The organism is Pseudogulbenkiania subflava DSM 22618, assembly GCF_900177275.1.
Lineage (GTDB): Bacteria > Pseudomonadota > Gammaproteobacteria > Burkholderiales > Chromobacteriaceae > Pseudogulbenkiania > Pseudogulbenkiania subflava.
The window spans coordinates 1-57,671 of sequence record NZ_FXAG01000009.1 but is presented as its reverse complement, the minus strand read 5'-3'; the positions used below and the strand labels follow the sequence as shown (position 1 = coordinate 57,671).

46 protein-coding genes (1 of these 46 running past the window's edge) are annotated in these 57,671 nt (G+C 53.6%); 30 read left to right on the top strand and 16 right to left on the bottom strand.

Annotation, left to right across the window (positions count from 1 at the left end):
- Together pgaC and pgaD are read left to right on the top strand one after the other, a co-directional pair.
- Positions 1 to 390, top strand: the final stretch of a protein-coding gene (pgaC, locus tag B9N72_RS09920) for a poly-beta-1,6-N-acetyl-D-glucosamine synthase (protein WP_085276243.1). Its footprint begins 879 nt before the window's first position; 390 of the gene's 1,269 nt are visible here — the last part of the coding sequence; its start codon lies beyond the left edge, outside the window; it ends in the stop codon at positions 388 to 390.
- Between the two features lie 23 nt (positions 391 to 413).
- Positions 414 to 848 carry a poly-beta-1,6-N-acetyl-D-glucosamine biosynthesis protein PgaD gene (gene pgaD / locus B9N72_RS09915; RefSeq protein ID WP_085276242.1) on the top strand — a complete coding sequence of 145 codons (435 nt, stop codon included), beginning with the start codon at positions 414 to 416 and terminating at the stop codon, positions 846 to 848.
- A 243-nt stretch (positions 849 to 1,091) separates the two neighbouring features.
- On the opposite strand, the gene B9N72_RS09910 is transcribed toward pgaD, so the two are convergent.
- A complete protein-coding gene (locus tag B9N72_RS09910; protein WP_085276241.1) occupies positions 1,092 to 1,883 on the bottom strand; it encodes an outer membrane protein assembly factor BamD in 792 nt (263 codons plus the stop codon).
- On the opposite strand from B9N72_RS09910, the gene rluD reads away from it, so the two are divergent.
- The 6 genes from rluD (at position 1,882) to B9N72_RS09880 (ending at position 9,508) form a co-directional block, all read left to right on the top strand.
- A complete protein-coding gene (gene rluD, locus B9N72_RS09905) occupies positions 1,882 to 2,970 on the top strand; it encodes a 23S rRNA pseudouridine(1911/1915/1917) synthase RluD (protein ID WP_085276240.1) in 1,089 nt (362 codons plus the stop codon). The two genes, B9N72_RS09910 and rluD, sit on opposite strands and share 2 nt — an antisense overlap.
- On the top strand, positions 2,957 to 3,700 hold the full coding sequence (gene pgeF, locus B9N72_RS09900; RefSeq protein WP_085276239.1) for a peptidoglycan editing factor PgeF: 744 nt from the start codon (positions 2,957 to 2,959) through the stop codon (positions 3,698 to 3,700). Before rluD ends, pgeF begins: the two co-directional genes overlap by 14 nt.
- Before the next feature lie 399 nt (positions 3,701 to 4,099).
- Positions 4,100 to 6,949: a ribonucleoside-diphosphate reductase subunit alpha gene (locus B9N72_RS09895; protein WP_085276238.1), complete on the top strand. Its 2,850-nt coding sequence runs from the start codon at positions 4,100 to 4,102 to the stop codon at positions 6,947 to 6,949.
- A gap of 272 nt (positions 6,950 to 7,221) precedes the next feature.
- Positions 7,222 to 7,536: a hypothetical protein gene (locus B9N72_RS09890; RefSeq protein WP_085276237.1), complete on the top strand. Its 315-nt coding sequence runs from the start codon at positions 7,222 to 7,224 to the stop codon at positions 7,534 to 7,536.
- A 110-nt stretch (positions 7,537 to 7,646) separates the two neighbouring features.
- Complete coding sequence (locus B9N72_RS09885; protein ID WP_085276236.1) at positions 7,647 to 8,222, top strand: hypothetical protein; 576 nt, start codon at positions 7,647 to 7,649, stop codon at positions 8,220 to 8,222.
- A 203-nt stretch (positions 8,223 to 8,425) separates the two neighbouring features.
- Positions 8,426 to 9,508, top strand: coding sequence for a ribonucleotide-diphosphate reductase subunit beta (locus B9N72_RS09880; RefSeq protein WP_008954077.1), 1,083 nt, complete (start codon positions 8,426 to 8,428; stop codon positions 9,506 to 9,508).
- Positions 9,509 to 9,926: 418 nt separating this feature from the next.
- Here the strand turns inward: B9N72_RS09880 and B9N72_RS09875 are convergent, their stop codons facing one another.
- Positions 9,927 to 10,865: a hypothetical protein gene (locus tag B9N72_RS09875; protein ID WP_085276235.1), complete on the bottom strand. Its 939-nt coding sequence runs from the start codon at positions 10,863 to 10,865 to the stop codon at positions 9,927 to 9,929.
- Positions 10,858 to 11,370, bottom strand: a complete 513-nt coding sequence (locus tag B9N72_RS21715) for a TauD/TfdA family dioxygenase (RefSeq protein ID WP_407681300.1) — start codon at positions 11,368 to 11,370, stop codon at positions 10,858 to 10,860. The genes B9N72_RS09875 and B9N72_RS21715 overlap by 8 nt, the downstream gene beginning before the upstream one ends.
- Before the next feature lie 1,059 nt (positions 11,371 to 12,429).
- Here B9N72_RS21715 and B9N72_RS09865 point away from each other — a divergent pair.
- Positions 12,430 to 13,305, top strand: a complete 876-nt coding sequence (locus B9N72_RS09865; protein WP_143477795.1) for a hypothetical protein — start codon at positions 12,430 to 12,432, stop codon at positions 13,303 to 13,305.
- Positions 13,306 to 13,558: 253 nt separating this feature from the next.
- Here the strand turns inward: B9N72_RS09865 and B9N72_RS21710 are convergent, their stop codons facing one another.
- The 9 genes from B9N72_RS21710 to B9N72_RS09820 form a co-directional block, all read right to left on the bottom strand.
- Entirely contained in the window at positions 13,559 to 13,756 is a 198-nt protein-coding gene (locus B9N72_RS21710) for an HNH endonuclease (protein WP_407681299.1), read from the bottom strand.
- A gap of 69 nt (positions 13,757 to 13,825) precedes the next feature.
- Entirely contained in the window at positions 13,826 to 14,086 is a 261-nt protein-coding gene (locus tag B9N72_RS09855) for a hypothetical protein (RefSeq protein WP_085276231.1), read from the bottom strand.
- Positions 14,086 to 14,460 carry a hypothetical protein gene (locus B9N72_RS09850; RefSeq protein ID WP_085276230.1) on the bottom strand — a complete coding sequence of 125 codons (375 nt, stop codon included), beginning with the start codon at positions 14,458 to 14,460 and terminating at the stop codon, positions 14,086 to 14,088. Before B9N72_RS09850 ends, B9N72_RS09855 begins: the two co-directional genes overlap by 1 nt.
- Positions 14,461 to 14,564: 104 nt before the next feature.
- Positions 14,565 to 15,395, bottom strand: coding sequence for a hypothetical protein (locus B9N72_RS09845; RefSeq protein WP_085276229.1), 831 nt, complete (start codon positions 15,393 to 15,395; stop codon positions 14,565 to 14,567).
- Between the two features lie 132 nt (positions 15,396 to 15,527).
- Positions 15,528 to 16,883, bottom strand: a complete 1,356-nt coding sequence (locus tag B9N72_RS09840) for a hypothetical protein (protein WP_085276228.1) — start codon at positions 16,881 to 16,883, stop codon at positions 15,528 to 15,530.
- Complete coding sequence (locus B9N72_RS09835; RefSeq protein WP_085276227.1) at positions 16,880 to 23,164, bottom strand: AAA domain-containing protein; 6,285 nt, start codon at positions 23,162 to 23,164, stop codon at positions 16,880 to 16,882. Before B9N72_RS09835 ends, B9N72_RS09840 begins: the two co-directional genes overlap by 4 nt.
- Positions 23,161 to 23,784: a 4Fe-4S cluster-binding domain-containing protein gene (locus tag B9N72_RS09830; protein ID WP_234985943.1), complete on the bottom strand. Its 624-nt coding sequence runs from the start codon at positions 23,782 to 23,784 to the stop codon at positions 23,161 to 23,163. Before B9N72_RS09830 ends, B9N72_RS09835 begins: the two co-directional genes overlap by 4 nt.
- 22 nt (positions 23,785 to 23,806) lie before the next feature.
- The gene (locus tag B9N72_RS09825) at positions 23,807 to 25,627 is read right to left on the bottom strand and encodes an AAA family ATPase (protein WP_200810932.1); all 1,821 of its coding nucleotides are present in this window, start codon (positions 25,625 to 25,627) and stop codon (positions 23,807 to 23,809) included.
- Between the two features lie 556 nt (positions 25,628 to 26,183).
- Positions 26,184 to 27,074 (bottom strand): BRCT domain-containing protein, encoded by an 891-nt coding sequence (locus B9N72_RS09820; RefSeq protein WP_085276224.1) that lies wholly within the window; start codon positions 27,072 to 27,074, stop codon positions 26,184 to 26,186.
- 649 nt (positions 27,075 to 27,723) lie between these two features.
- Here B9N72_RS09820 and B9N72_RS09815 point away from each other — a divergent pair.
- The 14 genes from B9N72_RS09815 to B9N72_RS09755 all read left to right on the top strand — a co-directional run bounded on the left by B9N72_RS09815 (position 27,724) and on the right by B9N72_RS09755 (position 44,366).
- Positions 27,724 to 27,993 (top strand): DNA-binding protein, encoded by a 270-nt coding sequence (locus B9N72_RS09815; RefSeq protein ID WP_085276223.1) that lies wholly within the window; start codon positions 27,724 to 27,726, stop codon positions 27,991 to 27,993.
- A gap of 606 nt (positions 27,994 to 28,599) precedes the next feature.
- A complete protein-coding gene (locus tag B9N72_RS09810; RefSeq protein ID WP_085276222.1) occupies positions 28,600 to 29,247 on the top strand; it encodes a TnsA endonuclease N-terminal domain-containing protein in 648 nt (215 codons plus the stop codon).
- Positions 29,247 to 31,205: a Mu transposase C-terminal domain-containing protein gene (locus B9N72_RS09805; RefSeq protein WP_085276221.1), complete on the top strand. Its 1,959-nt coding sequence runs from the start codon at positions 29,247 to 29,249 to the stop codon at positions 31,203 to 31,205. Before B9N72_RS09810 ends, B9N72_RS09805 begins: the two co-directional genes overlap by 1 nt.
- On the top strand, positions 31,202 to 32,131 hold the full coding sequence (locus B9N72_RS09800; RefSeq protein WP_085276220.1) for a TniB family NTP-binding protein: 930 nt from the start codon (positions 31,202 to 31,204) through the stop codon (positions 32,129 to 32,131). Before B9N72_RS09805 ends, B9N72_RS09800 begins: the two co-directional genes overlap by 4 nt.
- Complete coding sequence (locus tag B9N72_RS09795) at positions 32,128 to 34,062, top strand: TniQ family protein (protein ID WP_085276219.1); 1,935 nt, start codon at positions 32,128 to 32,130, stop codon at positions 34,060 to 34,062. The genes B9N72_RS09800 and B9N72_RS09795 overlap by 4 nt, the downstream gene beginning before the upstream one ends.
- Positions 34,059 to 34,358, top strand: a complete 300-nt coding sequence (locus B9N72_RS09790; protein ID WP_085276218.1) for a helix-turn-helix domain-containing protein — start codon at positions 34,059 to 34,061, stop codon at positions 34,356 to 34,358. Before B9N72_RS09795 ends, B9N72_RS09790 begins: the two co-directional genes overlap by 4 nt.
- A 388-nt stretch (positions 34,359 to 34,746) precedes the next feature.
- Positions 34,747 to 38,382 (top strand): ATP-binding protein, encoded by a 3,636-nt coding sequence (locus B9N72_RS09785; protein WP_159453035.1) that lies wholly within the window; start codon positions 34,747 to 34,749, stop codon positions 38,380 to 38,382.
- A complete protein-coding gene (locus B9N72_RS09780) occupies positions 38,375 to 38,995 on the top strand; it encodes a condensin complex protein MksE (protein WP_085276216.1) in 621 nt (206 codons plus the stop codon). Before B9N72_RS09785 ends, B9N72_RS09780 begins: the two co-directional genes overlap by 8 nt.
- Positions 38,992 to 40,233 carry a hypothetical protein gene (locus tag B9N72_RS09770; RefSeq protein ID WP_143477794.1) on the top strand — a complete coding sequence of 414 codons (1,242 nt, stop codon included), beginning with the start codon at positions 38,992 to 38,994 and terminating at the stop codon, positions 40,231 to 40,233. The genes B9N72_RS09780 and B9N72_RS09770 overlap by 4 nt, the downstream gene beginning before the upstream one ends.
- Positions 40,218 to 41,057, top strand: a complete 840-nt coding sequence (locus B9N72_RS20750) for a DUF7281 domain-containing protein (RefSeq protein WP_143477793.1) — start codon at positions 40,218 to 40,220, stop codon at positions 41,055 to 41,057. The genes B9N72_RS09770 and B9N72_RS20750 overlap by 16 nt, the downstream gene beginning before the upstream one ends.
- A gap of 108 nt (positions 41,058 to 41,165) precedes the next feature.
- Complete coding sequence (locus B9N72_RS20745) at positions 41,166 to 42,188, top strand: DUF6602 domain-containing protein (protein ID WP_143477792.1); 1,023 nt, start codon at positions 41,166 to 41,168, stop codon at positions 42,186 to 42,188.
- 54 nt (positions 42,189 to 42,242) lie between these two features.
- The gene (locus B9N72_RS20740) at positions 42,243 to 42,836 is read left to right on the top strand and encodes a hypothetical protein (RefSeq protein WP_143477791.1); all 594 of its coding nucleotides are present in this window, start codon (positions 42,243 to 42,245) and stop codon (positions 42,834 to 42,836) included.
- Between the two features lie 113 nt (positions 42,837 to 42,949).
- Positions 42,950 to 43,678, top strand: coding sequence for a hypothetical protein (locus B9N72_RS09760; protein WP_085276212.1), 729 nt, complete (start codon positions 42,950 to 42,952; stop codon positions 43,676 to 43,678).
- Positions 43,679 to 44,153: 475 nt separating this feature from the next.
- The gene (locus tag B9N72_RS09755; RefSeq protein ID WP_143477790.1) at positions 44,154 to 44,366 is read left to right on the top strand and encodes a hypothetical protein; all 213 of its coding nucleotides are present in this window, start codon (positions 44,154 to 44,156) and stop codon (positions 44,364 to 44,366) included.
- Positions 44,367 to 44,442: 76 nt separating this feature from the next.
- On the opposite strand, the gene B9N72_RS09750 is transcribed toward B9N72_RS09755, so the two are convergent.
- Positions 44,443 to 45,132: a helix-turn-helix domain-containing protein gene (locus B9N72_RS09750; RefSeq protein WP_085276210.1), complete on the bottom strand. Its 690-nt coding sequence runs from the start codon at positions 45,130 to 45,132 to the stop codon at positions 44,443 to 44,445.
- A gap of 469 nt (positions 45,133 to 45,601) precedes the next feature.
- On the opposite strand from B9N72_RS09750, the gene B9N72_RS09745 reads away from it, so the two are divergent.
- The 3 genes from B9N72_RS09745 to B9N72_RS09735 all read left to right on the top strand — a co-directional run bounded on the left by B9N72_RS09745 (position 45,602) and on the right by B9N72_RS09735 (position 49,525).
- A complete protein-coding gene (locus B9N72_RS09745; RefSeq protein ID WP_200810931.1) occupies positions 45,602 to 46,009 on the top strand; it encodes a hypothetical protein in 408 nt (135 codons plus the stop codon).
- A 144-nt stretch (positions 46,010 to 46,153) separates the two neighbouring features.
- Positions 46,154 to 47,524 carry a DUF6602 domain-containing protein gene (locus tag B9N72_RS09740; RefSeq protein WP_085276209.1) on the top strand — a complete coding sequence of 457 codons (1,371 nt, stop codon included), beginning with the start codon at positions 46,154 to 46,156 and terminating at the stop codon, positions 47,522 to 47,524.
- A 285-nt stretch (positions 47,525 to 47,809) separates the two neighbouring features.
- Positions 47,810 to 49,525: a hypothetical protein gene (locus tag B9N72_RS09735; protein WP_085276208.1), complete on the top strand. Its 1,716-nt coding sequence runs from the start codon at positions 47,810 to 47,812 to the stop codon at positions 49,523 to 49,525.
- Positions 49,526 to 50,198: 673 nt separating this feature from the next.
- Here the strand turns inward: B9N72_RS09735 and B9N72_RS09730 are convergent.
- Together B9N72_RS09730 and B9N72_RS20735 are read right to left on the bottom strand one after the other, a co-directional pair.
- On the bottom strand, positions 50,199 to 51,863 hold the full coding sequence (locus B9N72_RS09730; protein ID WP_143477789.1) for a matrixin family metalloprotease: 1,665 nt from the start codon (positions 51,861 to 51,863) through the stop codon (positions 50,199 to 50,201).
- A 388-nt stretch (positions 51,864 to 52,251) separates the two neighbouring features.
- Positions 52,252 to 53,124 carry a hypothetical protein gene (locus B9N72_RS20735; RefSeq protein ID WP_143477788.1) on the bottom strand — a complete coding sequence of 291 codons (873 nt, stop codon included), beginning with the start codon at positions 53,122 to 53,124 and terminating at the stop codon, positions 52,252 to 52,254.
- Positions 53,125 to 53,257: 133 nt separating this feature from the next.
- On the opposite strand from B9N72_RS20735, the gene B9N72_RS09720 reads away from it, so the two are divergent.
- The 4 genes from B9N72_RS09720 to dgt all read left to right on the top strand — a co-directional run bounded on the left by B9N72_RS09720 (position 53,258) and on the right by dgt (position 57,353).
- The gene (locus B9N72_RS09720; protein WP_085276206.1) at positions 53,258 to 53,554 is read left to right on the top strand and encodes a hypothetical protein; all 297 of its coding nucleotides are present in this window, start codon (positions 53,258 to 53,260) and stop codon (positions 53,552 to 53,554) included.
- Between the two features lie 220 nt (positions 53,555 to 53,774).
- Complete coding sequence (gene istA, locus B9N72_RS09715; RefSeq protein ID WP_085276205.1) at positions 53,775 to 55,325, top strand: IS21 family transposase; 1,551 nt, start codon at positions 53,775 to 53,777, stop codon at positions 55,323 to 55,325.
- The gene (gene istB / locus B9N72_RS09710; protein ID WP_085276204.1) at positions 55,319 to 56,065 is read left to right on the top strand and encodes an IS21-like element helper ATPase IstB; all 747 of its coding nucleotides are present in this window, start codon (positions 55,319 to 55,321) and stop codon (positions 56,063 to 56,065) included. Before istA ends, istB begins: the two co-directional genes overlap by 7 nt.
- A 67-nt stretch (positions 56,066 to 56,132) precedes the next feature.
- Positions 56,133 to 57,353: a dGTP triphosphohydrolase gene (gene dgt / locus B9N72_RS09705; RefSeq protein WP_159453034.1), complete on the top strand. Its 1,221-nt coding sequence runs from the start codon at positions 56,133 to 56,135 to the stop codon at positions 57,351 to 57,353.
- On the opposite strand, the gene B9N72_RS09700 is transcribed toward dgt, so the two are convergent.
- A partial coding sequence (locus B9N72_RS09700; RefSeq protein ID WP_085276202.1) for a transposase occupies positions 57,344 to 57,671 on the bottom strand: 328 nt, incomplete at its 5' end. The two genes, dgt and B9N72_RS09700, sit on opposite strands and share 10 nt — an antisense overlap.

Sequence of the window (57,671 nt, the reverse complement as noted above, 5' to 3'; positions counted from 1 at the left end):
CACCCGAGCCAGAACTATTTGTGGCCATTGATGCTCGAACTATGCCTGAGTCTGTTCTGGTCCTACGTAATGCTGCTTCTGGTGATCATCTGGGCCGCCGGTTTGTTGCTGCCATCCGGTTGGCTGCCCCATGTTGGATCGCCGCTGATTCCCCAATGGAGCGGCGTGATCCTGGGTGCCACCTGTCTGTTGCAATTTGCCGTCAGTAAGTGGCTCGATAGCCACTACGACAGAGGGCTGGGACGCAACTATTACTGGATGATCTGGTATCCTTTGGTGTTCTGGATCATTAACATTGGTTCAACCATTGTTGCCTTCCCCAAGGTACTGCTGCGTGGTGAAGGTAAACGTGCCCGGTGGGTAAGCCCGGACCGCGGCATTCGCGCCTGATCGAATCGAAAAGAGGATTCTCCATGCCTGACAACCTGATCATCAACGCCCGTCATCACCTGCGCTGGCATCAGCGCTTGCTGTCCAATGCCTCCACCGCGGCGGCATGGGCAGGCTGGCTGTACCTGTGGCGCCCCATCGTCAATGGCGCCAACTGGCTCACCAGCTGGGGCGCCAGCTACCAGCAGCTGCTGGCCAAGACGCTGAGCACCGGGTCGTCGGGTTCGCTGGAGAATTCGGTCGTGGCATTGCTGGGTACCTCCGGCACCCTGCTGCTGTGGTCGCAACTGCCTTCCCGCAAGCCGAAGGCCACTGCCCACCAGCAGGAAACGCTAGAAAGCTACGCCAACCACTTCGGCATGGGCGAACAGCAAATCCTGGCCGGTCGCTCCGCTTCGGTCTGCGTGGTCCACCACGACAGCCATGGCAAGATCATCGGCATCGAACCGAAAGCCTAAGACAGAAGGCTGGAAAACAGAACGGGTCGCTGATGCGACCCGTTTTTTTTGTCCATCCCAACTCGTTGCCCGCTACCAACCAAGCCCGCGCCTGGCCCCACCTTTCAGTCTGCACCCACCCGTAGCGCCCTCTCAAGTCCAGGCAGCACGCCCTCCCTCTGGCGGCCACCCGCCGCGTCATGGCGCAAAAAAAGCGGGTCGCTGTTGCGACCCGTCCTCTTTAACCAAAACGGCCGAACCGGATTATTTCCAGAACTTCCACCACGGCATTTCTTCCGTCTGCCAACCGTTGGCAAGGTACTGGCTCTTGGGATAGTTGAGTTCCAGTACGCGCCGGGCATCGTCACGCAGTTGCGGCACGCCCAATTTGTCGTAGGCCGTTACGGTCAGCGCCAGGGCCTCTTCCAGATAACCGGTGTTGGCGTATTCCTTTACCACGTTCTGCGCGCGGCCGGCTGCGGCGAGGTAGGCGCCACGCTTCATGTAATAGCGAGCCACGTGCATTTCGTGCCCACCCAGTGCCTTGATCAGCTTGTTCATTTTCTCGGCGGCGTCGGCCGAGTACTGACTGTTGGGGAAGCGGCTGGTCAGCTCGCGGAACGCCAGAAACGCTTCGCGCGTCGCGCGCGGATCACGCTCGCTCATGTCCTGGCCGGCCCACTTGGCCAGCAGGCCGGAATCGTCATTGTAGTACACCAGACCCTTCAGGTAGAGCACATAGTCGAGGTTGGGGTGTGTCGGGTGCAGCTTGATGAAGCGGTCGGCCGCGGCAATGGCCAGTTCCGGTTCATTGTCCTTGTAATGGGTGTAGGCCAGGTCCATTTCCGACTGCTGGGCATAACGTCCGTAAGGGAAACGGGCCTCTAGCGTTTCGTAGAGTTTGACAGCACGGGTATAATTACCGCTGTTCAACTCGTCCCTTGCCTCGGCGTAGAGTTTTTCAACGGTCCAACTGCGTGTTTCATCATACGGCTCATTGGAAGCACACCCGGCGAGGCTAAGCGCCACCAACATTGCTGCAACGTATCTTTTCATGACCGATCCTTACTTTGACTCCGAGGATTATAGCGATATCTCTGAAAACGAGGTATCCGCGACGCAACAGTTCGACGTTCCCCTGTCTCTGGCAGGCGAACGGCTCGACGCGGCGCTGGCTAAACTCCTCCCGGATTACTCACGTAGCCGCCTGACCCAGTGGGTCAAGGATGGCCACGTCTTGCTGGACGGCAAGCCTGCCGTCCCAAAAACCAAACTCTTGGGCGGCGAGCACATCGATGTCGCTGTCCAGCAAACCGAAGAACAGCTCGCCTACCATCCGGAGGCGATGGAACTGCCCATCGTCTACGAAGACGATCACATCATCATCATCAACAAGCCTGCCGGCATGGTGGTGCACCCGGCGGCCGGCAACTGGACCGGCACGCTGCTCAACGGTCTGCTACATCACTGCCCTGCCCTGACCCACGTGCCGCGCGCCGGCATCGTGCACCGGCTCGACAAGGAAACCAGCGGCCTGATGGTGGTGGCCAAGACCATCCCGGCGCAGACCGAGCTGGTGCGCCAGATGCAGGCGCGCAGCGTCAAACGCATCTACCGGGCCATCGCGGACGGCGTGGTGCCGTTCGACGGCAAGATCGAAACCCTGATCGGGCGCGATCCGCACAACCGCATGCGCATGGCCGTGGTGAAATTCGGCGGCAAGCAGGCCATCACCCACGTGCGCGTGCTGGCCACCTTCCCCAGCCACTCGTATATCGAGTGCCGCCTGGAAACCGGCCGCACCCACCAGATCCGCGTGCACATGCGCGAAGCGCGCCACCCGCTGGCCGGCGACCCGCTCTATGGCAACCCGCGCCACACCATGCCGGACGAGGTCGAAGAGGCTGTCAAGGCGCTCGGCCGCCAGGCGTTGCACGCCTACAGCCTGACCCTGACTCACCCGGCCACCGGCCAGGAAATGACCTGGAAGGCCAAGCTGCCGGACGACATGAAACACCTGCTCGCGGTACTGGGCGGCGAAGGCCAGCCCCAGGAAATGGCCGATCACGGAGACCTCGACGAGGACGACGAGGACTGGGACGACGACGACTACGATGTCGAGGTGCTGTATGTTCGCGACTAACCCCGACTGGCTGACGGCAGACTGGCCGGCGCCGGCCAAGGTCAAGACGCTGACCACCACCCGCAAGGGCGGCGTCAGCGAAGCTCCCTACGACAGCTTCAACCTCGGCACCCACGTTGGCGATCTGCCGGAGCACGTCTCGCTCAACCGCGAGACGCTGCGCCGCTTCGTGCCGGAAGAACCGGCTTGGCTCAGCCAGGTGCACGGCACCTGCGTGGTGGACGCAGCGCAGGTGGCGGAGACCCCGGTAGAGGCCGATGCCAGCTTTAGCCGCACGCCGGACACCGTGTGCGTGATCATGACCGCCGACTGTCTGCCGGTGCTGCTCACCAGCCGTGACGGCAGCGTGGTCGGCGCCGCCCATGCTGGCTGGCGCGGGCTGTGCGACGGCGTGATCGAGGCCACGGTGAACGCAATGAACGAGCCGGCGGCCAATCTCATGGCCTGGCTCGGCCCGGCCATCGGCCCAGATGCTTTCGAAGTCGGCGCCGAAGTGCGTGCCGCCTTCATGGCACACGATCCCGCCGCCGCCCAAGCCTTCACCGACATCGGCGAAGGCAAGTTCCTGGCCGATATCTACGCGCTGGCACGACAGCGGCTCGCCGCCCTCGGCATCAACGAGGTTTACGGTGGCGATTTCTGCACCGTGATCGACCGCGAGCGCTTCTTCTCCTACCGCCGCGACCGCACCACCGGACGCATGGCCAGCCTGATCTGGATCGAACCCTGACCACCAGGGTTGCTCCGACACGAACCGCCCACCGTGGCGGTTTTTTCATGCCTGCGGCGTAGCATCGCCGCCACACGCCATGCCTACTACATCTGGTGTTGTTTTGTTGCCAGCGCCCTGTTCCTTGTAATACGGGGCTTGTAGCCTGTCGCACCGCAATAGCACGGCAAGCACCGAAAACGGGAAGTGGGCCGCAAAGCCAATAACCACGCGGATTTCCGTTTTCCAGCGCGCTGTCAAGACTTGTTCTGTCGCTCACTCACCACTAGAATTTGGGCCTGTTCCGCAGCACAACAATACATATAGTGTTTGCCCACAGCTAACACACAGCTTTTCAACAGACTTGTCCACAGCGGTTTCATCCCGCTGACAATCCACCACCCAAAGCAAGAGGGCCCCATGCAACTGACCACCTTTGAAGGGCAAACTGCCGCCGAACTCGGCCGAGCCGCCGCACCGCAAGCCGACTTCAGCCAGTACAAGACCATCCGCCGCAATGGCGCTGTCGTACCGTTCGAGCCGGTCAAGATCTCCATCGCCATGACCAAGGCTTTCCTGGCGATCATGGGGCACCAGGGCGCCACCTCGGCCAGCATCCGTGACAAGGTGGCCCAGCTGACCGAGATGGTGGTCAGCGCGCTGATGCGCCGCAAGCCGGAAGGCGGCGCCATCCACATCGAAGACATCCAGGACCAGGTCGAGCTGTCGCTGATGCGTGCCGGCGAACACGACGTGGCCCGCTCCTACGTGCTGTACCGTGAGCAGCGCTCGCAGGAACGCGCCGCCCGTGGCGAAGCCCTGACCCAGATCACCATCAACGTGGTGCGCAAGAACGGCGCCAAGCTGCCGCTCGACATCGCCAAGCTGCGCGCCACCATCGAGTCGGCCTGCGTAGGCCTGGCCGAAACCGACGTCGACGCCATCCTCACCGAAACGCTGAAGAACATCTACGACGGCGTCAGCGAAGAAGAGGTCAACAAGTCTTCCATCCTGGCCGCACGCGCCATGATCGAGCAGGACCCGGCCTACGACTACGTCACCGCCCGCCTGCTGCTCAACAACATCCGCCTGGAGATCCTCGGCGAAGCCGTGAGCCAGGAAGAAATGGGCCAGTGCTACGTCGATTACTTCCCGCAGGCCATCAAGAAGGGCATCGCCGCCGAACTCTTGGACGAGCGTCTGGGCGAGTACGACCTGAAAAAACTGGGCGCCGCACTCGATGCCAGCCGCGACCTGCAATTCGGCTACCTCGGCCTGCAGACCCTGTACGACCGCTACTTCCTGCACGTGAACGGCACCCGCATCGAGATGCCGCAGGCCTTCTACATGCGCGTCGCCATGGGCCTGGCGCTGAACGAGGTGGAACGCGAGGCGCGCGCCATCGAGTTCTATAACGTGCTGTCGAGCTTCGACTTCATGTCGTCCACCCCGACGCTGTTCAACTCCGGCACGCGCCGCAGCCAGCTCTCCAGCTGCTACCTGACCACCATCGCCGATGACCTCGACGGCATCTACGAAGGCATCAAGGAAAACGCCCTGCTCTCCAAGTTTGCCGGTGGCCTGGGCAACGACTGGACCCCGGTGCGCGCCATGGGCTCGCACATCAAGGGCACCAACGGCAAGTCGCAAGGCGTGGTGCCGTTTCTGAAGGTGGTCAACGACACCGCCGTGGCAGTCAACCAGGGCGGCAAGCGCAAGGGCGCGGTATGCGCCTACCTGGAAACCTGGCACCTCGATATCGAAGAGTTCGTCGAACTGCGCAAGAACACCGGTGACGACCGCCGCCGCACCCACGACATGAACACCGCCAACTGGATTCCGGACCTATTCATGAAGCGCGTGATGGACGGTGCCGAGTGGACGCTGCTGTCGCCGTCCGAGTGCCCGGACCTGCACGACCTGGTCGGCGCTGCCTTCGAGAAGCGCTACCAGGAATACGAAGCCATGGCTGCGCGCGGTGAACTCCGTGTGTTCAAGCGTATCCCGGCTCTGAGCCTGTGGCGCAAGATGCTGACCATGCTGTTCGAAACCGGCCATCCGTGGATCACCTTCAAGGACCCGTGCAACATCCGCAGTCCGCAAGGCCACATGGGCGTGGTTCACAGCTCCAACCTGTGCACCGAAATCACGCTGAACACCAACGACGATGAAATCGCCGTGTGCAACCTGGGCTCGGTCAACCTGGCCCGCCACATGCAGGCCGACGGCACACTCGACGGCACCAAGCTGCAGCGCACCGTTCGCATCGCCATGCGCATGCTGGACAACGTCATCGACATCAACTTCTACCCGGTGAAGAAGGCGCGCAACTCCAACCTGAAGCACCGTCCGGTCGGCATGGGCATCATGGGCTTCCAGGACTGCCTGCACATGAAGCGCATCCCGTACGCGTCGCAGGAAGCGGTCGAGTTCGCCGACGAATCGATGGAACTGGTGGCTTACCACGCCTACTCGGCGTCCAGCGAACTGGCCCAGGAACGCGGCCGCTACCCGTCGTACAAGGGCAGCCTGTGGGATCGCGGCGTGCTGCCGCACGACAGCATCAACCTGCTGGCGGCCGAGCGCGGCGGTTACCTCGACGTGGACCGCACCGAGCGCCTGGACTGGAACACGTTGCGCGAGCGCATCAAGGAACACGGCATGCGCAACTCGAACTGCCTGGCCATCGCCCCGACCGCGACCATCGCCAACATCATCGGCGTGTCCGCCTCGATCGAGCCGACCTACCAGAACCTGTTCGTGAAATCCAACCTGTCGGGCGAATTCACCGTCACCAACGAACACCTGGTGCGCGACCTGAAGAAGCTCGGCCTGTGGGATGAAGTGATGGTCTCGGACCTGAAATACTTCGACGGCAGCCTGGGCCGCATCGACCGCATCCCGACCGAGCTGAAAGCGATCTACGCCACCGCCTTCGAGATGGACCCGAAATGGCTGGTGGACGCCGCCAGCCGCCGCCAGAAGTGGATTGACCAGGCGCAGTCGCTGAACCTGTACATGGCCGGCGCCTCGGGCAAGAAGCTGGACGAGCTGTACAAGTACGCCTGGGTACGTGGCCTGAAAACCACCTACTATCTGCGCACCCTGGCAGCCACCAGCGCCGAGAAGTCGACCGGTCGCGGCGGCGAGCTGAACGCAGTATCGGCCACCACCCCAGCCGTGAGCGCCGCGCCGGAAGTGGACAACACCCCGGCCACCGACGCCAAGTTCTGCTCGATCGACAACCCGGATTGCGAGGCTTGCCAGTAAGGTAGTTGTAGGGCGGAAGCCCCTTCAGGGGCGTTCCGCCAGGGTTGGCCGAAGCAGGCTTCGGCCAACCTCCAGCCTCAAACCGATTTGAAAAAGTCGGTTTTGGGATGGGCGAATTAGTAGACTCACCAAGACGTTGTACGAACACTATCGTAGCGGGCCATTTGGAATCACTCTTCAAATGACCTGATGTCTGAAGACATGGCGTCTAACGCTTGTACAAAGCGCAGCGAGTGACAGCAATTATTTCCAAATTTTTTATGGAGGCTTCTATGAGCCAATTGATTGTCACCCACTGCCAGACAAGTGATCCATACCTCCTGTGGCTAGCCAGCTGTGAGGGAAGGAAAATGGGGGGCATTGATGCCCGGACGCACTATCAGTGGCTGTGGGGAGAACTGCCAACCACGCTTATGAATTGCCTAAGTCATCTGGGCCTGTCCGCCTGCGAAGTGATAGAGGCAGATACAACTTATATGAAATTCAAGCTGACCTTCTCAGCAGAGCCGTCATCTTTTGTGAATGAGTTAACGGCTCTAGCAAAGAAAGACTGGCTAGACGTAACGGAGCTAGAGTTTTTAGCTTAAGTCGGGGTGGGCGATGACTATGTTGGCTGGTGGGGTAGCGCGTAGCGAAACCCCGCACCCGTCCGGCCAGTCAAAACCCCATGCGACCTCACGTCGCCGAGGAGATTGCCATGCGCCGTTTACTGCTGCTGTGTGTCATCGCCCTACTCGCCGGCTGCACCACCATGGCCGACCAATTGCACGGCTCGCTGAAGCCGCCGCCGGGCCAGGGCTACGCGATCTTTTCGATGACGGTGCGCACCTTCACCCCGGACAGCGCCAGCGCCGACCTCAACTGGCGCGGTCTGGATAACAGCCGGCATGGCACGGTCTGGGCCAGCTTCAACACCGACACCGTGTTCGGCGAAGAAGGCATGAGCCCGGCGGAAGGAAAGCTACAACTGGTAGCGCTGCCTCCGGGGCGCTACGAACTGCAGGACGCCTGGGGCCAGTGGAGCGATGACGATTTGTGGTGGTCTTCTTACCGCCGCATCACGCACTTTGCGCTGCACAAGCCGTTCGACATCCGCGCGGGCGAAACGGTCTACCTCGGCGAAGTGTGGTTCGACCTCAACTACCGGTCGGAAGTGGAATTGCGCGACGCCCAGCGCCGTGACTTCGGGCACATGCGCCGGGTGTGGAAGGTGAATGACTTGTCGTCGATCGCCATCCGCCCGCTCACCGGCAAGGTCAGCGGCGGCTACTGAAACAGACAGGCAGGTGACCGTAGGATGGGTGAAGCACAGCGCAACCCATCCCTCGACCGACAGGCACATGCTCCCTGTTCCATTCTCAAGCCGGCTCCGCCGAGCCGGTTTCGGAATGGCATTGAAACATCGGGCTTCGGCCAACCTTTGAAGGTTGGCCGAAGCCCACCGAAACACTTTAGAAAGAATAACCAGGAGTTAGCATGCTGAGCTTTGAAGACCCGATCACCCCCGTTACCGCCGCCAACAACTCGATGGACGCCCACGGCACCGGCCGCGTCAACGCCAGCGACAAGCGCGTCATCAACGGCCAGACCGACGTCAACCAGCTCGTCCCGTTCAAGTACAAGTGGGCCTGGGAAAAATACCTGGCGCAGTGCGCCAACCACTGGATGCCGCAAGAAGTGAACATGCAGCGCGACATCGAACAGTGGAAGACCGGCCAACTGTCCGAAGATGAAATGCGCCTCGTGAAGCGCAACCTCGGCTTCTTCGTCACCGCCGACAGCCTCGCCGCCAACAACATCGTGCTCGGCACCTACCGCCAGATCACCGCGCCGGAATGCCGCCAGTTCCTGCTGCGCCAGGCCTTCGACGAAGCCATCCACACCCACGCCTACCAGTACATCGTCGAATCGCTCGGCCTGGACGAAGGCGAAGTGTTCAATGCCTACCATGAGATCAAGTCCATCCGTGACAAGGACGAGTTCCTGATCCCGTTCATCGACACCCTGTGCAACCCGGAATTCAAGACCGGCACCACCGAAACCGACCAGCAACTGCTCAAGTCGCTGATCGTGTTCGCCTGCATCATGGAAGGCCTGTTCTTCTACGTCGGCTTCGTGCAGATCCTGGCGCTGGGCCGCCAGAACAAGATGACCGGCGCCGCCGAACAGTACCAGTACATCCTGCGCGACGAGTCCATGCACTGCAACTTCGGCATCGACCTGATCAACACCGTGAAGCAGGAAAACCCGCAGCTCTGGACCGAAGAATTCAAGGCCGAGATCACCGGCCTGTTCAAGCACGCGGTGGAGCTGGAATACGCCTACGCCGAAGACACCATGCCGCGCGGCGTGCTCGGCCTCAACGCCGCCATGTTCAAGGAATACCTGCGCTTCATCGCCAACCGCCGCATGCAGCAGATCGGCCTGGAGCCGATGTTCCCCGGCGTGACCAACCCGTTCCCGTGGATGTCCGAGATGATTGATCTGAAGAAGGAAAAGAACTTCTTCGAGACGCGGGTTACGGAGTACCAGACTGGCGGCGCGCTGAGCTGGGATTAACGCCAATTGTCAAAAATCGGAAAGGTTGAAATTTTCTAGTCAAAGCATGAAATTTCCGATAGCCAAAGTGTGAAATCTCACTTGACAACCTGAAAAAAGCCCTGCAAAAGCAGGGCCTTTTTCAGGGCCTGGGAATGTAGTCGTTTACGAAATAGTCACTGACCAATGCGCGTACGGGCCTCGGCTTTTCGGCCAAAGCGGTTGGCTGCCCCATCTGGCCTGAACGTCTGCTCAGAGCCACATACCGGCCACTTTCCTGTCACTGCACCGAATTTCGGCATTCGCCCCTCAGGATCTCGGACTTTCGACCCGACTCGGCTGTTCCGCCCCCATATGTTGAGCGGTGACTCGCCATTTTTCGTTCTCGCTTGAAGGCCGCAACTCTTGCTGATTTTTTCATGCAGCACCGCTGCCTAGTCTAGTCATTGCCGTAGTCTGGCTCGTACTCCATCTCGCGCTCCTGCTGATCTTTGTGGATGTAGCTCACACCCGCTGCATTGATCTCATCGCTTCCCATGAGAGTTAGGTCGCATGTCGGGCAGTGAAACTCTTCGCCAACAAATTCGCGATCGACAATTTCCCATATTGCATCTTCGTCCCACTCTTCATTAATGTCTTCCCCAGTCTGTTCGCCAGTCATAAAAGCACGGCATTTACATGCTGGGCAGCATTCTTTCCAAATTTCATCGTAACTACCTTTGAAAAGGCCAGCCAGGTGTTGAGGCTCCCGCAACTCAGCCTCCGCCATCAGGCGATCACGCTCGACCTTCTTCAGTGCTTCGAATTGCTCCTTGGCGGCCTCAACGCGTAGCTTCACTGCTGCATCAAGTGCTTTGGCCGCTTCATCGAGCAAATGACGTGGAGCCTTAGCATCCGCAGCACCTAACCATTGCTCCAGCGAAGAACCCATATGGAGAAGAATTGTGTCGCAGGCATGCCAGTAGCGGGCTTCCCAAGCGTCGAGTCGCATGGCCCGGAATGGGATGTCGGCGGAGTGAAGTTCAGCGTTGCGACGTTCTGAAATTTCCAGGCAAAATTTCTGGATGGTTTTGTCGAACCTTGGAACGAGATGTGCGAGGCGTTCGAATAAGGTCTTCGCAGTGATGGTTTTTACATCGGTCGTGACATTGATGCCGGCTGCGACAAACATCGATGGGGAATGGGTTGGATCGACGACGAGGCTCGGGTGCTTATGTGCGAGCGCAGCTTTTCCTAGCAGTTCCAGCGCGAGCGAAGCCCAGAGCTGATATTCATCAAGATCGCTGCTCCCTTTTCTGAGCAGTGCACGGCCGATGTAAACCTTTGACATCGTATAAAGCGCATCGCTGTTTATTGCAATAAAGACATCGCTAGGCATCGATAAGTATCCTTGCTAAGCACCGACCAGTGTCTTGTTCCGACGTCCCGCGCCCATGCAGAACGCGCCAGTTATCAATGATCAGAATGTCGCCCCTGTGCCAATGATGAACTTCTGGTAAACCTTCAGCCAGCCGTTGTTCTACGAGTCGCAGGGCTGCTTGTCCACGCATATCAATGGCTTCAATGCAGCCAGGATCATATCGAAGGAAGGAGCGGTCGGAAGACAGTATGGTTGAGTAGAATGAGCGCCGGCCAGTTCGAACAAAGATCGGTGCGCTTTCGAGAAGGTGAAGCTCCTCGGGTGAAAAGTCGAGGGCTCTCCAATCGAGCAGCAGCGTCGCTGTGCTTAGCGGGCCAGGTTCTATGCAGCCCAGAAGGACATAGCGGCAGGGCCGAGGTCTGTGGCTTAGTTCGGCGTGGAACGGTAACGCACCAAAACCGTACCGCGCGCTCAAGGATCGCGGATGAGCATCATCTACGGCTTGAGGACGAACAACCTCCATGAGCGAAGCGGTCCGCCCTCTGATACGTGTTCCAAGAAGATCTCCAACGCGGTTGAGTTCACTAACGACAGCATCACCCTCCAAGCCCTCAATTACATGCTGTGCCCAACCGCGTTTGGCCAAGGCGAGAAAGAACTTCGGCAGAGTGATCATACTTGCGTCCAGGGTTGCGATGTAGGGCGTTAATCCGCTTGTGGCCGGCAATAGTCATGCTAGCACATGGGCATGAATGTCTGCTAAGGCCGACCGACTACCCGTCAAGTGATGCTGGCGAGAGGTCGGCAAACGCAGCTCGCCCACCCCATCCACCCGGAGTCAGACCAAGGCCACATTCAGACAATTTCTTTGTCATTGGCACCGGGAGTCGGCTTTCTGTACCAGGGGATGCGCACACGCGCTCCCCTGTTTCCGACCGATCAGTCAAAGCGTCAACGCCCGGTATCCGGGTAGAACAGACGCATGGCAGGCCGCCACAATGGTTCTGCTAAAGCAGACGAACATGTCTATGTGCTAGCATGTCCACTATCGCTAGGAACTACCGCTGTACCTTCCTGTAAAGCCATCATTAAAGTGACCGGTTCGCGCTGCAATCTGCCGTGCACTCTACTTTTTACATGTCCTAAAGCGTAGAGAAACACAAGCTGCCGGTAGTCACAAAATATGGAATTTGTTAATTTTTAATCGAAATCTCTTATGTCATTTTTTAATTCCGCGCCCACTCCTTCAAATATCTCACTTCCAAGTCCTGATTTCACGTGCCTCCAATCTTCAGTCGCCTACTATGGTCATTTAAACCAGATAATCCAACTTCAAATCAATACATCGTCATTTTTAACGCTTTTGGAGAAATGGAAGCGCTGCGAAGATGTAAATGATATTGTTAAAGATCTTTTGAGACCTGTTGTCCATGAATTTCGGCACTGGGTCGACATGCACTGCACTCCAGGAGGGCTATCCATTTTAAATTATATTTTCAGACTGGCGAAGAACTCAAAGGACAGAAAGGCAATCTGGGAGGTTAAGAAAAACATCAGCCTAGAAGTATTCAAGGATAAATCCGTGAATACTCCAGAACTGCCATGGCGCATAGTTTCCACTAGGAGCATTCCTGTATTTTTTGAACAAATTGAACATCTCTCACTTTGTTTTTTTAAAGGAAACGAACGCCGTCACTTTTGCAAATCTCCTCTTTATTTGGGTAGCATGCTAGAGGTCAATGCAGTATGGCAAGAGCTAATTGAAGGGGTTGCGCTGAGTAGAAACGACGAATCGTGGGTAGTCGAGAAGAGAGTCCTGACTGAAGAGTTTTCAAAGTTCGTATATGACTCGAAATTACCAGAGTATCATTCACTGGCACATTTTGTGGCTTTGCAGAAAGGAGAGCCTGACGTGTTGACCGCCTATAGAATGGCTTCTGCGATATCGGCCTTTATCCTAATGATGCCTGATGACTTTTTACGAACATCTGCAGAGAAATGCGCTTTCGAGCTCAATAAAGATGCGAAATACAGAGATGTTATCAGGCTGAACCGTGAATGGCCACGTGAAATTTTATATTATTTTATTGTAATGAATTTGCACAAATTAACAAATTACAATGATGTCAATGAAATATTTACATTGCTTCCTTTTTGGAAAAACGAACGTAATAACTATTTTGATCTAATGTACGATGGGTATTGCAAAAAACTTAGAAGCATGGCAAATGAGTTCGGCGGGTATTTTGAAAGCATTTCCAATGCACTGCGGGGTAATGCGCAGCGTCTTGCGGAGCAGAAAAGCCTTAATCCACTTATAATGGGACTCAAAAGACCGCCAATTTATTTGAATGGCGGCACCATTCCAGGAGATGATGAATTCTCCGGATATGAGGACTATTTCAGTTCAATCCCGGACACTGAAATGGCCATGGCTATAAAAATAGATCGCCAATAATTTTAATTATTCGCATTCTTAATTGCGTTTTTTTCTTTGACATAAAGGAATGTCTGTAATTTGCACCAAGCAGACATTATGATTCTGTTCGTTAACGGCGACTATGACTGAGCGGCGGCTGGGTTCAAGTCATCGATTCAAGCTGCCGTGCGTATTCCTCGCGACATTAGCCGCTACTTGTCAGAAAGCCGCCGATCTCTGGTATGTCCTTAGCTATGTCCGCTTGCAGGCATTTAATGAAATGGCCTGTATTTCAACCTCCACCCCGTCCAAATGTTGTTATCCGATTTTCTCTCTTCTTGATTCGTATTTGGCTATCTCTGTGTACCATTCTTTGATGGCAATCCAAGCAAAGGCATATCATACCTTCTATTGTTGAAGGACCTCCTTTTGCATACTCAAAGATGTGGTGTGCTTGAACTCCAATTGTCGATGCGCATAACTGGCACATATTTAAATCAATTATCCTTCTTTGGTTTTGTGCCTTCCGGTGATCACTCGGCCTGTTCATCACACCTCCTCATGAATCTGCATCAATTTGCGATGAATCCCCAGTGACATTCAATTGGCCTTGGGTGTTATTTACTCCAACCTCAAGGGCCAGGTTCTCATTTCTTCGCTTCAGCATCAATTGCAAAGAGTCATATGGCCCCTCAATTCCTGTATAGTCCTCAAGCTCTCCTTGCTCTTCAAGCTTTTCTATCATTTTTAAAATCTCCTTCACCTTTTCCTTGCTTCCAACAAACGCGATGTTTGCAGCCCATTTTTCTTCTTTAGACATTATTCACCCTCCATAGCAGGGAGAGTAATAGTAAGATCAGTCTCCGAGTCGTAAACCTCAATTTTCCCGATGCCACGCTTTACAACAATGCAGAAGCTCTCGTCAAAAGTCGGAAACCCTTCCCGGATTCCGATAATTTTGTAGGCTCTATATTCTTCGCCAAATTTAATTAAGGTAACTTTTTCAGATGCATCTTCAATGTCGTGTATCGCCACAACCTCGAAACTCTTAAAGAAACTTGGCTTACCTCCATCAAGCCCGCACAATTTGTGAATATGATAATCGCCATTGGCGTTACGGATTATCATTTCTTTCTCGCTGAGGCCGCACAAGAAATCACCTTCTTGCAAGATTTTAAATCTGTATTCTCTCAAGAAATCTAACTCCTATAGATATAACGGTATGCATTACTCACGTCAAAAGTCTGGCAAAATCAATCTAAAAGAACTAGTTTTTGGGTGCCTAACGGCTAAGCTTGTTAGCTCTTTGCATCTACCTTATCAGCTAGTAGGTGGTATTCAATTCGGACAAAAGCTTTTGTCAATTCACACAAAGTAACCGCTTCCTCTTTTGATATCAAAGGTGCCTGCGTACTTCCATGCCCAGCCAAAGGCGTTGAATTCCTTGACTTGTATGTCTCCAAAACCTTGGCCTGAATTTCTGCAGGGAGCTGAGAATCTTTTTTGTATCGATCAAAGAAACTTGCCAATGTTTGACCTTGTACGCTTGCAATTCCGACCACATCCTTGGCAAGCGTTTCGAATATAGATGCACTAGAATGAAGAACGCCAGCGTAATCTAAATTATCTAGCGCAGAAGCCATTCTATTGACCAAAACCCTGATGTTTGGATGTTCATTTGACTGAGGAGCATCTTCTTCGAGTTTCTCAATCGAAATCACCTCGACTTCTGTGCCCGCTCCTTTTACAAAGCGGAAAGACGCTCCTTCTTGCTCCAGGAGGTTGTTTATATCTTTCCTGACAAGCCATTTCCTATCTATTACCTCACAGAGTAGTTCAATTAAACGGCTGGTATCAAGGCGGCGAAAGCAAAGCTCAAATTCGCCATTGTGCCAAGCGTATTCGCAGTCTTCGTACCCACCCATGTCATCGGCCTGCAAAACGTATATAGCTTTGCCGATCAATGTTCTGGAGCGATTGATCAGCCAGTTCTGATTCATGAAGAAGTGCCGGGCGAAATTCTCATTTCGCTCAATAAGGCGGGTTAAGTGAACCCGAAACTCTTGCGACACAACCTCATATTCGAGCTGTTTCTTGTCCTCTTCGGATAGGTAAATTGAGTATTTCATGAGATGTATCTCAAAATTTAACAGTATTTATATAGTCGCGAATGTCTGCATATCAATCGATATTACCGACAGGGTGCGAGGCGCAGGATTGTGCGCTGAAACTGACATTTAGCCTGATCAGGCTGCAAGTGCTCACCGGTTTAATTGGTGGTGCTCCACTCTTCTCTGTTCATATTTTTCCTCCGTCATAGAAACAACCTTGAGTGGCGTTGAACCCACAAGGAGAGCCCGCTCGATATCTAGCCCCCCGCCAATTACTGCTAAATCCTCCTGTAGTTTAGAAAACTCCCCGCACCAGATCGTTTCAACATCACGGTCGCGAGCAGTGTCCCGATCAGCGGAGAAAGCAACAGCCCGAACTTGTAGTCGCTCGCCTTCAGTGTTTCCACCGATTTCAACCCCATAGCCAGGCAGCGAAGGCTTCTGCAGCACAATGCGGCCCTTCTCTGCCCAAGCACCGGCCATGCCTTCGTGGACCGAATATCCAAGTTTCGCGAGTCCTTCGAGAAGAACACGCCTGCGAGCCTCAGCGGCGGCGGCTATGTGTGCGGCAGTAAGCGCTTCTTTTGCTGCTTTTAGCCGGTCCGACAATGCTGTTATATCGCGCGCACCCAGCGCCGCTTCGAGCTGAGTGCCCATTTCCTGACAGATAGCCTCCTCGCGCACGGAAAGTTCTGCTACAAGCCCCCTAGCCTCCTCAATGAGCATCATCTCTGCCTTAGCCTCGCACACCGCCGTCGCGAGATCGAGCACCAGGCTATCGAGCCGCAGGTTGCGCGTTGGCATATCTACTACTTCCTCGACTGCTTCCAGCCGCTTGGAAAACACCGCTGCAGCGGGAAGCAACCCGGCGAGTTCGAGCTCTGCTAACTGTCGGTAGATACGATCGATACGAGAGTCGAGCGGTGCCGCATTCGCGGCTTTCCAAGCGTCAAAAGTTGTCACCTCACCCGGTTCATTGAGCCGCGCTGCAAGTGCACGTTGGACGTCGGTGAGCATCACTTCATTTTTCTCTGGGGTGAGCGCTCGCAACGCCTCGGAAAGGCACACCTCCATATCGGTAACCTCCCCTTGTCCACTACGCACCGCTTCGAGCCGGGCAAGAAGCGGCTCATTCTCGGTTCGCCCTTTTTCCTTGAGGGCCTTGATGAGCACCACCGCGTTTTCTCGTAAACGCAGTCGGTTGGCCTTTCTCTCGGCGGCGGCTTGGATTGCCACCTCTTGCAAGCGCTCGGTCTCGGACTTCAGATATGCCACTTCGCTCGCTACTTGTTGCCCCAGCTCCATAAACTTGTCGTCGGCTAGCAACGTCTGGAACTTGGTCCGGTGTGCAGTGGTTTTCGCAATCGTTGCGCCTACCTCAACGCCTGCCATTGCTACCGCCCGTTGCCATGCCTCGATACAGCGGTCAAGTTCCGCTAGTTGTCGCTGGCCTATGGCGATGCGTTCTTCCCGCGTGACGATACGAACAACCTTCGGGCCACTCATTGGACAACCTCCATCTGTAATGCCTTTTCGATCGCCTGCAGCAGGCGCAAGCGCTCCGCATCACCACTGCCATACCATGCCTGCGAGGAAACACGGTGAATCATGGGCACAGCGCGGCGCAGTACGTTAGGGCGCCACACCTCCCGGGCCCGGGCACGGCCGAGCAGGTCATGGCGCGGCGCATCGCACTCAATGCCGATCGCAAACAACCCCGTCTGTGGATGCTCCACCGCAAAATCGAGGCCAAACACATCATTCTCAACGCTCTCGCTCACGGTAAAGCCGAGTGAACGGACATATGCTGAAACCGCTTCGGTAAAACCGTCGCCTACCCTCTCAGCTGTATGCCCGCGGCCACCGTCGCAGCTCACAGTCCAACGCTGTAGCAGCGATCGTGAGAGGCCGAGTTGCCCTGTTGAAACGGCGCGAGCATAGGCCATGTATCCCTGCAGGTAGTCACGCGGAGTAGCAGGTGGGCGATGAGTCGAGAGCAAATCGGAGATGTCGTCGATCGGCATCGAGGTGACCATTACAACCTTCTGCCGAGAGCGGGTCACCGCGACATTGAGGCGGCGCTCACCGCCTTTCTGGCCGAGTACGCCGAAGCTGCGTAGGAAGGAGCCTTGGCGATTGCGGCCGAAGGTTGAAGAAAACACAATCACATCGCGTTCATCGCCCTGTACGTTTTCCACGTTCTTGACGAACACGCCCATATCTTCGCCGTCTTCGACCCGCTCGCACTCCAACCGATATGCTTCGCGGAACGCCTCGTCCAGTTCAGCCCGTGCTTCCAGACGCTCTTCAATCAGATCCGCCTGCTTGCGGTTAAAAGTCACCACTCCGACCGAGGGCCATGTGTCTCGTGGTTTACGCCAGATATCGGAGAGAATGTCGACCACACGTTCGGCTTCATCGAGATTGGTCTGCTCGTGGTAAGTGCCTCCCACTTCGACCAGTTCGATTGGTTTCACCGCCTGCACGGTCGACTCGGGATGACGCACCGGTACGTGCAGGTGGTTGCCATAGAAGGCGGAATTCGAATAGCCAATCAACTCGCGATAGGCCGATCGGTAGTGAATTGCAAGACGGGAAGCGGGCAGACACCCGCGCGCGAGCTGTAACAGGTCCGGGCAGTCCTTGATCTCGCGCCGGTTCCAGGTTTCATCAAATGCTTCTTGCTCCTCTTCACTTGCATCTTCGTCCGGTTCCACACCATCGAAGACCTGACCTTCATCACTTTCGACACGGCCCGAGAAAAATGCAGTTGGCGGCATCTGCTTCTCATCGCCGCTGACCACGCACACGCCAGCCCGAAACAGCGACGGCAGAGCGTATTCCACGGGCATCTGAGACGCCTCGTCATAGATCACCGTATCGAAAAGCTGTGCTTTGAGAGGCAGTACACGGCTTGCCACATCCGGGTTCATCAACCAGACTGGTCGCAGCTTCATGAGCCCCAGGCTAGTGCCTCGATCGATGAATTCACGCAGTCGCCGAGCTCGTTGACCGGTGAGCCGTGTGATGTCTTCCCACTCCCGCAGCGGCCGGATCTGCGCGAGATCATAATCCTCTCGCAGGAGCTGCCGGTTAAGCTCACGCATCTCGCGGTCAAGCTGAGCAAGCATAGCTACCTTGCTCTCAAGATCCTCTCGGTCATGTTCAAGATCCGGGGAAGCCTGCTCCATGACTCGTTTCCAGCCGAGACGGGCTTCGCGGTTAAGGATGCGGCGCATCTCTCCTTCGAGCTCCGTTGGGTGGATGAGTCGCAGCAGCTCCTCCTTGCCGCGCAGCACCGCAAAGGCGGCCAGCTCTTGCTCGGAGAGCCGCTCGGCACGGCCACGAAATTGCTGGTAAGCAGCGAGCGTGGGGAGTGCCGACTCGATCGGAGCGATCCTCGCCAGGTTGGGTTCATTGTCATTAATCGCGTAGTCGCAGCCAACAAACCATTCAGGCATGGTCCATCCCTCAAGCCGGGCGAGTGCTTGACGGCTCGCCGTCCTCGCTGCGTGCCGGGCGAATGCCGCATCGTACTCGGCAAAATGAGAGAGGAAGGCTGAGTGCGTCGCACTTTTGGCAACGGCGTCCACCCGGTCGGGCCAAGGGGCTTTGGCGAGCAAAGAGGCAAGCTCGGCGACTTGGTGCAATAACTCATAGCTTGCCGTTGCATCCTTAAGCAACGCCGGCCCCGCATCAGAAGCAATCGCAGGCAGTTGCAATGCTTGGTGCAACTCCCCGAGTGCCTTACGCAGCGGACGCCACTGCCTTTCAAGTTCCAGTACACGCTTCAGACGCGCTACATGAGGTGCATCTGGGATCGCGCCCTGCTCGATAAGAAAGACATTCACCAGACGCCGGCGCAAGTGCCGTTTGAAATTCAGATGGTCAATCCACCGCAGTGGCGCGCAGGTCTCAACCGTATATGCATAGAGAGTGTCCAGTGCAGCGGGCTCGAGAGCGCTGGCCGCCACCGACAGTTTCTCTGAGAAATCTGCCTCATTGCAGGTAGTGAGCGTCTCGCGCAAAGTCGCGAGCTGCTTGAGGTAATCAAGTCCCTTGGGCATCTCGCCCGCAGCTTCCCGGAACAGTGGCAACCATTTGGCGAGCAACAAACGTGTCGCATCAGGCAGAGCAAGGAATTTATCCCCATAGGTCGTGAGCCAAGCACGGTGTGGAGCAGGATCGTCGACCTCGAAAGGCGCTGGTTGAGTAAGCAGCACATCGGCACGAGTCACTTCTGCCATTCGAAATGTGTCGAACGCTTCATGGAAGTCGGCAAGCGTGGCCGGATCAGGAGTAAACGCCTGCAAAATGGAGAGCGCACTTCCTTCGTAGCATGCTGGCAGCCAGTAGCGAGCAAGTGGCGCGCACGCCTCTTCAAGCGCTGCAAGTGCCCCAGTCGTGAGGCGACTCAGAAGTGGGCGAAGCGCCGGCACATCAATCGGTCCCGTCGGTGACTCAAGACAGATCAGCTCGCCCAGCAGAGCCCGATAGCTAATCCCAACATGCTCATCGATTTGGTGTAGGGCCTCGTGGTGACGATCCAGGATCCCTTCAAGAGCCTCAATTCGCGCCGCTATCTCATCACGCTTTCGTCGAATTGGTGCCGCAGCATCATGGGAACGTCGCACCAGTTCCTCGATCTGCTCTCGAACGGCCCGGATTACTGGGTTTCGATCGCGGTTCACATCATTCACCATGATGATACGATTGCCGAGGCCTTCGGCCACCAGACGCTTGTAGACCACCTCTAGCGCAGCATGCTTCTGGCAAACAATGAGCATGCTACGGCGACGTCCGATTGCATCCCCCACCATATTGACGATAGTCTGGCTCTTACCGGTACCAGGCGGCCCCTCGATAAGTCGTCCGGGTACGTCCCGTGCGAGTAACACCGCCTCCTCCTGAGAGGGGTCACTGTGCACGGTAAAATAGCGGTCGATCTCGCGCACTGGCATTGCTGGCTTCGCTACATCATTCGTCGTGTTATTGAGCCTCAGTGCGGTTTCGAGCCCTGTGCCATTCGGTCGCAGCTGCTGTAGATTACGTAGATCTTCACCGATCGCCTGACCTATGAAAGTAAGGTGAAACAGTACCGCACTAGACACAAGGGCTGACGACTGTGGCGTGAGTTCAGTCTTTGCGCCAGGCAATGACTCCAAGGTGCGCAATCGGGGTACTGCGAGTGCCCCAAGTGCATCAATCACGTCAGCGGCACGCAACGCCGACCGCCCGAGCAGCTCATCCACCACTTGACGCCACTGTTTTGCCTGTTCGGCACCAACCAAGCCCTCCAGCGCAGGATTGAGACGCACCTCTTCGCGGTCGTTATCAAAGGCAAGTGATACGGCGCCGCGCGTCCCCACCTCTACGTGCATACGAACTGGCCATAAAAGTAACGGCGCGATGCGCGTACGGGAGGTTGAGCGCGCGTCACGTAACAGCAGGAAAGGGAAACCAAGATAGAGGCCATCGATGCCAGTGTCGCGCTTATAGAGCGCAGTCTGCCTGTGCAGACTCTGAAGACGTTGCTCGACCGTGCTTGCAGGGTTGGTGAGCCACGCTGGATCTAGTGCCAAGGCTCGCTCATTTCGTAGCAGCAGGTGATCGAGCAGTGCTGCTGGATCAAGCCGCGGGGTGCCGAGCTCCGACAGGTCGACGCGCGGGGTAGTCTTACCGATGGTCATCCGCACCAGCGGCCCGCGCATCACCGAGGTGGTGATCTTCTTTTCGAAGAAACCGAGTATCTGTGAAAGGTACTGCTGCTTTTGTGGCTCCTGCCAGTTTTCGGAAGGCACTGATACCAGCACGAGCGCCTGTGCAAGCGGTAACCGCCGTTCGAGCCGGAAACGGTCGCCCCAGCCGTCAACTGTCTCAACTCCACAGCGAGCAAACCCCTCGATACGTTCAGCCACCAGCTGCAGTACTTCGCCGCGCGGCCAGCGGGTCATCTCGCTTACTAACTCTCGCTCGAAAGTTTGCACGCCTACTTCATTAGCAAGCTTCTGTGCCTCGTCGACGATCCCCTCACACGAGCGGAAAAGGCCGATAGTGGCGCTGAGCACCACGATCAGATCCTCTTCACTCACGGTGCGGCGCTCCATCAAGCTTAAAAGTCCATGGTGGTGGCTGTCAGGAAACAACCGGCGTCGCTCTTCCCACTCAGCAGCGAGTTTCGCTCGTGAAGTGCCAAGTAAATTAATTCGCAGCAAGTCCTCATCAAGTTCGATCCCGAGGTTGTGCGCACGTGCACGTACCACCGTTTCACGTGCTTTGAGCCTGGTTAACCAGCGCTCTGTACCAAGACGCTCCAGTAGGTCTGGCACCGCCCCACTGATGAGCTCATAGCCTTCAAGGGGATGGTCGAGCAGCCACTTCGGCGTCACGATGTCCCCCTCGAAAATGAGTGGCATGTCCGCGTTGAGGATCTTGAGCGCGAGCATCAGCCGGAACCCTTCGTCCAGCCCTTCATGGCTACTGATCTGCCTCAGGCTGGCAAGAGTCTGCGCCGATAGCCCTGTCTCCTGAGCCCAACTGGTGATCACACCGCGTAGTAACTGCTCGCGCGCCTCACCCCAGTTCGCGGGCTCTGCGGCGGCGAGCGCGTAGCTCGCCGCCGTCCGGTAAGAAACGCCAGCGAGCACGATTGCCGGGCCTTGGGCGCTCGCCGCCATATCGCTTGCGCGTGGAGGAGCCTCAGGCGACTGTCCATCGAGCCACTGCTGAACCTGTACCCATTGCCAGCGCCGGTGCCGGTCGCGTGCAAGCAGCCCTCGCAGGAGAAGTTCAATTTCGGGGGCAAGGCCATCAGGAATGGGCACGCCGTTGGCCAGCACATGGATTAGGAAGGCATGCTGGTTAATCCCTTCGAAGCAGGATCCGCCGGTGATCTGCTCGAGTAAGATCATGCCGAGGCTCCACCAATCGGAAGCCGCCGCCACGCCACCCGCGATCGCCTCTGGGGCCATGTAGCTGGTGATCTCTAGCGGTGAGACGATGTCTAGATCGAATTCCGATAGTCGCGCCGAACCGAATCCACCGATAACGAGGTCGAGGGGATCACGATTGCGTACCAGCAAGGTGCTCGGGCGCAGGTCACGGTGCCGCAACCCGACCTCGTTGAACGCATTGAGTGCTTTGCCAAGCTCGTAGACGATACGACGGATGGCCACCGAGTCGTGGGCAACAATGCCGAGGTCGGCAAGTGTTCCACCGGTGAGTTCCTCAGCCACTTCGTAGGCACGGTCGCTCCAGCGCCCAGTCGCGTAGATCTCCGGAACATGATCGAAAGCAAGTCGCCGGATTGCCTCGTAGACTTCAGGATCGGGTTCTGCGCCATGGTGATAGAGCGTGAGTACCGCACGGCGATCACCCTCCTCCTCTTCCGCGAGGAACCTGTCCCGGAAGCCAGTGCTTGCGCTGACCTGACGTAAAAGTCGCCATCCATTGATGACGGTTTCTGCCGCCAGAGCTTCCGGGATGTCTTCTGCAGCGGCGAGGGCGGCATCCGTAACAGCTGGATCTGCTCCGCAGGTGAGACAAATCAGGTCATCAGCATCCATCGGATGGCCGTTCATGCAGGCTGGTGACCCGACCGGCGCGGGCACCACCGGTATTGCAGGAGTAGCTTTTTCGGCAGTTACCACCACCGCTGGACGCCAACCCGGCGCACGCATCGGCACCTCGAGCAGGTTCCAATCGCAGCGGTGGCCGTCAACGGCTCCTTCGCAGAACAGTTCAGAAAGCGGGCGCTCGGTATGGCAATTCGGACAGAAACGGATCATGGTGCGGTATGGGGGAGTTCGGTGGTGGTGGCGCGGTGCCCCTCGGCGAAGAGCCAGGCTTGTAGCACCTGTAGATCTCCAGGTCGCGGAATGCCAGCAAGCCACGCTGTGCCATCATTGTCTATAAGTAGATCGAGCTGCCGATCTGCAGGCGTGAGCAACCGCTCGAAACTTGCAAAGCGTGCTGCGCCCCGTTCAGTTAGCAAGTTGAGACGCTGGTTGTCACTGCCGCGCAGTGGTTTGGTCTGTGAGGTATGTTGCTCAAAAGGATCAGAGACTAGCGCGTCAATGAGGCCGCCATCCCAACCATGCATTATCTGCAGTGCGTACTCGGCACTGTAGCCGGTGAAGACGAGCACATCTTTATCGAAAGTAGCGAGGGCAACCAGAAGTGCATGCAGCGCTGAAGGCTGATCAAACGGCTCCCCCCCGGAGATCGTTATCCCATCGCACTCAGTAAGCCACTGCGAGATCGATCTTACCAGCTGCTCCACCGTGGTCTCAGCCGGCTTTGCACGCCAAGTATCGACCGAGATGCAGCCAGGACAACGGATCGAGCAGCCCTGAAACCAGATCCCAACGCGCCGCCCAGGCCCTAGAGTGGTTACTGGGTAGTGCATCCGTGATAAGGCGATCTCCATCCTAAACAGTCACCAAGGTCAAGGTGCCCGCCTCAAGAGCGCTCACATGCAGGTTCGTACCCGGTTGAACGTCCTGGTCAAAAAGTGCTCTCGCAATCGGCTTCACCAGATGTGCTTCAATCTGGTTGCGGATGCCCCTCCCACCGTTGGCAAGATCCTTCAGGCACAGTGCATGGAGAGTGAGCCTCGCCCCATCGCTGAGTGAGATCGTATAGCCTTGTGACTGGAGGTCGGCAAACACCCCATTCACCATTTGGTGAAAAATCTGCTCGGCCACGTCCTCGCGGATGAAATCGAAGACGACCACGTTCTCGCCTATTCGGTTGAGGATCTCGGGTCGGTTGAGCTCTTCCTTGAAGTGCCGGGAGATTTCGGAAAGCAGTTGCGCCTGCACTGTTTCATAGGAATCAGACGCCGAAACGTTATGCACTCGCCGTCCCACCCCATCAGTACGGTAGATTCCGAGGTTGGACGTAAAGATTATCAAGGCTTCCGAGAAATACACCCGGTCACCTCGCCCCGAGGTGAGCACCCCATCGTCAAGAATCTGCAGAAACTTGTCGAGGATGCGTGGATGGGCTTTTTCAATTTCATCGAACAACACCACGCTGAACGGCTTTTCACGAATGGCGTTGGTGAGTTCCCCGCCGGCGTCATAGCCTACATACCCCGGAGGAGCGCCAATGAGACGTTGGTCGGCATGCTCCGCGCTGAATTCAGACATATCGAAGCGGATGTATGCACCCTCATCCCCGAAGAGTAGATGGGTAATCGTTTTCGCCAGTTCAGTTTTGCCTACGCCGGTAGGTCCCGCAAAGAAGGCTACACCACGCGGTCGATTGCCATTACGGTTGTTACCCACTCCTGTCATCGCCCGTTTGACGATGTCGAGCATGTGTGTGACAGCCTGCGGCTGTCCTTTCACCCGCTCATGCACAAATGTCTCAGCTTTACGAATCTTGTTACGATCTATGCGCCGCCATGGATCTTCAGTAACACCAACCTTATAGCGTCGAACCGCGTCTGATATCTGCGAAATAGGAACACCTTCGACCTTGGCAAGAACAGCAATCGCGTTCAAATCAAGGAGCAGCATGCCTTCGGTGCCTTCAACAAATATATCGATGGCGTTTTGATAAACCTCGGGTAACAGATCGGTGGCGGCAAGTGGCCGTAGTAATGCAGGTGCGAGAGCACGTCGGGCAAGCTGATCGGGCTTCGGTATCGGTATCGAACGAATCCGAGGGTTGTTCACCAGTAGCCAGTCAGGTAAATCACCCTCTTTTTCGACGATCCAGATGACTGTATTGAAATATGGTCGCCTCTGTGACCCTGCAGGGCGGCTACGAACCTGATGGGACAGGAGTAATGCACGTGTAAACATCTGGTGCTCGGCTGCACTGAGGTCAGGCGAGCGCACAGTAAGGCGAGAGGCGAAATCTACGACGAGAGCTATTGGCTCGCCTTGTCTATACACGAGGCGTTCAAGGGTCTCGGAGAATAGATCAAGCGCAGCGGCTGCTTGACCATTATTAGGGGTTAGGCCCAACTCTCGCAGCAAATTATCACTAGTAGAGGCATCCTCGCCCATACTCGGGATTGCCCTAAAACCCCCGATCGGATCGTAGAGAACGACTTCTTCATAGCCTACTCCGCGAAGAGTGTGAGCAAGCACATCATTGAGCGGTTGTGGCACCACCATTCCAGTCGCCACTTCATTTGCCTGCAGGTCACGAACATTACCCGATAAAGCAAATTGACTTTTGAGTGGCAGGAATCGCTGTAGATCGCGCAACCAACGCGGCTGTTCGTAAGATGACACGCCTTCCCTTCCCTACTCGAGTCGGCCGCCCATATGTGGACCTCTTGTGCCGACTGAACCTAGATGAAGGCATTCTAGATGAATATGACGTACCCGTTAAGCCACCTACATACTGATACCATCTAATTGTGTGACTTGCTGATCAGGAGCCGCCTGAGCCAGAAAGGCGGAGGGCACCGGGAAGCACAGCTTGCCGGTGCCCCCTGGGGCGAAAGATTAGGCATCTTAGTCGTTGATGAACTCTTCAAGGTACCTGCCGAATGCGGGGAACGTACCGGTTCCAGCGAACTGCTTCTCAAGCGAGGCTAAGTAGGCAGCCCCATACGGATTTTCAGCGGCAGCCTTCGCCTTCTTGAATTACTCGTATGCGCGATGGCTCCTATTGCAAGTTATTGTGACATTGCATTAATGCCAAATGGATCGACACCACCAGAGATAAGGCCGCCAAACGTTGTGAGTGCCACAGGAATTCCCATGGTGAAGAGGCTGCCCTTTTCCTCTTTACTCAAGAACCCTTGCGATGTTTACTTCATATTCTAGGTTTGCTTGGTACGTCTTAGGCATCAGATACTGCATCATGAAAATCATGCTCATGCACGATTTGGATTCGCTTGCCTTCTTTGCGCAGCTTCACTGCCTTCTCCACTTTTCGGCCATAGCATGCGTAGGCCCAACAGGGGTTACCTTCGGCACCAATCACCAGATAGTCCACTTTGGCTGAGACATCACTTGCCATCTCGCCGCCAAGTTTTTGTACAATTTCAGCAATTTCTGTGCGCTTGTAGCGGCTGGATGCGCCAGTAAAGCAGAATCTTGCCCCTTCAAAGGCAATCTCCGGGCACACCGCACACAGGCCTGTGACGCCCCCCTGCTCCGCTATCACGGGACTGACGATGGTCGTGTTATCCAAGAAACTGATGAACTCAGAAAAGAAGCTACGCAGAGTGGCCTGCTCCTCGGCATCAATTTTCTTATCTGCCATTACCGACACAACCAGGCTATCAACTTCATCGTATGGCCAACACGTTTTCAGGTGCTCATGATCCGCCAGCCAGGAGGACAAGCCCTGCAACTCTGCCTCGGTAACCACACCGTCCGCCAGAATAGCGCCCAGCAAAGCATGCAGGCGCTGTAGATCGGCTGTGACTTGATCGTAATACCCTGTTGAGGTCAGTTGTTGGCACAGCCAAAGGATGTCGTCACGCTCCTCTTCGGTCAGAACACCATCCGCTAAAGCAGCATGGACGACGGGCATCAGTTCGCTATAGGGATGGCGATTCTGCAACTCTTGGTGCTCTCTCACCCAGTCTTGCAAGAAACAGACTTCTCGCTCGTTGATTTCCTGGTCGATAGCGATCCCTTCCACGATGCCGATAAGGGAGTTGATTGACTTATCTAGTTGTGATCGCCCAGTGAAATGAAGGTAAGGCTTGTGATCCTGGAGCATGGCGTTCTCGCACTTGGTGTGACGTTTGAATATATCGTTAGCATGCGCCATTGAAATGATGTTGTCACTATGCTTGCACTGCTACCGGCCGCCTGCGGCGCGAACGTAAGCAACAGCGGTCATGGCCTTCCCCTGGGACCAGGGCAAGACACAGCACTAGGGGGCAGGCAGAGTGTTCTGAATATGCAAGTAAGGATGCCCCGCTCATCTCTACCTGCCGGTGGCATACGGGACAAGCACATCACAGCGGGAGCGCCAAACATGCCCATACACTCGTAATGCAATCCGTACGTCATTAAAAATCTGATAAATCAATTTATAGAAAATTTCTCGAAAATTCTCGAATTGGATGACTCTCCCCGATAACCATTGCAAAACTCCTACGCAATACCTCGCGCAACCACACGCCCAGCAAATAGCAATCCAAACTGTTTAGCCAGCTAAATTTTCGCACAGCCCTTCTCAGCGGGGTATGCAAGGCTACTGATTTACCTAGCTTGTTGCATTTGCCCTTCTTTGCATTAAATGTAGGGTGGCCGGAGCAGATGTGAGATTTTTTGACTTTTTCAGCCAGGACCCTTGATATATCAGTGTTCATGAGCTTTTATGTAATTTACCGAGCAATGGACCTCGAGTGGAGATGATCACTATGAGCGACTGCAAGACCCCTGATCAAGTTCGAGCCGAGTTCAAAGCAAGCGGTCTATCCATTACCGCTTGGGCCAAAGCCTATGGATACCCTGTCGCCTCGGTATACCAGGTATTGAAGGGTGACAAGCAGTGCTGCCGGGGCATAAGCCATGAGATTGCCGTTAAGCTGGGACTGAAAGAAGGCCGCCTTGGCGACGATTCCGAGGCACTGACGCGGAGGCTTATGGTTGACCAAAAAGCTGCTGATCTAGCAAGCGTCGGCGATTAACTACTCTATCGACTTGAGAGGAGGCGAATATGCAAATTTGTGCACGTTGATTAACTTCGCGAGCACGGAAAAGTAAAGCCCTCATGGTTTTCCCGAACCAGAGGGCTTTGTGGAGTGACTAGGTTTGTGGGCCAGTCACTTTCATTCTGGCTTTTCCGATAGGGACAGTCAAGGGCAATTTCGCCCGAGGCTGTCCCCGCTCGCCCTGGCAAAACTGGATGCTCATCCGGTGGAAAGTTGCAAAGGAAAAGCCATGAAATACCATCTGCCATTATGCGCGGCGAACTTGCTCGCCCCCGGGCGCCGCCCTTCTGTACCCAAGCCTTGTTGCTCGCGAGTACGCAAACATGACTTGGCTAAATTGTTGGACCGGCTACATCCACCAATCTCCCGGCCCCGGCCACACCTGGCACTGTCGCTGATCAAGAGAGTCGGTCTTGACCTCTATCACGCTCCCAGACTCCAACCACTGCGGATGTCATTCCGCTCTTTTATGGCTGCATGCCACTTGGAAGCCTGGCTGGAAACACAGCTACTGTTAGCCAGGCTAATGGCCCCTCACTTTCGATCAGCCCCTCCCTCATCGACTCAAGGGGGTGATCCATCATGCTGATCCCCTCCATACGCAAGATTCACAACGTCAACAGCTCCAAGGTCATTGGCATGTCCTACAGCTTCAAAATGGCAGGGCTGATACCGTGGGAAAGTACGTTGGAACGAGACTGGCTTTTGCATCTTGAGTCAAACCTGGCCATACGCGAGATCTACGGCCAGCCAGAAACCTTCGATTACTGTTTTCAAGGCAAGTGGCACCGTTACACACCGGATTTCAAAGCGTGCTGGTATGACCCCCACCGCTTGCCCACTCTCTACGAGGTCAAGCCTCATGATGTGGCTAGTTCAGACTTGTTTCGACAACAAAGCGATTGCATCCGACAAGCCTTGGCAATGTACGGATACGAGTATGTAGTCAAAGACGAGTACGAAATTCGCCGGCAGCCTGTCTTGAACAATCTCAATTTCCTGAAGCATTACGCAGACATGTTCGTCTCGCGGCAGGATCGAGATCGAATCCATTACGCTTTCGACGACGGCAAGACATTCTGCCTGCAGTGGTTATTGGAACAGTTTGGCTGGCATAAGACTGATCTCGCAAAGCTGTATTACCTGATGTGGCGAGGTTGGCTCGTCTACGATGAACACCGCGTGGTTAGCCGGTCCCTAGTAGTCTGGCCGGCGAAAGGAGCGTGGTGATGGCTCTTGATCTCAGAGAAGGGTTTTCGGTAGCCCTCCACAGCACACACTACCGAGTCCTGCACATCCAGGCGGAGCGGCAAGTTTCATTACTCAACGAGCGCACTTCATCCATCACGTATCTCACGATGGATGAAGTTGACGTCTATTCTCAGCAGGGCCAGCTCAAGGTCATTACTGACCAAGATGTTCTGTTCCGCGAGGATGGCCTACCGCCAATACCTTCCGCCTTGCCAGCCAACCATCGCCCGAGACTTCAAAGGAGCTTGGCCTATGTTCGCGCAGTCCTTGCGCAAACTGAGCACTACTCACGAGAGCAGGAGACTTTGCCTGTAATTGCCGAGGTGGCAAAGCAACTTCGCGATGCCAAGCCCCCCAGCAGCATCACAATCTACCGTTGGTGCCGAAGCTTTCTTGATAACAACGCAGATCCACTTGCCCTTGCGCCCAGGACCGCTAACTGTGGGCGTCGTAAAGGACAGATTGACGTTGAGGTGATCGAACTTTTCTACGAAACCATCGATACCTATTACCTGAGCCGTGCACGCAATAGCCGGATAGATGCGCATGCCGAGTTGTGTGACCGGGTAATCGAAGCTAATCATCAACGCCCCAAAGAAGAGTGGCTACGGGCAGTCAGCTACAGTGGTTTTTGTAAGCTGATCAAGCGACTCCTCGATCCATTTATCGTCATGGTGAGGCGGATGGGGGAAAAACACGCCCGACGCTACTTCCGCTCCCGGGATCGAGGACCTGTCGCACTGTTTGCCCTGGAGCGTATCGAGATCGACCACACCCGGCTCGACATCATCATTGTTCACCCAATTACCAGGGAACCACTTGGTAGGCCTACTGTAACAGTCGCCATTGATCGCCGCTCACGGATGGTAGTTGGCATTTATATCGACCTCGAACCGCCATCGTCGATTGCCGTCTTGATGTGCTTGCGACAAGCCGTCACCAGCAAGCAGGCCATCCTCGACGATATCCTTGAATGCCAAGGCTTCACCTGGCCGGTCGAAGGCCAATTCCGTCTGATCTGCATGGACAATGGTCCAGAATTTCACAGCAATGTTCACAAGCAGTTTTGTGCCGACCTCCACGCGGATATGCAGTACTGCCCACCAGGTAAACCTTGGTACAAAGGCGCGGTTGAGCGTTTTATCGGAACGTTGAACCGGCGCCTGATACACAAGCTACCGGGTACTACCTGGTCAAATCCAGTTGAACGCGGCGACTACCCGTCAGAAAAGCTCGCCAGCCTGACGCTGCACGAACTGCGGCAGATGGTTTTTCGCTGGGTCGTGATCGACTACCACAACACCCGTCATCACGAACTGGGCGAAACCCCGCTGCAGTGCTGGACGCGCTTGGTCGACGAACACCCTGTCCCCCCGTTACCACAAAGTCTCAGTCTCGAAGTTGAGACCGGGTTGGCCTTTGAGAAGACCATCAGTAATGGTCGAATCGGCATTAAAGGCTTGCTCTATCACCATCCGTACCTGATCCATCTGCAGCAGAAACTGCCTGGCAAGCCCAAGGTCATGCTGCGCATCGACCCGGAAGATGTCACCCAAGCATACATCTATGACCCGCTGAACAAGGCGCTAATCAAACTGGAGTGCCTAACTGATGTTGAGCTAGGCACGTCATGGCTGGATTTCCAGCGAACACGCAAAGCTCGTGCACAGGACACGACGGACCAAACTGGCCCCGATGCAGAGCAGGTTCGGCAAGAAAAAGCCAAGTTACGCCGAGATGTCCATCAGACGCATCTACAGGCAGAAAAACGGCTGAAACAAACCCAACGCAAGAAAAAACAAGCACCGCGACGCTCACCCAAAGGGGATGTTCTAATCAGCGCTCCAGAATCACCTGAAAACCATGCATGGGGGGAAGCTTCGTCCCCGGCTGGATGGTCTTTGGAACGCCTTCTTTTAGAAGGAGACAGTAAATGAAAACCCCCGATTCCAACGTCCACGCAAAACTTCTACAACTGAAACGCATCCTTATTCGGCACCCACATTTCAATACCATTTTAGCCGAGATGGAAAATTGTCTTGAGGAATCGGATGACTATTCCGAGCCGCAGTGCATGCTTGTCACGGGTGATACCGGGGTGGGAAAATCAAGACTGCTAGAAACCTTCTACTCACTACACCCTCGCGTTATCAACGGTGACCACACAGAAACGCCCGTGCTTTTAGCATCACTACCATTGCCGGCGACAATATCAGGATTTTTTACGGCTATATTATCGTTTCTTAAAGCCCCCTACCCTGACCGTGGAAACATTGAGTACAAGCACACCCGGCTGATTCAATTATTATCACGCAGCAATACTAGGCTGATCATCCTGGATGAATTCCAACACTTGGTAGAACGCGGTACAGTACGACGCATTGAAGTTGTAGCGGATGCAATCAAGAGCCTGATTAATCAAACAAGATTGCCTTTCATTTTGGTTGGCATGCCCAGTGCAGCAGCGGTACTGGAATGCAGCCCACAGTTAGCGGGTAGGTTCCCGCTACGTATGGCAATTTCTGCTTTTAACTGGATAGAAAAGCCTGCTGATTTTAAACGGCTACTCAGCTGCTACGAACAAGGCCTCCCCATGGATAAAGCAAGTGGACTGTGTGATGAAGACATGCCGGCCAGGTTTTACTTAGCAACAGGCGGTAATTTCCGATCCCTTGCCACGCTGATTCAGAAAGCTGTACGCATGGCATTGATGCAGGGTTGCCCACGGATTGAACAAACGCATCTTGTGCTTTGCTTTGACCGCTACCTGGCACAAAACCGTAAGCTTCGCGCCAATCCATTCAGTGAAAGTGCGGAGGCAATCGAGCAGTGGGTTACCCAGCTCAAGGAGGCTCGAGCATGAACACCTTATCGACGGATCCCGCTGATTGCTTCCGCTTGCTGATACGCCCAGCCCCTGATGTCCGGGAAAACCTGGCGGGCTATCTTCTGAGGGTGGCAGAACTCAACTGCTTGCGCCACGTGCAAGAATTGCGCGAATTTCTTGGCACCCATGCCACCTACCCTTCGCAGCCTTCGCTCATTCCCCAGTTTGGGATTTATGACCTGCCGCGCCTTGGCGAGGAGCTCAATATTCCGGTCAGCCGCTTGGACACCATCGTGCAGCCACTCAATGTGCGCGTCGGGAAATTCCGCAAATTCCGCCATCAGGGAAAGTTGTGGCCTCTTGAGATGCTTCGAGACAAGCATCGGGCCTGGTGCCCGCTATGTTTGAAAGAGACCTACATTCAACAGGCCTGTTGGGACTGGCGCTTACAATCCGCCTGTTCCAGGCACAAAGTTCTCCTTGTTGAACATTGTCCATCCTGTCAACGGCATGTCAGCTGGCGTTATTCAACACTGCAGCAGTGTGTATGCGGCTATCCGCTTGCTGAAGCACCTGTAGTGCCAGTCAATTCTGCCTGGCAATCCATTGCAGTAAGCGACCTGCCGCCACATCAATTGATGCGGTACCTTACGCTAGTGCTGCTGGCACTTGAGGGAGAGCTACTGGATCTCGACCCGTTGGCAGTGAGCAGCCATGAACAGATACACCAAGCGACACTGGGCATAACAGAAGCTCAACTCCAGTCAGCCATACCGTTTCAGGATGCCGTAATTGAACAGATTGAAAAGCGACATATGGCCTACCCATCACTCGGACCAAGGCGTGCCGTTGCTTGTCTGTTGATTGGTCTTGGGCTGGAGCCCAGTTTTGATGCCGAGCTAGCATCAATTGCAAGCTATTGGTTGCACACCAAGTCACTCTTACCGGTCGTGAACAACTACTCGCCAGAAGATGAAATTCCTGCTCTGCCAATGCCGATAGTAGCCACCACATTGAACGTGTCATCACATATCATCAAGACGCTACTCAGAAAAGAAATCCTGACTTATTCCGCTGACAATGAATTAGCCCAGCGAAAGCGTATCGATAAGCAGGAAGTCATTGATGGAAAGAGCTTGGCAAGGCTTTTGCACCGGCTATCCAACATTAACGAGCCGGTACTAAATGGCAAAATCGTTCAATTTGACCACTATGGAATCGACTATGCCAGAAGGCTTGATCTCTTACTGGACATTGACGAACAGTACACCAGGGTCATTGCGTTCAACCCTGTCGATGGTCTACCAAGCTTATCGTTATGTAAGCCTCTCATAACTATTGATCCAAACGAGAGCTTACTATCCATCCGCAAGTCAGCAGAATTTTTAGATATTTACCCCGATGCAGTCTACCGTTTGATCAAGGCAAATTTCCTGACAGCAAAAGCGCTTACCAAGCGGCAAGCTAGCATTGACATCAAAGATCTTTCTGAATTTCGAGAGACATATGTATTTACCCATGAAATTGCTCAGAAATTAATGTGCAATCCAACCAACATAGCAGATCGAATCATATCGATTGGCATTCTCCCTGTACACGGACCGGCCATTGATGGTGGATTAACTTATGCATTCAGGAGAAAAGACATCACAGATGATGTATTGCAAAAAATAAGTCTTGCCGAGACCTATCAAAGCCGCGTAGGCCGAGGAAAGAAAAGACGACAGCAAAATGATGACCAATTCGGCGCCAGCCAGGGCATGCTTACAACAAAAGAGCTATCAAAAACAACAGGAATTAGCGCGATAAGAATTCGGCACGAGGCAAAATACGGGTGTCTGTCAGAGGTTGTCACGCATGTAGGGCCTAATGGTAAAAATTTTCAATTCCACACTTGCGCCATTGGCATACTAAGAATGTTTGCTGAAAGCAAAAACTGGCCAATTAAAGAAAGGCATGGAAAATGAATCATAATCAAATATTTGGAAAGGCACTTAGACAACTCAGACGAGAGATGCGACTAACTCAAGAAGAATTAGGATTTGAATCAGAAATAAGCAGAACGCACATTTCCTTGCTAGAGCTTGGCCAGCGATCGCCAACATTTGACAGTTTGTTGAAAATTAGCACCGGCCTCAAAATGGAACTAAGTGATTTTCTTATTCTTTTGGCCGAAAAAATTCGCCCCCAAAAAATGGAGCAAAGGGTGAAGCTGAAAAATGAGTACACCACACCTGATATGACGCAAGAGCACATAGAGTAGGATGGTTAGCCTGTGGATCAGCAGTGGCAAAGAAAATTGGAGGCGTTACCGAGTCAGAGGTGTCGGCTCAGCGCCCCAGCGGCCATCCACCATCGGCTCGAGAGTGTCTTGAGAAGCTGATAAATGCCACAGGGCATCAATCCCATCCTAGCTCGGTGCCCCCAGCCATGACTCATGCGAGCTACATGCCTATGTTATAATTAATTGGTGTGGCATGCCGCATAGACATGTTCGTCGGCCATTTGGACTTGCCACTTATCAGCACAATCAGGGGAATAATTTGGATATTCATGGCGATAGTCAGATAACAGATGTTGGCGTTGCCCCTGGAGCGCTTCCCGTACCCCCAAGTCGCCCACAGGAAAGTGATGAGACTGGATTCCTACTGATGCGCTTGGTGCTGGTGGACTCCCTGTGCCCCGGGCGTATTGTAGAGCTGCCAGTTGATGGTGGAACGGTTCTGACTGGACGTAACGGGCGCGGCAAGACCTCTCTCTTACAGTTGCTATTACTCTTTTATGGAGAGAGTCCCAACAGGATCGTCACCGCTGAGGCTGGGCGTGAAAATTTCATCGGCTACTACCTGCCTCGTGTTACTTCGTATATCGCGTTCGAGTATCTGCGCCCCGGTGGGCACAAGCGCATGGTCATTGCCTATGCCGATCGCAATGGGGACCGGGTCCTGTACCGGTTTGTGCGCCACGGCTTTGATGTAGCCCAGTTCGTCACATCTGTTGGGGACTTCGTCCATACGCAGAACCTTGTCAAACATCTACGACTGTTGGGCTTCGAATGCTCTGAACGGCAAATTGAGTCCCAAGCCGAGTATCGCGGCATTATTCAAGGGGTACCAAGCGCCACAACTGACAGACAACATCAGCGTTACCTGCGTGAACTAGCGCAAGAATATTCCTTCACAACCATCAAGCAACCACTACGCCAAATCGAGAAGATTGTCAGTGGCATGTTCCGACGTAAGACCAACTTTGACGATCTGCAAAGCATGGTCATCGACTGCGTTTCTGACGAAGTAGCGGCACATTCGATTTCCGGAGACCGGCGCAAGATTGAAGACTGGCCGAAGGGGTACAAGGCTTACACGTCCGTCATGGCTTTGGCCCCAAAAATGGAAACAGTTCAAAGCGCCGAGAACCAGTTACAAGCGGTTGAGCTTGCCATAGGAGAAGTACGGGCCAAATACCTTAGCTTGATCGCGCATCTTGATCAGGAAGCCCATGAGCAAAGTCAGGAACAGCACCGGCAGGAAACTTTACTGGAGGAGGAGAAAACTCAGATCCAGAAGCAACGGAGCGAACTGACGGGACATCAGCTCACAGCGGAACATAAGGCCATATTTGCTGAGGGCAAGGCAAAAGAACTTCAGGACCACTACGATTCCTATGAGAAGGAAGGCATTCGTGATCTGGATGCCCGCGTGCGCAACGCACAGAACCTTCGCAGTGAGCTTCTGAGCCTTGAAGAGCGCCGTACAGCCCTGCTCGGGGCGCAGTCGGAAATATCCGCTCGCTATGAACGCCTGAAACAGACTGAGAAAGACCATTTCAATACCTTTCGCGATGCCTCCCAGCAGAACCTTCGCCAGGTGACGGATGCGTGCGACCGAGAGCTTCGTGAGCAGGAAGCCGTCTTTGAGACACAGGAGCAGCAGGCGGGTCAGGTGGCACAAGACAAGCGGGCTGCCCTGGAGCAAGCCGTTCAGTTGGCGAGTAAGGAACATGGCCGTTGCCAGTACGCCATGGAACACCCGGCTGTTGATCCCAAAGCCATTGAACTTCTAGAACGCAAGCAGGGTGCCTTGGAAACAGCTCGCCAAGGCAAGGAAACAATAGAGGGGCAGCGTCGAGGACTAGACTTGGCTTATCGCAAAGCGATGCAGACGTTCCAGGATCAGGAGCGACAGGTATCAGCGGCGGTCCGAGGTGTCGATGTGATGGAAAAGGAGCTGGCGGAGAAGCGCCGTCAACTGGCCCCGGAAGAAGGCACACTGCTGCATTTCCTGAGAAGCGAATACCCTCACTGGTCTGACGATATAGCCAAGGTGATCCGGGGCGACCTGCTGGATCGCAGCGATCTCGTCCCCGCTCTGATCGAATCGCACAATGGCCTTTATGGGTTGTCGCTTAACCTGGAGCGACTTGAAGCCCACCCCGCCGCCGACGTTAGCGTCGCAGAGCAAGAGGTCGCCCTTGCCGAATCAAGGCTCAAGGAAGCTCGTGTGGCCCTGGCGTCTACCCGCACTGTTCTTGCTCAGCTCGGGGATGCTCGTGAATTGGCTGAACAGACTTGTCAGGTACATGAACAACAGGTGCAAAAATCTGATGCTCAAGTTCAATCCGCCATATCGGAAGTAGAAGAGGCCAAGAGGCAAGTTGAGGCCAGCAAAAGAGAAGCCATTACACTGGCCACACAACGCTTTGCGGTCGCCCAGCAGGCATTGCAAGAAGTGCAAGCGCGCATTTCGCGCTTCGATGAAGAGACCCACTCAGAAACAACCAAGCGTCGCTCCATATACACCCAGAAACGTCGCGATCGGCAACAAAAAAGGGATACCGAAACCAAGCTGATCGACGCCAGCGTGGCCGAGCGCAAAGGGGCGCTTACTACAAAACTAATCCAGTACGATTCCGAACGTGATGAAGTGCTACGCCAGAAAGGCGTTGACACGGCCAAGCTGAAAGGCATCGACGATGAGATGTCCCGTATCAACACCGAGTTAGCCGCGATTGGAACCTTCATCAAGCGCGTACAGGAATGGAACTACTGGAAAGACAACCAATGGCCAGCCTATGACGGATTTTTGGCCGATGGAGTCAAGGCGCGGGAAACAGAGCAGCAGTACGCCACGGCGATAACCGAGCTGGATGCCAAATGGAATCAACGCCAGCAACAGTTGCAGGCACAGGTAAAGCAGATTGGCGGGAGCCTGGCCCGCTTGTACGAGCAGCGCAGATTAGCTCAGCAGCGAGTCGATGGCATGCAAGACTATCCCGAAGTCGTTGTGACGGAATATGACCCATCGTGGACGCTGGATGCACTTGCCGGCTTGGCGAATCAATATATGCAGGACAGCCAACGGCTAGGCGGTGAGATTCGCCGAGGCATTTCTGATGTTGCGGCTGGCTTCAGGATGCACTTGGGCACCCCGCCAGAGCAGTACCTGCAATCAACGTTAGGCTCCCTATCTCCCACCCCAAGCAGGGAGTGGATTGCTCCATTCAAGCAGTGGTTTGCCAAAGAACATCAGGAGTACCAGCGCATCCTGCTGATGGAGGCCGTCAACATTGCCGGAGAAGTAAAAGCCTTCCACCGGACGATGGATGAGTTCCATCGCCGTGTGCAACAGTTCAACCGCGAACTTCAGGAACACCTGGATACCAGCCTCGCTTTCGAAAGCATTTCCAAGGTCAGCGTCGAAGTCGTTTCCACCATCACCGAGCTGAAGTATTGGCCAGCCATTTGCGAGATGGCTGAAGCGCATCGTGCGTGGCTCGGAGGTGCCTCGAACGATTTGCCACCTCCGGAGTTTGCCCAGAATATTGAGCGGCTGCTCGAGCACTGGGAGGTCAAAACTGGCATCCGAGCCGACCTAAAGAGCCTGATCCGCCTCCAGGGTGAAGTGACCGAGAATGGTAATCGCCGCGTCTTCAAACGGGCTTCAGATCTTGAGGCGGTCTCTTCCAATGGCCTGTCCTACCTGGTGCTGGCCACCATCTTCGTCGCGTTCATCAACCGGATTCGCCGCGATGCTCAGGTCAACATCGTATGGGCGCTCGATGAGCTGAAAGACCTCGATGCCGGCAACGTGGTTGGTTTGGTGGAGCTTCTGGAGCGCAACAACATCACGTTAGTTTCTGCGTTCCCCGATCCTGACCCAGACACCCTAGCGCTGTTTAGACATCGCTTCACAGTCGAACCGGATCGTCGCTTGGCCGAAGCCAGACTGGCGTTGGATGAGTTTAGTGAAGAACTGACTGACCAGGAATTGGAGGCTGAGAATGTTTGAGCAAGTCGTTCAGTCCCTCCTGGCCGGCGAGTTTGTCTGCCCTGTCTCGAACCACGAAGGCTTTGTTTTCTTGGGTGATTCCGGCAATCAGCATGCCATCAACGAATATCTCGGAAAGATCGGGTTACATTTGGCGGGAACCCGTCATAAGGGAGCCTACTTCGCCGCACACAACGCTACGGGAGGGCCCGAGCGCAAGGCGGCCAAGGAGGTGTTTACCGAAATCAAGCACACTCTACGCCCCGTGGTCAGCTTTCTGGACATGGTGATGCGGGCCATGCAAAGCGATGACTTTTTGTCAGTTGGCACCCCTATCGAGGTCAATAAACTGATGGGGGCCATTGATGCCAACCCGAGTTTCCGTAACGACCTTCAGATGCTGGCCATCCAGCTCAGGGTGCCAGCAGACGGAACTGATCGCACTCGATTAGACAAGGTGCTTAAGAGCTTTAGGGAAAAGGGATACCTATTGCTTTCGAATCCGGAACGAGAGATTTACCAGATTACTGGCAAGATCGAATTCATCCAGGAGGCGATCGAATTTTTGATGGAGCATGATTCGATCCAGAGCGAAGAGGAGGAAATTTCTTCTGGGCAAGGGGAATTGGTGTGAGTCAGAGTGCCGACAGCATCATTTCCTATCTGGAACTGCTTCACTCAAATCGACACTTGATTGCTGCGGCCTATTGCAATGGCGGTGTTGGAATGGAGGAGGACAATCAACGCCGCATACGCCAACTTCAGCAACACCGTGTACTGATCCCCTACTTCCAGGATGATTACCGCCTCAGCCCCAGCCTTGGCCGTCATCTTGATGAGGTCTTCCAGCGTCAGCGCAGCTACGCAGTCGGTGCCAACTTTGGAGAACTGATCAACCGGCTGCCGCAGTTGATTGTCGAGTACATCAACGCCAGTCATGAGAATCGCCTGGAAGATCAGGAGATGTATGGGTCCGATTTTGACGTTGGGGTGTTCGAGCTGGCCTCCCTGGTAAACAACGAACTCCTTAGTCTTCGCGTCATCACAGAAAATCAGTTTGCAAATGTTCGCACCTTGGCCGAGAAACAGCGGCAAAACGAGTTCTACCTTGACCGAGCAGAGAAGATTGGTGAGGCCATTTCCATGTTGGAAGGCGATCTCTTACTTGGCACGCTGGAAGGTTCTACCCTGCTAAAGCCGCTGTTCGTTGTCTACCAGCATCAGATATTGGCCCGGCTGCAAGAATGGCGGGCAACTCACTTGGACATCACTGCTGTACTAAAAGCCTTCCTTTACCGCTTGCGTCAAGTTGAGCCAGAGGCTAGGCGTCTGCGTGCATTTGCCCACTTTCTCCGGAAAAACCCCGATTACCAACTTCCTGAGATTGATAGCATTCAGGCATTGCCAAGTTGGTCTTCCCGATTCGCTGGGCTGCGCTTGAAAGTGCACCCCGATCTGTCATCTTCTCAGACAAGAGAATCACTTGTGGATGTGGCAAAGGCCATACCGGCTGCGAAGATCATCATTATCAAAGAAAGGGTAGCAGGTCATCCGATAGGTGACGGTTCGGACAAGCCAGTCAATGTGATTCAGCCGAAACCCGTACAGCTTGCATTCCATCGTTACCTCGAAGCAGCAAGCTCCGCATTGAAGCCTTTGTCAGCGGTAAGCTGGAAACGACAGCAACAGGAATTCACCGAGCTGGATGATGAAGCGTGGCTGCTGTATACCATTCACGCTATCCAGATGCTTGGCAAGGGCCCCAAGGGACGTTTGCGTGAATTTCAGACAAAGCGGAGAGAAGCCCCAAGGGGACACCCTCGATCTGGCAATATCGTGGTTACGGATATCGAGCTATGGAAAAAAGCCTGATTACCAGCCTATTACGGGTCTACCACAGCGACAAGATACGGCACGGCGCCAGTGGCGTTCTAAGCCGGTTTGTCGAAGGCTACAATATCGGTCAGCGAGTCGGCGCATCATTAGCATTTTCGGACGCAGATAAGGAAGACATACGTAAATTGCTTTTGGCCACCGAAGGAATTGATGCGACAACCACAGTGCCTGATCAGTGGAATGGACTGAGTCGAGCAGAAAGTCTCGCGCATGGCGGGAACGAAAAGCTTACGGATGTTTCTGTACGGTCAGATCGCGTGGCCGTTAAAGCCTTGCCAGGCAAATCACTGCTACTTAATGGACAGCACACCACCCTGCCGAATGGAGTTAACCTAGATATAAACTGGAGCTGGTTAGTTTCGAATTGCGGACACTCAACAGTGCTACTGATTGAGAACTGGGAAGTTTTTGACCGCATTCACCAAGTCACCTTCGACCTATCCCAAGCCGGCGAAAACCCCATAATAGTTTTTAGGGGAAGTCCAGTCTATCGGCAAGATCACGTAATGTCTTTGCTAAATGCCCTATCGCTTCCCGTCTTTGCCTTTGTCGACTACGATCCCGCTGGGCTTGTCATTGCACAGAGCCTGCCGCATTTTGCCGGGCTTATTTCTCCACCATCTGGTGATTTAGAAGCTGCACTTGTTACCACCAAAAACTATCAGCGCTACCGCAATCAGCTCCCCGAAGCACAGGTGGTTCTAAACGCTTCAGACACCCCAGATATTGCTAATCTCTGGAATTTACTACAAAGCCATGGGGCGGCATTACCACAAGAGTATTTCTTAATGGCGCATTAAAAAAATCTCGCCGACGAAATATTAAAGTTCAATTACAAAGAGATAGGGCGCACATACACAATCACACCCCTATTAGAACCACCCAATCAATTAAAACAAACTCCAGCCATGAATTCCATAACAAATCAAATACAAACCATAATTAACAATGCCGTTAATGAATTTGCAAATGACTTCATAAATTGCCGAGAATTATTTTCCACTCTAGACTCTCGCAACGGACTAACCCATTCTGGTGAGTTTGGAATGTACCGAGAGCGCATTTGCAAGAAGTTAATTGAAAAATTTGTTGCATCCGACATGAAAATAGGCGATGGATTCATTATAAACAAAAACGGTGAATCATCAAACCAAAGTGATCTTATAGTCTTTGACAGGGACCATACGCTACAAATTGAATCAGGGGGCGCAAAGTTTTTCCCTTGTGAAACGACATATGCCATTGGAGAAGTCAAGTCAAAGCTAGATGAAAAAGGCCTAAAAGAAGCATTGGCCAGACTGATTAAAGCCAAAAAAATTCGATCGCACACACCTGCAATTCCAACCCCTATAAAACCAAATCATCTGCCGCATTTTATAAACAAAATTGCATCGGGGGCTTATGATGGCGATGAGCATTACAACCCATACAGAATAAATAAATTTGGCGATTTTCAAGGTTTGATTGATTACATAGAGAATGGTACGTGCGACAATTTCATCAACGACGTCTTGCATAATATTCGCTTGTTTGAACAGCTTAATATTGTAACATTTCTTATTTGCGAAGAAATAAAAGACATAGAAAAAATAATGTCTGACACGGCAAGTCCATTTAATTTTTGCTCAAAAGAAGACGAGCCTTTTAGAATCAATTTAATCCTAAGCTTGAATGATGGCTTGATTTTTCATTGCTATTATGAAAACAACGCATTGACACCATACCCCTTCCCAATGAAGCTTGGAGAAAAAATGCGTGCGATATTTTTTCCAAACAAAAAGGATGGAAAAAACCTACATATTGTAAAGTTTATACAATTGCTTTCATGGGCGCTTTATGAGACCGCCATATATCAGTTTGTACCAATGGGTTATTATAAAAATCAAATAAATATAATAACACCTGATTGCAAAGTAATTTCTGGCGGTTAGAAATTGGCAATTTTGGATCCACCTTCCTGTACAAATCAAAATTAAAGATATTTCATGTTGACACTTAGGATTTCAGAATCTCGTTTAGCATTAGTCATCAGCATTGCCGCACTTGCGGCAACATTATGGCAAGGATATGAATCAAAGAAGGCAAATGACCTCAACCAAGAGGCCCTAACAGTTGAAGTTCAGCCAAGCGACATCCCATCCAAGCGGATTGAAAAGGTTGTTTGTATCGATGGAAATGTCGCCGCCATATACATGTATTGGCGTGTCAATATATTTAACTCATCGTCGCTACCGGTTACAATCAAAGACATTTTCTCCATGAGCTCCTCCCCTGCTGGTACTGTTTCAGGCATTAATTCCATTGGCAAGGATGGCCCTGTAAACCGACAATTTCCCTCCGTAGTCGAATCAAAAAACTTTAAGACATTTCTTTTATCCGTACCAACCTTGACATCAGAACCATTCAAAAGCTGGTTCCGTAGCCATGGAGGCTGCGATGGGAAGCTCGATTGGGTTAAAAGCACTGATCGTGGTGGTTTCAGTGAAACGGGCTGGCCAACTGCTCGGGCAGTTAACGCCTACTTCAATGTAGCTACAGGTTCTGGAAATAATTTCAACGTGATATCCAACTGGCCATAATTCAAAATTTTTGATTAACCGGTCGACTGGAAAAAAGGCAAGCCCCCCCCCATCTAGGATTTCCGGCCGTGGTCCCTAGGAAGTTAGCGCACAAATCTTTAGGCTTGAGAATAATGGATACGACCATAAATTTATTGTCTTCGACGGTCATGGCCGCACTTGTAGCTGCCCTAGTCTCACTTCGCACCAATGAACGAAAGATAAATATTGAGAATGTCACTCAAGAGCGGGCCAAATGGCGAGGAGCAATACGTGCCCTTGCCGATGGACTCGTCAAGGCCACCCGTGAGGGAGACAACCAGGCAATTGAATATTTTTGCACGCAACTATCCTTGAATGTGAACCCCTTTGACAATGAAGACAAAGGTCTCATTCAGGCAGTCAAGCAGCTCACGACAACTGAAAATAAGGACTATCAGCTAAGTGAGGTCATTGACCGCATATCCCTACTCCTGAAACACGACTGGGAGCGCGCGAAACGTGAGTCACGCCCTTGGTTCTTCCGTGGTGAAACGCCTCGCCGAATCACCTACTCTGAATTTCTAGGAAACAATACTCAGGCTCAAACCAAAACATGTCCGCAGCGCAAGTGGATCTCATTGCTTGGTAACTTTGCCGGGTTAACACTCTCTGCCGGCATCATCTTCTTCCTCGCTGCAGGCCTCACTGAACCGTTTAAGAGTCTCGTTAGTATCTTCAACGATTCAAATATTACCAAACCATTTTCCGCATGGGTGCAATTCTTACTTTGGTCAGCCATATGTGGCTCTATTTGGTCTGGTGCCTATCTCTGGTTTAAGGGTAGCGAGAAGAAATTTTTGGAGACGTGGCTTGCCAAGTGACAGACAATCAATTGATTGCCTAGGCAGACCACTCAATGGTGCTGAATCGTGGTTTTAATTTTGCACACTTTGCCTACAGTTTGTGCAAAATTTCAACTTTAGGATCAGATCCTGTCAAGGATAATCACATCCAACACCACTAACCACTTGTTTTTAAAAGGGAGCCATTTCCAGACTTTGGTGGCATCGACAGCCAAAAATAAAACCTCGCTATGCGAGGTTTTATTTTTTCCAAATTCATATTGTCATATTTAATTCAGATTAAAAAATCAAAATGACTACAAGCGAAAATAAAGTCGAACACCTCCTGAGAAGCTCTTTGTTGACCACTCGCACAAGAGTGCGTAATTGCACGGACTTGAGCAGAGTATTGCATTCCGTGTGATCACCGTTTTGCATGCTTATGCTCACATATGACGGAACAGCCTACTCCATCAGAGCAACGGACTTCACCTGCCCCCACAACGTCAGCCCTATGGCCAAGTTCAGCGAAGCAGCAGCGTACTTGGCTAACCTGGCCAACCATATGCTGCTGCCAACTCTGCTGCCCGACTGGCTGTCCACTATCTTTTATCCACAGACGGTCATCCTTGGTGAAATTCATGCGGGCCAAGTGCCACTCCTTGTCCCCAACCCCTACGGTGGTCTCAAGGACGGCACCGACATCCTCGCCCAGTCGGATCGGTAGGTCGAGGCGAGTCAGGGTATTGGCCAGCGGTCCACTGGTGAGCACTCGGCCACCGTTATAACCATGTTGTTAGAGTTTAGAAATGGATGGGCATTTCCCTCGGTGTGGCGAACTCAGCAGGTTCTTCGCCCAGCGGGAATGCGACCATGTATAGGGTTCGCATTTCCGTTGGCTCCGCAGTCGTATCCCTGAATTTCACAGCGACCTTCCTGCTGGCATAGCACAATGACACGCCAAGTTCTTTCAACCTGTCGATATCGCTCTGTAACCCGTCATGAATGTCGAGCTTATCTCGCTCCTGGTACAGGTCGGCACAGTCGCGATATTCCCGAAAGTGGTCCGTCAGGTTCGCGAATGTTTCTTCCGCTTCACGGGTCATTTCGAAACCCTGAGTAATGAGATCCAGGGACGTCGTCTCTGCAAGTTGAGCAAGTAGCTTGCCGGAGGTGAGTAGCAGAGCTTTGAGTGTAATGTTCTCCCGGTCGAACTTCTCCTTCTCCGCTTTGATCTCATCCTCCGTAGGGAAGTGATACGGCTTGTTCAGGGCGTCAATGTCTTCGAAATCGAGAGCCCTCGCTAGGGAGCGACGTGTATCCAAGTCGGAAGGCTGCCCCTTCTCAACCCGCTGGATAGTACGGACGCTCAAGCCTGATATCTCAGACAACTGCTCCTGGGACCATTTGCGGATGTTACGCATGATCTTGACGAACGCCGCAAGCTCTTCGGGGTTCAGCACACGGGGTTGGTTGGATTGTGCGGAAGTCATCACAGGTCTCCTACTGAGTTGGTAATGAGGTCAGTGTGCTATCCAGCGAGCGGTGAGAACACGACAGTAGCCCGACAGCTAGACGACATCACATCCCATATCCAGCATACTATTATGTCAATGATCTATTTTGCAGCCAACGATGGGGCACCTATCCCGCCCGAAATCGCCCTGAATGGCTGCACTTCCGCGGCCAAGAACCACTGTTGCCCACGAAACTTAACGATTGCTTTGGAAGGGACGCTAGCTATCTATGGAAGAATCACTTCACCTTGATCCTCGCGGATTCGAAGTTGACCCCTTCGGTTACAGTGCGCTGGCGTGGCACAAATGGGGCCTTCTGCTCACCGCAAACGGTTTCCAGACAGATATATCCAAGTAGCCTACGGCCGAAGACCTCAAAAATCCTGTCCTATGGCTCAGCCATGCTCATTCACTCTCCGAAGCTGCGCTCTGCTTAATCCGAAACGTGCCGAAGTTCGATAGCTTCCCGGTTAATCTGCGAACAATCTGTCATAGTCAGTACCATGCCGTCGCACTGATGCTTGTAGGCTACAGTCTAGAGGTATGTCTAAAAGCTATGATTTTGCTTCGACTAGGTCCAGAAGAATTTACCAAGCAAGAGCAGAACCATTTTCACCATCGCCTGCAAGAGCTTGCTGATTTTATGCCAGATCTAAGCGCTAAAGAATTGGCGACACTAAAAGGATTAACGCATTTCGTTATATGGGCAGGACGCTATCCCGACCCCGGAACTAAGCGAACGAGAGATGCAATTGATATTTTTGATATCTCAGAAAAATATCAGATTAATGCAAAAGACCTCTTCGAGCTAGCAACGAAGGTAATGAAGCATGTTCAGGAAATAGTGAAATGAGAATCTATAGCCCACATCGAAAGCGCAAGAGTATTATTAGTTAGCGCGCTGCCACTGAGCAACCCTTGATAGCCGTCTGTGTCAAACACGCAGTGCTGTTCGGTATATCCAAATCAATCGATTTTTGATTCATAGTCGAAACCAATGAACAAACCCATACCAACAACAAGATTGATTAAGAAGCGGCTAACAAAAGCAGAAAAAGCGGAACGTGCTGAGTTTGCGGAGCGTGAGGCACACACTCGCGAATGGTTTAAGCGAATGTCCGACAGCGCAATTGCATTGCGCTCACGGGAGCGTGAGTTTCATGGTCTAGAACGTGAATTTAGGTACCACCAAGAGGATATGCTTCGAGACTTCAATAGATCGAAGGACATGCGTCATCCTCGTGATGTTGGGTTGGCCCGTGAACAGATACTGAGAAGGTTCCTAGTGGATACGGGCTTGCTCCCCAATCGTTACGCCGCAACGTCATCGAGCGTACGTGTTGCGTCTACGACCGGGCATATGAGCAACGAACTCGACCTCTTGTTTTATGACCCCAACGAGTCAATTTCGCTAATGCGGCGCGAGAGCGCTTATAGTGTCTTACCTGTCGAGAGCACCTACGGTGTAATCCAGGTAAAGTCCAAAGTTACCCGGAACGATATTCGAGAAGGTCTTCGCAACGTTGCGAGTTATAAGAAGCTGCGCCGTGCTTCTTCATCAGGGTATACAATTTATTCTGGAAAGCCTAAAAGCCAAGATGGCTTCGGTATTTTTTTTGCGTATGATACCGACCTAGACTGGTCAGATCTTGTTGATGAAGTAAAAGCATTTGCCGATGAAAATCCAAAACATATGTGGCCGAATGTGGTCTTCATTCTTTCCAAAGGATTTTTTCTATATGGCGATAAAACACGAGCAGGCTTTTTAAACAGTCAAATTTTGGACATCAAGGATGATGTCGTTGTTCATGGTCGGCCAGATCGCGAGGGGCATGGTCTCTATAATTTTTATTCCATCTTGATTGCTTTGCTGCGCAATACATTACTTCAAGAAATACCGGTCGACTCATATTTTAGCCTTCCTTTTACTGCTGGGGAATTTTCATATAAATTTTCTCTTGGCTTCTTTGCGGAATTGGGGGCCTGTAATCTACATGGAAACTATGCGCGCAAATTGACTGAAGCCAAGTTAATAAAAGTTATCGAATGGTGTAAATCGGCCACGCCGATAAACTGGGTGCAAGCAACTGATATTGCTCACGGTAAGCCTGGAGATAACTGGGAGGCATACGAACGCCAGAATACTGAGGTCAGGATATACAATCCTCGCAGCATACCCCTGCCAGACTTGATTTTGATGGATACTAAGATGATGCACGATGGAAAAGAGGTAACAACTAAGTCACTTGCTTTTGACTCCATCGATACAGCAGGGATGATCATCTGGATTCCATACCGTTACGAGATTGAAGAGGGAATTATTAACTCTTGCCCTAAATGCGAGAAGGCAATCGCCGAGCAAGCCTGATAGCGCTAAGCCCGAGAGCAGTCAATCAAGTTTTCGAGTTTTTGGTTATATGATACGTGGGCGCTAGTTGGGTGGCCGGTTCGATATCGTTCTTGTGAGCCATGACAATGAGGGCGGGGGAATAGCCACCAGCCTGAAGGTTTGATCAATCATTTTGTATACAATAACATTTTTCAATTAAAATCCATCAGTTTTGGTAAGTTTTATGCTTCACACTAAATTCGGTCATATAGTTTTGTATTGATCCCCCCAAAAGGGGTGAATCAGACACAAGAGGAGAATCTGATGGGGGGTGAGCAGTGCATGTGGGGCGTTTGCTTCGTCGCACTAGATGGCAATGGGCAGAAATTTTTTGGCTTCTCAGAATTTCTCGCGGGCCTCGCACTCATGGTGTTGGCTTGGACAATCGCCGACGTCCGCTACCGGTTCCGGGTCCGGACTGCCCCCATTCCACTGCAAGGTATCACGTTCGCGGTCGTCGCCACCGTCGGTATGCTCACGCTACTGACTGACCTTTGGCGCGCAGAGCAGTGGCTCGTGCCAAAGGGCAACCTCCTGTCCCCTGCGTCGTGGCAAGCGATCCTGGGCGGGCTGTTCCTGCTGACGTTCCTCACCTGGACGTGGTTCGCGTTCATCCGGCCGCCAACCTACGGTAGGCACAATGCCGAGCGCTTCGCACAGACCCTGTATCGATTCATCCTCAAGGGCTCGCCGGTGGAGCTCTCAGTCATCGCAGACGAACTCGCCTACTCGGCCCGAGCGCTTGTCCGATACGCCACGGATAGGGGCAGGCTGAAGAACTATCGGCTTGAGCGTGACGATGAGAAGAAGAAGGACCCGCCGAAGGTGGAGGGATACGCCAACGACCTGCTTCTGCTCATAGCCGACAAGAGGCTGTGCCGTTCAATTGTCGAGTCGTCACCGGGCACCGCGCTGGCCGTGTTCCAGGCAATGGCTGACATGAAGAAGTACGGCATCCAGGTGGAGACCTTCGCCAAGAACATTGTCAACGAGGCGCTGGCAAACAAAGACTCCTTCCTCTATCACGAGGCCGAAGGCTACGAATCAGGCCTTATCGGCTACCACAAGCCTCTCAGCCAGGCAATGTTCTCTAACTACGAGATGGTCGAGACGATCGGAACTCTCCTTGACCCCGACGTATATGGCAAGAGGGAATGGGACGCCACGCAGTGGGAGGCCTACTGCAGGGTAGTGTTGATGACCTTCAGCAGCTACGTCAAAGAAGGGTATGGAGGCCATTCGTTTGTGCTGTATCGCGCGAAGGGCCACATCGAAAACGCGGCTTCAGACCTCTACACATTGAACGAATTCCCCAGCGCTTGGGACACCGACTCGTCCCGACGTCTCCGCGTCGTCATCGAGTTCGTCAAAGGCGCAGTCAAGATTCTCGACGAAAAGGGGGTTCCCGATCATGTCCGCATTCGTGTGCGAGAGAAGCACGGCCATCCGCGAGAGACTTTCTACGATCACATAGCCAGCATGATCTTCGAGGTGATCTTCCACGCTTCAGCGGTCAGATCGCCGCAGTGGGGATGCTGGACGATTCAGCACAACTCGGTGTGGGGCGAACTGTTCAACTTTAATCACCTCGATGGCCCCGCCAGCAAGGTGGTGAAGTTCAAGGTGCGACGGCTCCTGTACGATGAGATTGCTGACATGAAGCGCTTTCCCAATTTCAAAGGCGCAAAGATTCTCGGCTTCTGCCTGAACGTGATGGGGCTCAATGTCAGGCAGGGTGACTACGACAAGGACAGCCGGGCGCTTCAAAGAGCCGTGCTGGCTTGGACGAGGAAAAACTTTGTATGGCTGCACGGGTACAACCCGCGCGTTGCCGAGGCATGCTTGGTGGACGGTATGACCTTCGACTTGGAGAACCGACGATTGGTGCGCACGTATCCAGCCGAAGGACTCAGGCGCGAACCAAGCTACATCTACTTCGAACTTGACCCGGCTCCGCTGGACTTTAAAGGTGAAGCATAAGTATCGTGAGTGCAAACCAAAGGAAGCGGTGTCAATTTACTTTCTTGATTACTGCCATGGCTAATCGAACGGCAGGCTACCCCGTCATTAAAGCCTTACCCAAGTCGCTAAACGAATGACGACAAATGACCGACCAACTGTCGGTACCCCGCTTGACCTACCTAGCAGAGTGGCAAAAGCGGGTGACAACCATTATGTTGAATCCTTCCTATACTCCAGGCGCTGGCGGTCGTACCTGCTCAGAGCGCTGGGCCCACTGGCCAACATAGAGCAGACATACTTAGGCGATGAAGTGGGCTTCAGCAATCGACCCAAAGGAGTCGGCCGAGCTATTTGCGGTTCAATGGCAGGTTTCTGAGTCGAGCAGTCGCGTGGCGCATCTGTCCACCGGCAGTGGATCGGCCTCAGCCGACATTGACCTGAGTCTCGCTTACGGGCCTGTAAAGGGCGGTTACCGGCCACACAAACGACATTCGGGGCGATAGCCGCTCTGGCCCTCAGCGCCTTCACCTACGCCGCCGAGACCGCGGCGAGCGAGGTGCTCGGTGATGCGGGGTAGGCAACGTCCAGAACTGGAATCGATGCCAGCAGCACCAAGGGCTATGGCGGCGGTTGGGTCACGCTGGAACAATTCCAGCGCCAGGCGGGCGCCGTAAGACCAAATGGGGATCGGTCAGAGCGTAGACCAGTAGAGGATATTGTCCCCCTCGACACCCTTCCAGGCCATGTGCGTGAAGGCGCCAAATGTGCAGACGCCGGGCCCCTGGCTTGTGCCGACATCCTTGACCTGAATCTGCCCGCTGAACTCATTGCCGTCGAATAAGCTGAAATAGATGCCCTGATCGCCCTCAACGCCTTTCCAGGCCAGCAGGATGCGGTTGCCGCGAAGAGTCGCAGAAGGGCCGTGGGTCGTGCCAGGATATTGCCAGGCGGCTCCTTCCGCCTTCGAGGTCACGAAGGCCACCTTGCGCTGCGGCTGCCAGATTGGTTTCGGTCCGGCGTCAAGCGAGGAGTAATAAAGATTGGAATCGCCCTCGACGCCTTTCCAGAACATGTAGAGCACACCATTGAGCGTCGCAAGCGCCGGCGACGCGGAGGTGCCGACACCATACATATTTGTCTGTGGCGACCAGTCATTTCCATCGAAGGTTGAGAAATAAATACCCTGATCGCCATCAATGCCCTTCCAGGCGAGATAGATTCCGCCCGGATAGACGCCCAGCGCCGGGCGATCGCTGGAGGCCGAGATACCAACCTTCGCCTGGGGGGACCAAGAACCGAAACGCGTCGTTGACCAGTAGAGTCCCTGATCACCCTTCACGCCGCGCCAAGCCATGAGCAGCGCTGTCGATGTCGTCCCGTCGCCCGTCAGGATTGCAGTAAGCGCCGGGCTTTCCGTCGAACCGATACCGTGGATCTTCTCTTGCGGGGTCCAGACATTGTTGACGAGGCTCGACTCATAGATTCCCTGATCGTCACGCGAGCCTTTCCATACCATGTGAAGCAAATAGGAGGCCGAGAACAGGCCGACGCTGCCCGTATAGGCCAGCGACGGACGGTCGCTCGTGGCACGGTCCGGCAGCGGGACCTGGGGCGCCCAACCATGAAGCATGCGCAGCGCATCCTGGCTTTCGGGGTCGATCGCGGCGAATGTCATGTCAATCGGGTACATGACGGAATTGCGGTCGTTCGAATGTGTGAGCCCCAGCGCATGCCCGAGTTCATGCAGTCCGACCGAACGCAGTAAGGGCTCGGTCCAGGTCTCCGAATTGTCGAAAAAGATGCGCCCTTGCTCTGGCGGCGCGCCGGTCGCCACAACCCCCGACTTTGCGCCGAACCTGCTGTCGGTTTCCGCACCAGCGAAGGCTAGAAGAATGTCACCGCCGCTCGGAACGCGGCTGAAGGAAAAAAAGGGCGTCACTGCCTGCCATTGGGCGAAGACATTGTCGATGATGGTCGTGACCTGCGCCGCCGCCAGATTGCAGCCGCGCGGATCGATGGAGTAGGTCAGCACGCCGCGCGACCATCGACCACTCGGCGTGCCGAAAGTCTGGATTGAGAGCGGGCTCTGCTTGCCCTTCGGATTGCCGCAGCGTGGCTTGGTCAGAAACTCGATGGCGGCTTGCAATTGGGGCGATTGGGCCTGCCCGATCATTGTCCATTCGCTAATCGCCTTGAAGCTACTGTCTCCTGTGATCTTGAACAGGTCGGCGGCAATTGCCTTGATCGCCGGAGAAAGCGGCTCATCTGGCGTGGCTCCCTGGCTGACATTTACGTCGAGCAACCCGGTGCGATGAAGATGATGCACGAACTCCGTAACAAGTACATTGTGTGGCATACGAAGCTCCCTACTGATCGAGCGAGACCAAATCTACTTTCATCATAGGTGCCCGCAGGAAGGACTCAAGCAGGACGTAGAATCCATTCTTGCCCGCGGGATGTCCCAACTTTCTTCGGGTTCGATTTTGGGCAAGTCGGTTCGGCCCCGCGGATGGCAGCTGCCTGTCGTGGAACTGCCGTTCATGTGACTGCTTCGGCGAAAGTATGAATGGCGGCTCCTGGCCGGAGTTTGACACAGCAAGTCATCTACCGTGCTGGCAGCATATCAACCGGAAACGGTCACCACCAGCGTAGCATCCACGAAATGGTAAGAGTGCGCCGGAACACGTGGTCAGCTGCGCGGGAATCCGCACAATACCAAGCGCCCCCAAAGTCGCATCCTAACTCTAAGTAATGCTGACGAGAGGAATCTGGAAGTATTGCTTGAATCGCAGCTCATATGGGCCGGTCAGCACTTGCAAGGCATAGAATGTCGGCATTCTCCGGTCGCGCTGAGGAGCATGCTTTTCCCGTACTCGATTAGCAACGACGGCTAGGAGATACGTCGCAAAAACATAGTCATAGCTGGACAGATCCATACGTCGTCCCTCGAACTCGGCCAAGCTGAACACTCGTTCCACATAGAGCCGAAACATCCTTTCCGCGACTCCTTGCAGGTCAAGGTGCGTTCCGATCAGCAGCAGTACTCGGAAGATGCTGTCGGCGTAGAGCCAGACCCATTCCGGTTTACCCTCCTCATGACGTAGACGCAAGAGAAGCGCCAGCGCAGCCAGGCTATCTAGGCTGGCCCGGCGCTCAAGTGCGCCTAACGTATGTTGGCTCGCACCACCGACGATCGCGTTATACGGCCCCAGCACAATTGCTTGTATTTCATGATCGAGCTGGCGTACCCACGTCAGCGCGTGTTTGCTGATGGGGCCAGTTGATCGCAACACGGTCCAAATCGGGTGATACAGCACCCAACTTGATCTTGGTACCACCCTCTCTGCCTGTAATGCCAGCTCCCTACTTGGAACATGCACCCCCCTTGAGTAGCCCAGAAATTTGTTGTTCTTGATAGGGTTCCCGTTTACATCGGGCGACACCGTACGCGGAGCGATAACGCGCTGTACCTCGCGTGGTGCATCCGTCTCTAGACGGTTGGCCAAGCACTGAAACCACCAAATTGTGCGGATCGCATCAACGTCAGCATCCCGGCGACCTGCTCGTTTCTTTATTTTCTCTGCCATGAAAGTATTAAAAGCAATCAATATGTTCAATTAAATTCAATTAGTTACCTTACAGCACCACAAGAAAAAAGAGCAACTTTAAGCGCAAAGGTATAGGTATCTTGCCAAGTGAACAGTTGATAGCATCCAACCATTACCCAGCGTGACAGCACGTAACTGAGAAATGACCAAATCCAAATGTAATGAGCAGCTAGCGGTGTTGCTTGAGCAAGATCTGTTGAGCAAGCATGGCCCGATGATGACAGGAGAGGATCTGAGAGCCGCGCTGGGCTATCCGTCCCAAGAAGCGTTTCGGCAGGCAGTCGCACGCAAGACGATACCCATTCCGATCTTCGGTATTGAGAAACGACGCGGGAAGTTTGCGCTGACCAAGGATGTGGCGGCGTGGCTTGCTGCACAGCACGCACGTGCTATTGAACCATCGTCCCCGACACAGAAAGGAGAGGACCCATGCCGATGAAGTAAGCAGGACACTCAATTCATCGCAGGTCGTTAGAAAGACAAAAGCCTGGGGTTGCCGCCCCAAGCTTCTGCTGAATCTCGTCAAGAAATGCCCCCTGACGGGATCATTGTCGATCTGACGCGCGATGGCGTCAAGCCATCCCCCTGCATTTCTCTCAATGCAATTTGCCCATCGCGACGAGCGAGGGGGTCGCTCGTCCATGGTGTCTGGATAGACAATGAAGTTACCGATAGAAACGCTACGCCAAGTGCTCCGCTTGGCGTGTGATATGAATTACTCCAACCGGGCGGTTGGACGACTGTCTGGCGTTGCGCCCAATACGGTGAGAGCTGTTCGTGACTTGTTACGCCTGGGGCAGTACGGCTGGGATGATCTGAAAGATCTGGACAACGACGGGTTGCGCCAAGCGCTGCTCGGCCCGGCACAACAGCCACCATCACGAAAACCACAGCCAGATTGGCTGTTGGTTCATGCCGAACTGCAAAAGCGTGACGTTACGCTGGAACTGCTCTGGGATGAGTATCGAGCGGTTACACCCGACGGTATCTCCTACGCCCAATTCACGCGTGCATACCGGAAATGGCGCAAAGGCTGCAAGCTTAGTCTGCGCTACGTGTATCACCCCGGTGAGATGTTGTTCGTGGATTTTTGCGGCAAGACCATGCCAATACGGGATCGTGACACGGGAGAAATTCGGAGGGTTCAGATCTTTGTCGGAACACTGGGCGCATCCGGCTATCTGTTTGCCACTGCGGTCGAAACACAAACCATCGAAGATTGGTTAAAGGCACATGTTCGTATGCTGGAGCATATCGGCGGTGTGCCACGTTTCATCGTGCCAGACAACCTGAAGTCAGCGGTCACAAAGCATACGCGCTCTGTCATTGTGCTCAATCCGGCATATCAGGAGCTGGCTGAACACTATGGTTTCGTGATCCTGCCTGCACGGCCACGACAACCCAAGGATAAAGCGCTGGCCGAGGTCGGCGTTCAGATCGTTCAGCGATGGGTATTGGCTCGCTTGCGTCACCAAGTGTTTTTCAGCCTGGAAGAACTGAACCATGCGCTGAATTACTGGATGTGCCAGCTGAACCACAAAACCACCAAGACGTACCCACAAAGCCGTATGTCACGCCTGGCCGAGCTCGACACACCGGCATTGGCACCACTGCGCGATGATCGCTACCCCTACAGCCAATGGCGATACCGGGTGCGTGTCGATGAGCGGCACCACGTGCGGTTTGTTGATCATTACTACTCTGTACCATACACCCTTGCCCACCAATTGGTTGACCTGCGTGCCAGCAATGAGCGGCTGGACATTTACAGCCAACGCCGACGAGTAGCCAGCCATGAGATCAAGCTTGGTGCCGGCATCAGTACCGATCCCTCTCACCTGGCTCCACACCACCGTCATCATGTTGGCGACTCTCCTGATGCATTGCGTGCTTGGGCCAAAGACATCGGCCCAGCGACACTGCAGCTGGTACAGCGCAACCTGGAGGAGCGCCGTGACTTTGCCAATGGCCTCAAAGGGATACGGGCATTGCGGCGTGACGTGCGCCGTGAGGGGTGGCAGGAGCGCCTTGAACAGGCGTGTAGCTATGCGCTTGCCCGCAACATCCTGACCTATGACCGACTGCGCTCAATTCTGCGACACGAACCCTACCGGCGAGACAAAGCATCATCAGCCACCACGCCGCACCACGAAAATCTACGCGGCGCATCCTATTTCGCTGTTCCACCAGAAGGGGGGAAAGCATGCTGAGCCTGACAACTACAACCCAAAAACTAATCGAACTTGGCTTGCATGGCATGGCTACTGCGCTAGTAAAGCAGCAAGGTGAGCCAGGAAGCACCACCATGCCATTTGAGCAGCGACTGGGCCTCCTATTGGATGAAGAGCTGTCCAGCCGGGACAACCGCCGTATCAGCCGACTACTGAAGCAAGCGAAGCTGCGCTACAACCAAGCCGTGCTTGAAGATGTGGATTACCGCAGCAGTCGTGGCTTGGACCGTTTGCAGATTCAGACCCTGGCCGGTGGCGAGTGGATGCGTCAAAAGCAGAACCTGATTTTGACCGGTCCGACCGGAACAGGAAAAAGCTGGCTGGCGTGCGCGTTTGGTCAGCAAGCCTGCCGGCAAAGCATTGCGACCTACTACACCACGGCCACACGCTTATTCGAGGATTTGAGTGTCAGCCAAGCTGATGGCACGCTCCCAAGAAAACGGCGGCAGCTTTCCCGGATGCCACTACTGATTATTGATGACCTGGGAATTGGGGGTATCGATCTTCAACTCGGCCCGATCCTGCTGGACATCCTGGACCAGCAATCGATGGAGGGGGCACTGATCATCACTAGCCAATATCCACCTGAGAAATGGTACGACCTGTTTGGCGATCCTACTGTGGCGGATGCCATTCTTGACAGGGTCGTACATCGCGCCCACGCGATTAGCCTGAAGGGCGAGTCGATGCGTAAGCTGAAGTCAAAAAAGATCAGTTAGTAACCATAGCTACTTGCGCACTCCAAAACGGGTGCGCAAGTGCTGTGCAAGTTGGTGCGCAAGTGCTGTGCAACTGTCCGATCATGTTCTATGCAACTTGGTGATCAGAGGAGAGAGTTTTCGCACAAGAGTATCGAATATCAGAGCAAATGGTTCATTGGTTGAAAATGCAGAAAGTGACAGAGGACGCGTGCTGTATTCTGCCGCCTTCCGGAGGCTACAGCAGAAAGCGCAGGTCTTCTCCTTGGAGTCAAATGCTTCTGTGCGAAGCAGACTTACTCATTCCCTTGAGGTATCACAAGTAGGGCGATACATAAGCGATAAAATCGTCGAGCTGGCCGAAATCAAAAATCCTGAAATCTCCAGATCGCTAGCAATATTTGTTGAGACCGCCTGCCTGGATCATGACATTGGCAATCCACCATTTGGGCACTTTGGAGAAGCAGCAATTCAACAATGGTTTGATAAAAATGGCAGCGACCTACTAAAACTTGCCCTTCCAAAAAACCCGAAAAACTCAAAGCTTCTCAATGACTTCATAGAATTTGATGGCAACCCGCAAGGGCTCCGAATTCTATCCAAACTACAATGGAACAATGATCAACACAGCCTCAACCTGACAACAACTTCATTGCTGTCATGTCTGAAATATCTACGCTGCGCCGGAGAAAAAAAGAAAAACAGTCCTTTATATAAAAAAGCCGGCTTTTTTAGCACAGAATCTGCATTAATTAAACACTGCTGGGGTGAACACGGCATAAGCAATGAAAACCCACACCGATTCCCTCTTGCGTCAATAATGGAAGCCGCAGATGACATCTCTTATTGCATTAGCGATCTTGAGGACAGCGTTGAAAAAGGCATTGTCTCTTTAAGTCACGCAGCAAACTGGATATCGCAAAAATGGGAAGCCAAGCGCGGGGCCGTCACAACTGATTATGCATGCTCCGAAGTAAATGCAGCAATATACAAAATTCAAAATGAATGGGGAGGTTTTCTAGAAGCCTCTGATTGCTCTTATACCTTCACTGATTTCAGGACAAGCACCACAAGATTCTTGGTATACTATGCCGCCAAAAATTTTGTAGCTCTAGCCAATGCAGGAAACGAGATAGCAACACTATTACCGGAAAACTCGGCTGCTACAATTTTCCTTGAAATACTAAAAGACTATTGCAGAGAGAATGTCTATTGCAATGAAAAGGTTCAATTGATTGAATACGCTGGCTATACAGCAATAGCCGGCCTTCTTGAAATATTCAAACCACTACTAAGTAATCACGCATAACTAAATTTGAGTTCTGTGCCAACCCTATCCAGCAAGTCGGTCACCTTGCTTTTCAATTCGGTGGCACCCCATGTCTTACATCGTCGCCAGTGGTATTTGGCTTGTTTCCAGAGCTGCTCGATCAGGTTCAGCTCTGGGCTATAAGCTGGCAGAAAGCAGAGATGAAACCCATGATCCAGCAACCAGACATCACGTTTATCTTCTCTGATGGCGGCGTGCATCCGCGCGTTATCCAGGATCAGCAAGGTCGGCCGCTCACGACTGGATCGCTCAGCCAAACTCTGCAAAAAGACCTCAACCTCTTGCTTGCGCACGGTC

Bases quoted from the DNA above. Each gene is read 5' to 3' on its own strand.
- B9N72_RS09800 (WP_085276220.1), top strand. From the start codon at position 31,202: ATGAAAACCCCCGATTCCAACGTCCACGCAAAACTTCTACAACTGAAA.
- B9N72_RS09760 (WP_085276212.1), top strand. From the start codon at position 42,950: ATGGATACGACCATAAATTTATTGTCTTCGACGGTCATGGCCGCACTT.
- B9N72_RS09910 (WP_085276241.1), bottom strand. From the start codon at position 1,883: ATGAAAAGATACGTTGCAGCAATGTTGGTGGCGCTTAGCCTCGCCGGG.
- B9N72_RS09740 (WP_085276209.1), top strand. From the start codon at position 46,154: ATGAACAAACCCATACCAACAACAAGATTGATTAAGAAGCGGCTAACA.
- B9N72_RS09840 (WP_085276228.1), bottom strand. From the start codon at position 16,883: ATGAGTGGCCCGAAGGTTGTTCGTATCGTCACGCGGGAAGAACGCATC.
- B9N72_RS09880 (WP_008954077.1), top strand. From the start codon at position 8,426: ATGCTGAGCTTTGAAGACCCGATCACCCCCGTTACCGCCGCCAACAAC.
- B9N72_RS09820 (WP_085276224.1), bottom strand. From the start codon at position 27,074: ATGCTCCAGGATCACAAGCCTTACCTTCATTTCACTGGGCGATCACAA.
- B9N72_RS09795 (WP_085276219.1), top strand. From the start codon at position 32,128: ATGAACACCTTATCGACGGATCCCGCTGATTGCTTCCGCTTGCTGATA.
- B9N72_RS09790 (WP_085276218.1), top strand. From the start codon at position 34,059: ATGAATCATAATCAAATATTTGGAAAGGCACTTAGACAACTCAGACGA.
- B9N72_RS20740 (WP_143477791.1), top strand. From the start codon at position 42,243: ATGTTGACACTTAGGATTTCAGAATCTCGTTTAGCATTAGTCATCAGC.
- B9N72_RS09720 (WP_085276206.1), top strand. From the start codon at position 53,258: ATGACCAAATCCAAATGTAATGAGCAGCTAGCGGTGTTGCTTGAGCAA.
- B9N72_RS21715 (WP_407681300.1), bottom strand. From the start codon at position 11,370: ATGGAGGTTGTTCGTCCTCAAGCCGTAGATGATGCTCATCCGCGATCC.
- B9N72_RS09835 (WP_085276227.1), bottom strand. From the start codon at position 23,164: ATGATCCGTTTCTGTCCGAATTGCCATACCGAGCGCCCGCTTTCTGAA.
- pgaD (WP_085276242.1), top strand. From the start codon at position 414: ATGCCTGACAACCTGATCATCAACGCCCGTCATCACCTGCGCTGGCAT.
- B9N72_RS20750 (WP_143477793.1), top strand. From the start codon at position 40,218: ATGGAAAAAAGCCTGATTACCAGCCTATTACGGGTCTACCACAGCGAC.
- B9N72_RS09810 (WP_085276222.1), top strand. From the start codon at position 28,600: ATGCTGATCCCCTCCATACGCAAGATTCACAACGTCAACAGCTCCAAG.
- B9N72_RS09855 (WP_085276231.1), bottom strand. From the start codon at position 14,086: ATGTCTAAAGAAGAAAAATGGGCTGCAAACATCGCGTTTGTTGGAAGC.
- B9N72_RS09755 (WP_143477790.1), top strand. From the start codon at position 44,154: ATGGCCAAGTTCAGCGAAGCAGCAGCGTACTTGGCTAACCTGGCCAAC.
- B9N72_RS09815 (WP_085276223.1), top strand. From the start codon at position 27,724: ATGAGCGACTGCAAGACCCCTGATCAAGTTCGAGCCGAGTTCAAAGCA.
- B9N72_RS09845 (WP_085276229.1), bottom strand. From the start codon at position 15,395: ATGAAATACTCAATTTACCTATCCGAAGAGGACAAGAAACAGCTCGAA.
- B9N72_RS09890 (WP_085276237.1), top strand. From the start codon at position 7,222: ATGAGCCAATTGATTGTCACCCACTGCCAGACAAGTGATCCATACCTC.
- istA (WP_085276205.1), top strand. From the start codon at position 53,775: ATGAAGTTACCGATAGAAACGCTACGCCAAGTGCTCCGCTTGGCGTGT.
- B9N72_RS09895 (WP_085276238.1), top strand. From the start codon at position 4,100: ATGCAACTGACCACCTTTGAAGGGCAAACTGCCGCCGAACTCGGCCGA.
- B9N72_RS09780 (WP_085276216.1), top strand. From the start codon at position 38,375: ATGTTTGAGCAAGTCGTTCAGTCCCTCCTGGCCGGCGAGTTTGTCTGC.
- B9N72_RS09875 (WP_085276235.1), bottom strand. From the start codon at position 10,865: ATGCCTAGCGATGTCTTTATTGCAATAAACAGCGATGCGCTTTATACG.
- rluD (WP_085276240.1), top strand. From the start codon at position 1,882: ATGACCGATCCTTACTTTGACTCCGAGGATTATAGCGATATCTCTGAA.
- B9N72_RS20745 (WP_143477792.1), top strand. From the start codon at position 41,166: ATGAATTCCATAACAAATCAAATACAAACCATAATTAACAATGCCGTT.
- B9N72_RS09805 (WP_085276221.1), top strand. From the start codon at position 29,247: ATGGCTCTTGATCTCAGAGAAGGGTTTTCGGTAGCCCTCCACAGCACA.
- B9N72_RS21710 (WP_407681299.1), bottom strand. From the start codon at position 13,756: ATGTGCCAGTTATGCGCATCGACAATTGGAGTTCAAGCACACCACATC.
- pgeF (WP_085276239.1), top strand. From the start codon at position 2,957: ATGTTCGCGACTAACCCCGACTGGCTGACGGCAGACTGGCCGGCGCCG.
- B9N72_RS09885 (WP_085276236.1), top strand. From the start codon at position 7,647: ATGCGCCGTTTACTGCTGCTGTGTGTCATCGCCCTACTCGCCGGCTGC.
- B9N72_RS09830 (WP_234985943.1), bottom strand. From the start codon at position 23,784: ATGCACTACCCAGTAACCACTCTAGGGCCTGGGCGGCGCGTTGGGATC.
- B9N72_RS09735 (WP_085276208.1), top strand. From the start codon at position 47,810: ATGGGGGGTGAGCAGTGCATGTGGGGCGTTTGCTTCGTCGCACTAGAT.
- istB (WP_085276204.1), top strand. From the start codon at position 55,319: ATGCTGAGCCTGACAACTACAACCCAAAAACTAATCGAACTTGGCTTG.
- B9N72_RS09750 (WP_085276210.1), bottom strand. From the start codon at position 45,132: ATGACTTCCGCACAATCCAACCAACCCCGTGTGCTGAACCCCGAAGAG.
- B9N72_RS09730 (WP_143477789.1), bottom strand. From the start codon at position 51,863: ATGCCACACAATGTACTTGTTACGGAGTTCGTGCATCATCTTCATCGC.
- B9N72_RS09785 (WP_159453035.1), top strand. From the start codon at position 34,747: ATGCGCTTGGTGCTGGTGGACTCCCTGTGCCCCGGGCGTATTGTAGAG.